48 protein-coding genes, 1 tRNA gene and 8 pseudogenes are annotated in these 57,671 nt (G+C 46.6%); 16 read left to right on the top strand and 41 right to left on the bottom strand.

The genetic code is table 11. The features are described 5' to 3' along the window. Positions 1-30: 30 nt before the first annotated feature. From DXA13_RS14405 to DXA13_RS14360, 10 genes and pseudogenes are all read right to left on the bottom strand, one after another. A complete protein-coding gene (locus DXA13_RS14405; RefSeq protein WP_243009154.1) occupies positions 31-528 on the bottom strand; it encodes an RpiB/LacA/LacB family sugar-phosphate isomerase in 498 nt (165 codons plus the stop codon). Next, a pseudogene (locus DXA13_RS14400) lies at positions 525-1,477 on the bottom strand (transketolase C-terminal domain-containing protein). The gene DXA13_RS14405 and the pseudogene DXA13_RS14400 overlap by 4 nt, the downstream one beginning before the upstream one ends. Before the next feature lies 1 nt (position 1,478). Further along, a pseudogene (locus tag DXA13_RS14395) lies at positions 1,479-2,305 on the bottom strand (transketolase). A 19-nt stretch (positions 2,306-2,324) separates the two neighbouring features. Further along, on the bottom strand, positions 2,325-3,446 hold the full coding sequence (locus DXA13_RS14390; RefSeq protein WP_118245356.1) for an iron-containing alcohol dehydrogenase family protein: 1,122 nt from the start codon (positions 3,444-3,446) through the stop codon (positions 2,325-2,327). A gap of 36 nt (positions 3,447-3,482) precedes the next feature. Then, positions 3,483-4,388, bottom strand: coding sequence for a DMT family transporter (locus tag DXA13_RS14385; protein ID WP_243009153.1), 906 nt, complete (start codon positions 4,386-4,388; stop codon positions 3,483-3,485). Positions 4,389-4,405: 17 nt separating this feature from the next. Next, the gene (locus DXA13_RS14380; RefSeq protein ID WP_118245354.1) at positions 4,406-5,419 is read right to left on the bottom strand and encodes a zinc-binding alcohol dehydrogenase family protein; all 1,014 of its coding nucleotides are present in this window, start codon (positions 5,417-5,419) and stop codon (positions 4,406-4,408) included. 40 nt (positions 5,420-5,459) lie between these two features. Further along, entirely contained in the window at positions 5,460-6,203 is a 744-nt protein-coding gene (locus DXA13_RS14375) for an ABC transporter ATP-binding protein (protein WP_118245352.1), read from the bottom strand. Positions 6,204-6,213: 10 nt separating this feature from the next. After that, positions 6,214-6,969, bottom strand: a complete 756-nt coding sequence (locus DXA13_RS14370; RefSeq protein WP_118245350.1) for an ABC transporter ATP-binding protein — start codon at positions 6,967-6,969, stop codon at positions 6,214-6,216. Next, positions 6,945-7,724: an ABC transporter permease gene (locus tag DXA13_RS14365; protein ID WP_118245348.1), complete on the bottom strand. Its 780-nt coding sequence runs from the start codon at positions 7,722-7,724 to the stop codon at positions 6,945-6,947. Before DXA13_RS14365 ends, DXA13_RS14370 begins: the two co-directional genes overlap by 25 nt. Further along, positions 7,724-8,506, bottom strand: coding sequence for an ABC transporter permease (locus DXA13_RS14360; protein WP_243009152.1), 783 nt, complete (start codon positions 8,504-8,506; stop codon positions 7,724-7,726). The genes DXA13_RS14365 and DXA13_RS14360 overlap by 1 nt, the downstream gene beginning before the upstream one ends. Before the next feature lie 352 nt (positions 8,507-8,858). Between DXA13_RS14360 and DXA13_RS14355 the strand changes: the two genes are divergently transcribed. Beyond that, the gene (locus DXA13_RS14355; RefSeq protein WP_118245346.1) at positions 8,859-10,070 is read left to right on the top strand and encodes an ROK family protein; all 1,212 of its coding nucleotides are present in this window, start codon (positions 8,859-8,861) and stop codon (positions 10,068-10,070) included. Positions 10,071-10,407: 337 nt separating this feature from the next. Here DXA13_RS14355 and DXA13_RS14350 read toward each other — a convergent pair whose 3' ends face one another. Further along, a complete protein-coding gene (locus tag DXA13_RS14350; RefSeq protein WP_118245344.1) occupies positions 10,408-11,520 on the bottom strand; it encodes an NrtA/SsuA/CpmA family ABC transporter substrate-binding protein in 1,113 nt (370 codons plus the stop codon). 339 nt (positions 11,521-11,859) lie between these two features. Here DXA13_RS14350 and DXA13_RS14345 point away from each other — a divergent pair, with 339 nt between their 5' ends. The 5 genes and pseudogenes from DXA13_RS14345 to upp all read left to right on the top strand — a co-directional run bounded on the left by DXA13_RS14345 (position 11,860) and on the right by upp (position 17,599). Further along, complete coding sequence (locus tag DXA13_RS14345; RefSeq protein ID WP_243009151.1) at positions 11,860-12,714, top strand: SDR family oxidoreductase; 855 nt, start codon at positions 11,860-11,862, stop codon at positions 12,712-12,714. Between the two features lie 147 nt (positions 12,715-12,861). Next, entirely contained in the window at positions 12,862-14,061 is a 1,200-nt protein-coding gene (locus DXA13_RS14340; RefSeq protein WP_118245342.1) for an ROK family protein, read from the top strand. A gap of 113 nt (positions 14,062-14,174) precedes the next feature. Then, positions 14,175-15,951 (top strand): annotated as a pseudogene (locus DXA13_RS14335) (ABC-ATPase domain-containing protein). A gap of 169 nt (positions 15,952-16,120) precedes the next feature. Further along, on the top strand, positions 16,121-16,924 hold the full coding sequence (locus DXA13_RS14330; RefSeq protein ID WP_118245340.1) for a hypothetical protein: 804 nt from the start codon (positions 16,121-16,123) through the stop codon (positions 16,922-16,924). A 46-nt stretch (positions 16,925-16,970) separates the two neighbouring features. After that, positions 16,971-17,599 (top strand): annotated as a pseudogene (gene upp, locus DXA13_RS14325) (uracil phosphoribosyltransferase). Between the two features lie 170 nt (positions 17,600-17,769). On the opposite strand, the gene DXA13_RS14320 reads toward upp, so the two are convergent. The 3 genes and pseudogenes from DXA13_RS14320 to DXA13_RS14310 form a co-directional block, all read right to left on the bottom strand. After that, positions 17,770-19,101, bottom strand: a complete 1,332-nt coding sequence (locus DXA13_RS14320) for a sodium-dependent transporter (RefSeq protein ID WP_118245338.1) — start codon at positions 19,099-19,101, stop codon at positions 17,770-17,772. A gap of 45 nt (positions 19,102-19,146) precedes the next feature. Then, complete coding sequence (locus DXA13_RS14315) at positions 19,147-19,821, bottom strand: UDP-N-acetylglucosamine pyrophosphorylase (RefSeq protein ID WP_118245336.1); 675 nt, start codon at positions 19,819-19,821, stop codon at positions 19,147-19,149. A 189-nt stretch (positions 19,822-20,010) separates the two neighbouring features. After that, a pseudogene (locus tag DXA13_RS14310) lies at positions 20,011-22,067 on the bottom strand (DNA topoisomerase). A 280-nt stretch (positions 22,068-22,347) separates the two neighbouring features. Here DXA13_RS14310 and DXA13_RS14305 point away from each other — a divergent pair. Next, complete coding sequence (locus DXA13_RS14305) at positions 22,348-22,716, top strand: YbaK/EbsC family protein (RefSeq protein WP_347559872.1); 369 nt, start codon at positions 22,348-22,350, stop codon at positions 22,714-22,716. A 257-nt stretch (positions 22,717-22,973) separates the two neighbouring features. Here DXA13_RS14305 and DXA13_RS14300 read toward each other — a convergent pair whose 3' ends face one another. From DXA13_RS14300 to DXA13_RS14280, 5 genes are all read right to left on the bottom strand, one after another. Continuing rightward, positions 22,974-24,032 carry an aldose epimerase family protein gene (locus tag DXA13_RS14300; RefSeq protein WP_118245334.1) on the bottom strand — a complete coding sequence of 353 codons (1,059 nt, stop codon included), beginning with the start codon at positions 24,030-24,032 and terminating at the stop codon, positions 22,974-22,976. 250 nt (positions 24,033-24,282) lie between these two features. Further along, positions 24,283-25,368, bottom strand: a complete 1,086-nt coding sequence (gene asd, locus DXA13_RS14295) for an aspartate-semialdehyde dehydrogenase (protein ID WP_118245332.1) — start codon at positions 25,366-25,368, stop codon at positions 24,283-24,285. Positions 25,369-25,621: 253 nt separating this feature from the next. Then, on the bottom strand, positions 25,622-26,344 hold the full coding sequence (gene deoD / locus DXA13_RS14290; protein WP_118245330.1) for a purine-nucleoside phosphorylase: 723 nt from the start codon (positions 26,342-26,344) through the stop codon (positions 25,622-25,624). A 49-nt stretch (positions 26,345-26,393) separates the two neighbouring features. Further along, complete coding sequence (locus tag DXA13_RS14285) at positions 26,394-28,628, bottom strand: DNA topoisomerase (ATP-hydrolyzing) (RefSeq protein ID WP_118245328.1); 2,235 nt, start codon at positions 28,626-28,628, stop codon at positions 26,394-26,396. A 46-nt stretch (positions 28,629-28,674) separates the two neighbouring features. After that, positions 28,675-30,594: a DNA gyrase subunit B gene (locus DXA13_RS14280; RefSeq protein WP_118245326.1), complete on the bottom strand. Its 1,920-nt coding sequence runs from the start codon at positions 30,592-30,594 to the stop codon at positions 28,675-28,677. Positions 30,595-30,787: 193 nt separating this feature from the next. On the opposite strand from DXA13_RS14280, the gene DXA13_RS14275 reads away from it, so the two are divergent. From DXA13_RS14275 to DXA13_RS14260, 5 genes are read left to right on the top strand one after another with little or no spacing between them, the layout of a single operon-like run. Continuing rightward, positions 30,788-31,417, top strand: coding sequence for a TetR/AcrR family transcriptional regulator (locus DXA13_RS14275; protein WP_207662178.1), 630 nt, complete (start codon positions 30,788-30,790; stop codon positions 31,415-31,417). Next, positions 31,404-32,270 carry an aldo/keto reductase gene (locus DXA13_RS14270; RefSeq protein WP_118245322.1) on the top strand — a complete coding sequence of 289 codons (867 nt, stop codon included), beginning with the start codon at positions 31,404-31,406 and terminating at the stop codon, positions 32,268-32,270. The genes DXA13_RS14275 and DXA13_RS14270 overlap by 14 nt, the downstream gene beginning before the upstream one ends. Before the next feature lie 15 nt (positions 32,271-32,285). Then, positions 32,286-32,516, top strand: a complete 231-nt coding sequence (locus DXA13_RS14265) for a tautomerase family protein (protein ID WP_181995688.1) — start codon at positions 32,286-32,288, stop codon at positions 32,514-32,516. Positions 32,517-32,529: 13 nt separating this feature from the next. Then, complete coding sequence (locus DXA13_RS23190) at positions 32,530-32,709, top strand: hypothetical protein (protein ID WP_347559871.1); 180 nt, start codon at positions 32,530-32,532, stop codon at positions 32,707-32,709. Next, on the top strand, positions 32,681-33,250 hold the full coding sequence (locus DXA13_RS14260) for an aldo/keto reductase (protein WP_347559870.1): 570 nt from the start codon (positions 32,681-32,683) through the stop codon (positions 33,248-33,250). The genes DXA13_RS23190 and DXA13_RS14260 overlap by 29 nt, the downstream gene beginning before the upstream one ends. Before the next feature lie 245 nt (positions 33,251-33,495). Here the strand turns inward: DXA13_RS14260 and DXA13_RS14255 are convergent. The 4 genes from DXA13_RS14255 to DXA13_RS14240 form a co-directional block, all read right to left on the bottom strand. Continuing rightward, a tRNA-Gly gene (locus DXA13_RS14255) sits at positions 33,496-33,566 on the bottom strand. Positions 33,567-33,783: 217 nt separating this feature from the next. Beyond that, positions 33,784-34,491 carry a cell wall hydrolase gene (locus tag DXA13_RS14250; RefSeq protein ID WP_118245318.1) on the bottom strand — a complete coding sequence of 236 codons (708 nt, stop codon included), beginning with the start codon at positions 34,489-34,491 and terminating at the stop codon, positions 33,784-33,786. A 319-nt stretch (positions 34,492-34,810) separates the two neighbouring features. Further along, positions 34,811-35,659 carry a hypothetical protein gene (locus tag DXA13_RS14245; protein ID WP_147348038.1) on the bottom strand — a complete coding sequence of 283 codons (849 nt, stop codon included), beginning with the start codon at positions 35,657-35,659 and terminating at the stop codon, positions 34,811-34,813. 164 nt (positions 35,660-35,823) lie between these two features. Further along, on the bottom strand, positions 35,824-36,345 hold the full coding sequence (locus DXA13_RS14240; protein WP_118245314.1) for an RNA polymerase sigma factor: 522 nt from the start codon (positions 36,343-36,345) through the stop codon (positions 35,824-35,826). Between the two features lie 279 nt (positions 36,346-36,624). Here DXA13_RS14240 and DXA13_RS14235 point away from each other — a divergent pair, with 279 nt between their 5' ends. After that, positions 36,625-36,900 carry a helix-turn-helix domain-containing protein gene (locus DXA13_RS14235; protein ID WP_243009150.1) on the top strand — a complete coding sequence of 92 codons (276 nt, stop codon included), beginning with the start codon at positions 36,625-36,627 and terminating at the stop codon, positions 36,898-36,900. A 260-nt stretch (positions 36,901-37,160) separates the two neighbouring features. Here the strand turns inward: DXA13_RS14235 and DXA13_RS14230 are convergent, their stop codons facing one another. Continuing rightward, on the bottom strand, positions 37,161-38,033 hold the full coding sequence (locus DXA13_RS14230) for an AraC family transcriptional regulator (protein WP_118245312.1): 873 nt from the start codon (positions 38,031-38,033) through the stop codon (positions 37,161-37,163). A gap of 139 nt (positions 38,034-38,172) precedes the next feature. On the opposite strand from DXA13_RS14230, the gene DXA13_RS14225 reads away from it, so the two are divergent. Then, on the top strand, positions 38,173-38,673 hold the full coding sequence (locus DXA13_RS14225; protein WP_118245310.1) for a superoxide dismutase family protein: 501 nt from the start codon (positions 38,173-38,175) through the stop codon (positions 38,671-38,673). Positions 38,674-38,838: 165 nt separating this feature from the next. On the opposite strand, the gene DXA13_RS14220 is transcribed toward DXA13_RS14225, so the two are convergent. Further along, positions 38,839-39,045: a hypothetical protein gene (locus tag DXA13_RS14220; protein ID WP_118245308.1), complete on the bottom strand. Its 207-nt coding sequence runs from the start codon at positions 39,043-39,045 to the stop codon at positions 38,839-38,841. Positions 39,046-39,195: 150 nt separating this feature from the next. Between DXA13_RS14220 and DXA13_RS14215 the strand changes: the two genes are divergently transcribed. Next, positions 39,196-39,366, top strand: coding sequence for a DUF1540 domain-containing protein (locus DXA13_RS14215; RefSeq protein WP_118245306.1), 171 nt, complete (start codon positions 39,196-39,198; stop codon positions 39,364-39,366). A gap of 310 nt (positions 39,367-39,676) precedes the next feature. Here DXA13_RS14215 and DXA13_RS14210 read toward each other — a convergent pair whose 3' ends face one another. The 3 genes from DXA13_RS14210 to DXA13_RS14200 all read right to left on the bottom strand — a co-directional run bounded on the left by DXA13_RS14210 (position 39,677) and on the right by DXA13_RS14200 (position 42,802). Beyond that, positions 39,677-40,492 (bottom strand): prepilin-type N-terminal cleavage/methylation domain-containing protein, encoded by an 816-nt coding sequence (locus DXA13_RS14210; protein WP_181995687.1) that lies wholly within the window; start codon positions 40,490-40,492, stop codon positions 39,677-39,679. Positions 40,493-40,631: 139 nt separating this feature from the next. Next, complete coding sequence (locus DXA13_RS14205) at positions 40,632-42,026, bottom strand: L,D-transpeptidase family protein (protein WP_118245393.1); 1,395 nt, start codon at positions 42,024-42,026, stop codon at positions 40,632-40,634. A 35-nt stretch (positions 42,027-42,061) separates the two neighbouring features. Further along, positions 42,062-42,802 (bottom strand): phosphatase, encoded by a 741-nt coding sequence (locus DXA13_RS14200; protein ID WP_118245304.1) that lies wholly within the window; start codon positions 42,800-42,802, stop codon positions 42,062-42,064. A 209-nt stretch (positions 42,803-43,011) separates the two neighbouring features. Here DXA13_RS14200 and DXA13_RS14195 point away from each other — a divergent pair, with 209 nt between their 5' ends. Then, the gene (locus tag DXA13_RS14195; RefSeq protein WP_118245302.1) at positions 43,012-44,400 is read left to right on the top strand and encodes a bifunctional diguanylate cyclase/phosphodiesterase; all 1,389 of its coding nucleotides are present in this window, start codon (positions 43,012-43,014) and stop codon (positions 44,398-44,400) included. Positions 44,401-44,585: 185 nt separating this feature from the next. Here DXA13_RS14195 and DXA13_RS14190 read toward each other — a convergent pair whose 3' ends face one another. The 13 genes and pseudogenes from DXA13_RS14190 to DXA13_RS14130 all read right to left on the bottom strand — a co-directional run bounded on the left by DXA13_RS14190 (position 44,586) and on the right by DXA13_RS14130 (position 57,380). Beyond that, a complete protein-coding gene (locus DXA13_RS14190; RefSeq protein WP_118245300.1) occupies positions 44,586-45,317 on the bottom strand; it encodes an amino acid ABC transporter ATP-binding protein in 732 nt (243 codons plus the stop codon). Then, positions 45,307-45,987 carry an amino acid ABC transporter permease gene (locus tag DXA13_RS14185; protein WP_118245298.1) on the bottom strand — a complete coding sequence of 227 codons (681 nt, stop codon included), beginning with the start codon at positions 45,985-45,987 and terminating at the stop codon, positions 45,307-45,309. Before DXA13_RS14185 ends, DXA13_RS14190 begins: the two co-directional genes overlap by 11 nt. Positions 45,988-46,202: 215 nt before the next feature. Then, on the bottom strand, positions 46,203-47,057 hold the full coding sequence (locus DXA13_RS14180) for a transporter substrate-binding domain-containing protein (protein ID WP_118245296.1): 855 nt from the start codon (positions 47,055-47,057) through the stop codon (positions 46,203-46,205). A gap of 631 nt (positions 47,058-47,688) precedes the next feature. Then, positions 47,689-48,559: pseudogene (locus DXA13_RS14175) on the bottom strand (YitT family protein). A gap of 6 nt (positions 48,560-48,565) precedes the next feature. Beyond that, a complete protein-coding gene (locus tag DXA13_RS14170) occupies positions 48,566-49,177 on the bottom strand; it encodes a copper homeostasis protein CutC (RefSeq protein ID WP_347559874.1) in 612 nt (203 codons plus the stop codon). A gap of 230 nt (positions 49,178-49,407) precedes the next feature. Further along, complete coding sequence (locus DXA13_RS14165; protein WP_118245294.1) at positions 49,408-50,532, bottom strand: Sapep family Mn(2+)-dependent dipeptidase; 1,125 nt, start codon at positions 50,530-50,532, stop codon at positions 49,408-49,410. Between the two features lie 8 nt (positions 50,533-50,540). Further along, positions 50,541-51,469: pseudogene (locus DXA13_RS14160) on the bottom strand (N(4)-(beta-N-acetylglucosaminyl)-L-asparaginase). 39 nt (positions 51,470-51,508) lie between these two features. Further along, entirely contained in the window at positions 51,509-52,033 is a 525-nt protein-coding gene (locus tag DXA13_RS14155; RefSeq protein WP_118245292.1) for a GrdB-related putative oxidoreductase, read from the bottom strand. A gap of 160 nt (positions 52,034-52,193) precedes the next feature. Then, positions 52,194-53,293, bottom strand: a pseudogene (locus DXA13_RS14150) (PTS transporter subunit EIIC). Between the two features lie 176 nt (positions 53,294-53,469). Next, the gene (locus tag DXA13_RS14145) at positions 53,470-53,790 is read right to left on the bottom strand and encodes a PTS sugar transporter subunit IIB (RefSeq protein ID WP_118245290.1); all 321 of its coding nucleotides are present in this window, start codon (positions 53,788-53,790) and stop codon (positions 53,470-53,472) included. A 13-nt stretch (positions 53,791-53,803) separates the two neighbouring features. Next, entirely contained in the window at positions 53,804-54,142 is a 339-nt protein-coding gene (locus tag DXA13_RS14140; RefSeq protein WP_118245288.1) for a PTS lactose/cellobiose transporter subunit IIA, read from the bottom strand. A gap of 136 nt (positions 54,143-54,278) precedes the next feature. Continuing rightward, positions 54,279-56,198: a BglG family transcription antiterminator gene (locus DXA13_RS14135; protein ID WP_118245286.1), complete on the bottom strand. Its 1,920-nt coding sequence runs from the start codon at positions 56,196-56,198 to the stop codon at positions 54,279-54,281. 84 nt (positions 56,199-56,282) lie between these two features. After that, entirely contained in the window at positions 56,283-57,380 is a 1,098-nt protein-coding gene (locus DXA13_RS14130; protein ID WP_118245284.1) for a MupG family TIM beta-alpha barrel fold protein, read from the bottom strand. Positions 57,381-57,671 lie beyond the last annotated feature (291 nt).

Genomic DNA, 57,671 nt, shown 5'->3' with positions numbered 1-57,671 from the left:
TTACCCGCGATACTTTCCAGCCTTTATATCCTATTTTTCCGCCTTGTCGTATATCTCTTTTTCCAGATCATATACCTGTTCTCTTGCGCCCTTCAGAAACTCCTGTCTCCATGGTTCCAGATTCTGGGTAAACCCTGTGTTCAGGAATTGGTCGGCCATATCGCAGCCCAGTTCCGGACCGATCATCCATCCGCCCATCGTGAGCACATTGGCATCATTGATCGCCCTGCACTTGTTTGCAGCATACGTACTCTCACATACTGCGGCGTAAACGCCTTTATATTTGTTGGCTACGACCGCCATTCCCATGCCTGTTCCGCAGATCAGAATTCCCCTCTGGAACTCGCCGCTCTGTATCTTTTCCGCAACGACAGGGGCCACTTTAAAATACGGCTTTGGCTCCTCTTCCTTTAAAGTCCCTGCGTCCTCCACTTCATAGCCGGATTCTATCAGATGAGCCTTCACCGCTTCCTTTAAATGAAATCCTGACTTATCCGAACCGATCACTACACGTTTTTCATCCATCATCTCGTTCCTTTCTTCTTAGCAATCACTTCCTTTGCCGCTTCTGCGATATCCTTTGCCTTCAGACCGTATTTCGTCTTCAGGAATTCCGTAACCCCTACTTCTCCGAATGATCCCTTACTCCGATCCGTTTCATAATAGTTGGAAGGTTTTCTCCCAGAACTTCAGCCACAGCGCCTCCCAGGCCGTTCAGAATCGAGTGGTTTTCCGCCGTCACGACGGCTCCCGTCTTGGCAGCGCTCTTTAATACCAGTTCCGTATCCAGAGGCTTGACCGTATGGATATTCAGTACCTCTGCATAAATTCCTTCCTTTTCCAGTTCATCCGCAGCTTCCAGAGCCTCTGCAGTCATGATTCCGCTGGCAATGATTGTTACGTCGCCGCCCTCTCTCATCACAATACCCTTTCCCAGCTGGAAGTCACAGTTTTCATCGAAAATCTTCACTGCATTTCTGCGCAGCAGCCGGATATAGACCGGCCCGTCATGATACATGATCTGCGGAAATGCTTTTCTCAGCTGTGCGCTGTCCGTAGGTTCCACGATGGTCATCCCCGGAATGTTTCTCATGACGGCCACGTCTTCCATACTCATGTGGGTGCCGCCGTTCAGCTCTGCCGTAACTCCCGGGTCACTCCCCATAATCTTGACGTTAAGCCCTGCATAAGCCACGGAGAGAGTGACCTGGTCGCAGACCCTCCTGGTGGAAAAGGGCGTAAATGTGTGGGTGAAGGGAATCTTTCCCATGGCGGCCAGTCCTGCTGCCGTTCCGATCATATTCGCCTCTGCAATTCCTACGTTTACCGTTTTCTCCGGATATTTTTCTCCAAATCTCGTCGTTCCGGCCGCTTTCATCAGGTCTGCTTCCACAATTACGAGGCGGTCATCCTTTTGTGCATATTCTTCCAGCAGATCCACATACGTTTCTCTCAGCCATCTGTCTTCCAGCATCATCTCAATTTCCTCCCTCATCCAGCAGCGCAACCGCCTTCTTCCACATGTCTTCCGTGATATTCATATTGTGGGAAGCTACAAGGTTTTCGCAGAAATATCCACCCTTTCCCTTTACCGTATTGAGAAGAATCATGGAAGGGCGTCCCGTCACTTTTTTCGCATTATCAATGGCCAAGAGAATTTCTTCTATATTATGGCCGTCCACAGACTGCACGTGCCATCCGAAGGCCTCCCACTTTTTATCCAGCGGATACAGCCCGTTGACGTCCTCAATATAGCCGTCCAGCTGCATCTTATTGTAATCGGTAAAGGCGATCAGATGATCCAGCTTTCTGCTTCCTGCCATCATAGCCGTCTCCCAGATCTGTCCTTCCTGGCTCTCTCCGTCTCCGATAATCGTATAAATGTATAAGTTTCTTTTGTCCATCCGCACCGCTTCCGCCATTCCGGCCGCAGCGGAGAATCCCTGTCCAAGGGAACCCGTCGTCATATCAATTCCCGGCGTCCGTTTCATATCGCAGTGCTGGGCAGGTTCGTATTCGGCCGGTTTAACGTATCCAGTTCTTTGACGTCCATGTAGCCGCTCAGGGCCAGAGCCGCATAAAGTGCAGGTCCGCCGTGGCCTTTTGACAGAACCAGCCTGTCCCGCTCCTCCATCTTCGGATTTTCAGGATCGATGTTCATCACGTCGAAATACAGTGCTGCCAGTATCTCGCAGAGAGACAGGGAACCTCCGATGTGGCCGACTCCCAGCTTTCCGACGGATTCCAGGGTGAGTTTTCGGATTTCTCCGGCCTTTTCATAAAGCATTTCTGTTTTTTTATTCATTTTTTCACCTCGCCGCCTTCTATAATATGGATTTTAACAGCGCACACACCGTTTCCTTGTTCATGGCAGCCGGCGTCAGCTGAATGATGGCTGCTCCCAGGCCTACCTCGGCGATGTGCTCCAGATTTTCTTCTTTCACGCCCAACTGGCTGAGGCGGACGGGCATATTCATGCTCTTCATCAGTTCTTCTACGCCGTCGGCAAAGGCGTCGACCGTGTCAAAACCGGCGTACCGTGCCATACGCAGCATCTTTTCGCCTTCCTGCTCCCGGCTTACGCGGATAAATGCAGGCAGGGTAATTGAACACGCCGTCCCATGGCTGGCTCCGAACTCCGTCGTCAGCGGAAAGCTGATTGCATGAATACCTGTCGTCCTCGTCTGGCTGAAGGAGATTCCTGCAATCAGGCTGGCCGTAATCATGGCTCCCCTGGCTTCCCTGTCATCCGGCTGTTCGTATGCCTTTTTGATATTGTCCAGAATCATCTTTACCGCCCCCAGAGAAAGCATATCGCACACCGGCACGGATTCTTTATTCCAATAGGCTTCGATCGCATGGCAGAATGCATCCATTCCCGTGGAAGCCGTTACTGCAGGCGGAAGCGTCATGGTCAGGTCCGGATCGATCACCGCATAGTCGGCCCAGAATTCATCCGTAACCATAGGCATTTTGATTCCCGCCTTTTTATTTGTAAATACGCCTACATTCGTCACTTCGCTTCCCGTTCCGGCGGTCGTTGGAATACAGATCAGACCTGTTGTTCTCTTTCCCAGCTTCCTGCTGCCTCCAGCATAATAATCATAAATGCTGCCTTCATTTGTAATGAGGCAGGATACGATTTTCGCGACGTCCAGTGAGCTTCCCCCGCCCAGGCCTACTACACAGTCAGCTCCCATGGCTCTGGCCTCATTTGCCGCCTCGTCCACGCTTTCACAGGAAGGATTTGGCTCGATTTTGCTGAAATATGCCACATTTTTTCCTTCCATCGTATCACCGATCGCTTTTGCCGTACCGTTCTGATAAAGAAACGGATCAGAAATTATAAAAACATTTTTACCTTCTATGTATTCGTTCAGTTTTTTCGACAGACCGCTTTCATACCGCACATCTGTCGGCATACAGAATTTATATTTACCTTTCATACTTCCTCCAGTTCCGCAGGAATCATTCCCGCAAAGTTACATCGCATGTTCCAGTTCTCCTGCATCCTTTTTCTTCTGTTCCATCAGGATTCCCAGCGCTCCCATCAGCACGACTGCCATTCCGGCATACTGCTTTCCGCCCATCGTTTCATCGAAGAGAAGAAAGGAAATGGACGTCGCTACCACCGGCATGAGCAGCAGAAATACCTTGACCAGCCATACAGGAAAACGCCTCAGATCATAATAGTAGACAACGTAAATGAGGGTCTGGCCTATTCCTGCGCAGATCAGGGCTTTCAGCAGAAAGCCATCGGAAAACATCAGTTTCAGCTGTCCTGCCGTTCCCATAATCAGGGATGTGACCGTAAACAGGAGCATGGTCACGAAATTGTTGTAAAAGGCCACCACGTCATCCTTTACAGGATTTCTTTTATCCAGCTGTACGCTCTTGATGACAAATGCATTGATGGATACGAACAGGGCGCTCAGAATAAAGAAGATATTGCCTGCATCGTCCAGACGAAACGTTGTCAAATCGATTCCCATGACCATCAGGACTCCAAACAGCATGACGAGGGTGTACAGCCAGTCCCGGCGGCTGAACTTCTGTTTATAGATCATTACGGAAATCAGATTGACAAACAGGATATCGCATTTTAAAAGTGCGGTTCCGCTTCCGGCCGGTGACAGTGTCAATCCTACAAAGGCCGTAAGATCCAGAAGAAATCCGAGAACGCCGATTAGAAGCAGCCTTAAAAGAACGCCGTCCACATGGAGCAGATCTTTCATTTCCCTTCTCTTTGTCATCAGGACGCTCAGAAGAAGGAATGTGATAAAACGGATTACGATTCCTACCGTAAATACGGACATCTTTCCGACGGCCTTCTGGCTGGCCACATAATAACAGCCCCATATGAGAGCCAGAAGAAAAAGCGGAATCACTTTTTTTTCTGCTCATCCTAGAAGACACCTACAATCTTGAGATACTTTTCAGGCGCCGCCATCAGATCCTTAAATCCCTGCATAGTATCTTCTATAGAATTGCGTACATCGATCAGCGGCATAACATCCACTCTCTTGTTATAAATCATGTCGATGCATTCCGGAAACTCATTATAGCTGCAGCGGCTTCCGAAAATATTCAGCTCTTTTCTGAGTACTCTCGGCTGGTTAAAGTCAATCACTCCCTTTGCCCATCCGACAAGGCCGATTCGGCCGGAATTGGATACGACTTCCATGGCATCGTTAATCGCTTTCTGAGAACCGGAGCATTCCAGTACGACAGGGGCCATATCTCCTCCCGTCAGATTACGGATCGCTTCAATCGCATCCTCTTTCGCAGGATTGATGGTATATTCCACGCCCTGTTTCCTGGCAAATGCAAGCCTTTCATCCATTACGTCCATTAGGATCGGTTTTGCGCCGTATGCCTTGCAGCACAAAGCTGCCAGAAGGCCGATCGTACCTGCGCCGAAAATCGCAACAAATTCTCCGCCTCTCACGTTCGTCCTGTGCACTCCGTGAAGGGAAATGCTCAGAGGTTCCACGGCTGCCGCCTCTTCCCATGTCATGTCATCAGGAAGCTTATGTAAATATTTAACAGGATGGGACACCCGCTCCGCCATGGCGCCTTCCATTCTGACGCCCAGCACGTTTAAGTTCTCACAGTTATTGAAAATGCCTTTTCTGCATGCATAGCATTCGCCGCAGTAGAAATACGGTTCCAGAGCAACCTTGTCGCCCGCCTTCAGGCCTTTGGCGTTTTCTCCGATTTCCTTTATCACGCCCGCTGCCTCATGGCCCATAATTCTCGGATAGGTCATCGTCGGGTTGGCCCCCTTTAAAGCCGTCACATCAGATCCGCATATTCCTACAGACTTGATTTCGATCAGTGCCTCTCCCGCTTTTGCCTGCGGCTCCTCGATTTCCTTAATTTCAATTTTTCCCGGCTCTTCAATATAAATCCCTTTCATGAATGTATCCCCTTTCTTCTACCTCTGTTTATTCATTCCTTTACCACCATTTAATCTGTGACGTTACATACTCACGCAGATCCACGAATTCCTTGGATGAAATATCCCGCGGCCTCGGCAGATCAATTTTAAGCTCTTCCTTTATTGTAGTCGGCTTCTGTGACAGGATCAGACATTTGTCAGCCAGATACACCGCCTCTTCTACGTTATGGGTGATGAAAATGACCGTGCTCTCCGTCGCTTTCCAGAGCTTGATTACCTCGTCTTCCAGGTAATATCTCATTTTAATATCCATCTGTCCATAAGGCTCATCCATCAAAAGCAGGTCCGGATGAAGAGCAAAGCTCCTTCCGATTACGATTCTCTGCTCTGTTGACGTACTCAGCTCGTGAGGATACGATTTTCTGAATTTTTCCAGCCCCAGCAGTCCCAGAATTTCGTCTGTTCTCTCTTTGATCAGGGAGGCGCTGCAGCCCTTTGTCTCCAGACCGTATCTGATGTTTTCTTCCACTGTTAGCCAGGGAAATGCGGATGGTTCCTGGAACACGAAAGACAGGTTGTGCTTTTTCGGATCTGCCGGTTCTCCGTCTATCAGGATATCGCCTTTCGTGGGTTCCAGAAGCTTTACGAGAAGGTTCAGAAACGTGGTTTTACCACAGCCGGTTGGCCCTACAATACATACAAAATCACCTTTTTTTATATCAAACGATATATCGTCGAGAACCTTCAGATCGCCGAAGCACTTCGTCAGACCTCTGACTTTTACTTTTACATCTTCACTCATAATCGCCCTCCTATAGTGCCAGGTCCGTATTGGCTACGATTTCGTTTCTCAGCTTGAGGAACGCGTCATCCGTATAATTTCGCGGCCTCGGCAGATCCGGAACGTATTCCTTTTTCACACCGGTCGGATGACCTCCCAGCAGGATGATTCTGTCGCCCAGGTAAATTGCTTCCTCTACATTGTTGGTGACAAATATTACGGTACGCTTGTCCTTTTCCCATATTTTTAATATCTCGTCTTCCATGGAATACCTCGTCTGGGCATCCAAAGCGCCGAACGGCTCGTCCAAAAGCATGATATCCGATTCGCTGGCATACGCTCTTGCGATCCCCACTCTCTGCTTCATGCCGCCGGAAAGCTGTTTTGGTATGGACTTTTCAAATCCCTGAAGTCCTACGAGGTCGATATATTTCTGAGCGTTTTTACGCCTTATTTCCTTGTTCACGCCTTTTAGCTTCTGGTTCATCTCCACATTTCCCATAACGGTTTTCCACGGAAACAGCGCATACCGCTGGAATACGATCCCCAAGTCGCCCATTTTCGGCTTCCCGTCTACGAACTCGATCGCTCCGGACGTCGGTTTTTCCAGGCCGGCCATAATATTCAGAAGCACCGTCTTTCCGCACTGTCCAGGCCCTAAAAGAACAAGGAATTCGTTCTCTTTTACATCGATCGTCACGTCTTTTAAGACCTCAGTCGTCTTATCCTTCTGGTAGAAGGTTTTCGATAAATTCTTGATTTTTATTTTGTCTTTGAGAACTGCCATGGACAAAGCACTCCTTCCAATTTTGTTAGAGTAAATGACAATATGCTGTTTACAACTCCGATCGCCAGCATGCAGACGACGATCAATGCCGTATCTCCTGATTCCTGGCCGCGGACGATGAGGAATCCCACGCCCTGCTTCGCCACGATCATTTCCGCCGCTACAACGCACATCCAGCCGCTGGAAAGGGCTGTCTTGATACCTGCGAGAATTGCAGGCACCGTTGCCGGCAGTGCAATTTCCATCAGGAGCTGGCGCTTGTTGGCTCCCAGCGTCTTTCCCGCATTGATCAGAAGAGGATCGATATCCTTGATTCCGGAGCATGTATTCAGTACGATCGGAATGAAGGAGCCGATAAATACGATGAAGATTTTCGGCATTTCTCCTATGCCAAACCACATAACCACCAGCGGAATCCATGCAATCGGAGGAATCGGACGGAGAATTTCAAAAATCGTTCCAAACACTGCATTGAACTTTGCGCTCCAGCCCAGGCCCACGCCCAGGCCTACGCCTGTAATCACGGCCGCCACGAAAGCGATCATAACTCTCCGCAGGCTGGCCAGTATATGTACAATCAGCGTTGCATTCGATATCGGATGAAAAAGAATATCTACAAATTTTACCGCCGTAGCAACAGGCGTCGGAAGCAGCGATCCTTCCTTTCCCGCCAGGACAATCCAGATGATGAGAAATGCTCCGATGGATACGACCGGCAGGAACATATATAGTTTTTGTCTTTCTGTTTTTGCCATTATTTATACCTCCATGGTGCAACTTTCTTTTCGAAACGTCCCAGAATCCAGGCCATCAGAGCGCCTGTACATCCGATCGTCGCCATACCTACTACGATGATGTCGGGACGGATCAGCGTACGTCCCATCTGAATCATATATCCAAGTCCCTTTGTGGAAGCCAGCATTTCCGCCGCTACCAGGGTGGACCAGGCATTGCCTAGGGAAATTCTGACGCCTGCAAATACCATGGACATGGAAGAAGGAACGCATACCTTCGTAAATATCTGCCACTCGCTGGCCCCAAAGGTCTTTGCCACGTTAATCAATGTCTGGTTCGTCAGCTTGATTCCCAGATAGGAATTGATGACGCAGGGCACGAATGCGGAAATAAAAATGATGAATACTTTTGCCGGAAAGCCGATTCCAAGCGTCAGGATTACGATCGGGATCCATGCAATCGGAGGAATCGGACGGACAATTTCAAATAAAGGTGTCAGAAGGGAATCCATGATCCGGAAGTATCCCATAAACAGCCCTAGCGGAACTCCTATGATAACCGCGGTCAGGAATCCGGCCAGAGAAAGCTTCAGGCTTGTAAGGAAATGGACGATAACAGTCGCTCCATCCGGTTTTGATACGGTCAGCTTTGTTATAAATGTCTTAATCGCCGTAGACGGCGCACACATCACTCGTTCTGAAACGAGCCCGCATTGAATGCACATCTCCCATGTACCGAAGAACAGGACAATTCCCAGCAGGCTGAGCAATACTAATTGTGTTTTTTCATTTTTGCTTTTCAAAATACCACCTCTCCTTAATGTTTATAGGTTAATCATTTTACTGCAAATGGTTTTTTATTTCCTCCCCTCTATATGCGCGAACCATTTCAGCGTTTGTTCTGGATTTCTTTTTTGCGCTTTTTGCTGTCCTCTGTAATAGTTATTTAATTTAATTAATTAATATTATAGTTACGTCTTTCTTTGAAATCAATTGTCATATTTTATAAAATAATCCACAATATTTTGTATAATATCACGTTTTTACTTTCTTTTATTGTTTTTATTGCTCCTTTATATTATAATGACTTTATATATATTCACATGGAAATATTTTATTATTTATTTGAATTAATTATTATTTTCAGGAGGTCTTATGTATCCTAAGGGTCTTAATTTAGAAAATGTAAAAATCACAAATCGTTCCTGTGTTCTGCGCCTGCTCTTTTCGGACACGCCGCTTTCCAGGACGACGATCTCCGACCGCCTGTCTCTGACGCAGGCGACCGTAACCACAATCTGCAATGATTTTTTAAGGCAGGGGCTGATCCTGCAGCAGGAAAGCGTGGCCTCTTCATCCAAAGTCGGCAGGAAGCGCTCTCCTATCGCAATTAATTACGATTACAAGCTGATTCTGGCCATTGACATTCACGGATCCAGCATCACGCTTTCGATTGTCAATCTGCACGGGGATGTAAAAGCAGCTGAATCTTTTCTTCTTCCCCCGCAGGAACCGAAGGACTTTTTCAGGGCGATCGCACAGCGCTGCATTCATCTGCTGTGGATCAACAACATATCGCCCTCAGATATTCTGGGAGCAGGTGTCACCACCCTTGGACCGGTAAATCACGTGGACGGAGTCAGCCTCCATTCATTTACCTTGTTCGATACTCCCGTTCCATTTAAGGAACTGCTGGAAAAAGAGCTGCCCTTTCCTGTTTTTGTGGAAAGTAATGTATGCGCCTATCTGCGCGCGGAACTTCTCTATTGCGACAGTTCCTCCTTCCGGAACGCATTGATACTCAAGTGGGGACCTGGTGTCGGTTCCGCTTCTGTAATTGACGGAGCGCTTTTCAAGGGACACAACTACCGGTCTTCCGAGCTGGGACACAATTACGTGGACTCCCAATACGGAATCCGCTGCAAATGCGGTCATGTAGGCTGTCTGGAAACGAAGATCTCCCTGGAGTGCATCATCAATCTGATTCTGTATCTGACTTCCAAAGGCAACAGCAGCCTGTTAAAGGAAGCAGCCGCAAAATACGGAGCGCCTTCCAAAGACAATATCCTCCACTATCTGAAGGTACAGGATCCGACCCTTCAGTCTTATTTAAGGGAATCCTGCCACGCTCTGGCCGTAGCGACCAACAATGCGATCCAGATTCTGGCTCCCGACCGGATCATTCTGTACGGAGATATCTTCGAAAGCGATGAGATCATTCAGCTTTTCAAAGAGGAAATTCAGGGAATTAATCCTGAAATTGAAAGCGCCCTGTTCGCCAAAAGCCCGCTGAACAGCGAGAGGCTCTATATCGGCGCTGCTGCCGTTGTCATCGAAGAGCTGCTGATTAAAAGCGGTGGAAGCTGAGGTTAAATCAAAAGGCTGCGAACGAGTTGTAACTGAGAAAAATCACACAATGCCCTCGATATCAGAACGGGTTTTAAAGCGGCCGTAAAGTCACTTCATCTGGTATCGGGGGCATTATTATTGCTTGTCGGCCGTATTTAAAAAGGGTGTTGCAAAAAGTCGAATTAGCTGTGCCACTGATACCAGTTTCCGTTCCAGACAGTGGACAAGTCACTTCATCTGGTATCAGTGGCAATACTTTATTCCTTTTCGCAACACCCTATTATGTATCTTACCGCGATGTCTGCTCTAAATAATATCTAAGTAATATCTGCTGCAATCGCTTGCTTCTTATAGCTTACTTATTTTTTCCGTACTTTTCAGCCAGCTTATCGATAAACTGTCCGTCAATAAACGTATTGTCCATCAAAGCCTGTTTGTCAGCCTCTTCGATCTTTCCCTGGGAAACGAAGAAGTCAATAACCTTGCCCATCTGTTTGTCTACTTCTCTCTGGCCGTACTCGCCCTTGAACAGTTCGATTTCTTCATCCAGAGTTGGAAGCGGACGTTTCTCCGCGCTCTTCTTTGCGATTTCCAGATCCAGTTCCAGACCGTTTTCCTTGCCGAAATCGTAGAGCAGCTGAGACTGTTCATCCAGTTTGTCCGTGTACTTTTCACTGGCCTGTAAATAGATATCCAGCCATGCCAGCACTTCTTCCGGTTTTTCTTTGATGGCCTTATCGGAAGCTACCACAACGGTAGGCATCACTTCTCCCGTGGCCTTGCCGGAAGAAATACATACCCAGTCTTCTTCTGCTGCCGAGAATCCCTGCGGATCCCACAGACACGCGATATCAGCCTGCCCCGCCTTGAATGCGGTGAATGCCTGAGGCACGTCCATGTTGATAATTTCCACGTCTTCATCGGTCAGGCCCATTTTTTCCAGCGTTGCAATCAATGTAAAGTGGGCGCTTGTAGACGTAGGACAGAGGATCGTCTTGCCTCTCCAGCTGTCTGCATCACCGTAAATATCAGGATATCCGTCCACTTTTCCGCTGATCTGTGCCACATCGCTGTCCGGACGCGCCCAGATGGTAACAGCCTCTGTATCAGGAGCAGAGAGTGCGATCACATGGAGATTGTGAGCAACGCCTCCCATAATAGATGGCGGGGATCCCATGGCTCCCACATCCCATTCCCCTGCTGCCAGGGCTTCGTTCTGTGCCGGGCCAGATGTAAACATCAGCATCTTCGTCTCCAGTCCGGCAGCCTCGAACATTCCTTCCTTTTCCGCAATATAGCTTGGAAGGCTGTGGCTGTACGGCTGGTGGCTCAGGGTGATCTGCATCTTTCCTTCTTTTCCCTCGCCGGACCCGCCGGAACTGCCTTCTGATTTTCCTCCGCCGCCGCATGCTGCCAGAGCCAATGCTGATGCGAGAACAATCGCTGTCACTAACAGGTTTTTCTTCATTTGTTTTCCTCCTTGTTTTTATTTTTTCATTTCCCTTCGGCTTTGATTTACATTTCTTAATACTTTTTATCAATTTGGAAATAATAAATTAATTAAATTTATTAATATTTAAAGCCGTTGAGCAACTAACTTGATTTTAATTATAATTAGCTGTCCAATTAAAGTCAATACATACTTTTTGCCATAAATTCCCAATACATACTTTTTGCCATAAATTCCCTCATTATTTTGTGTGTTTTGCATAATTATTTCGTTTTTTTATCTTTACTCTTGTAAAATCTTCCTTCTAATCATATAATTAATTTAACTAAATAATTAAATATTAGGAGGATGAAACAAATGCTTATGTCACTTCCGGAACTGCCCTTTTCCGCTGATTTTACAGACAAAGTCATTATCGTTACAGGCGCAGGCGGTGTAATGTGCAGCTATTTTTCGAAAATGCTCGCCAGAACAGGCGCCAAAATTGCTCTTCTCGATATCAATGAGCAGCAGGCTCTTTCCTATGCAGAAGAAATTGTCGAAAACGGCTGTACCGCCAAAGCATATCGGGCGAACGTCCTCGACAAACGTGATCTGGAGCAGGTGCACTGCCGGATACTGGAAGATTTCGGTCCCTGCGATATTCTGATCAACGGCGCCGGAGGGAATCACCCAAAAGGCAATACAGAGGAGGAATACTACTCTGCCGAAGAGGATGTCAAAACCTTTTACGATATCGAACAATCTGGTTTTCAGTTCGTATTGGATCTGAATTTCATCGGAACGCTGCTGCCGACTCAGGTATTTTCCAGGGATATGATCGAAAAAGAAGGCTGCAGCATTATAAATATATCATCCATGAATGCATTTAAGCCGCTGACCAAGCTGCCGGCTTACAGCGCCGCAAAAGCAGCCGTCACCAACTTTACGGAATGGCTGGCCGTTTATTTCTCAAAAGAGGGCATCCGCGTGAATGCTCTTGCCCCCGGATTTTTCATCACCGGACAGAATGAAAAGAATCTTCTGGATGACAGTGGAAATTATACTCCCCGCGCCTATAAAATTCTGTCCAATACTCCATTGGGCCGGTTCGGCCGGATCGAAGAACTGGGCGGTACGCTCCTGTATCTCCTTTCCCCCGGCGTATCCTCCTTTGTAACGGGAGCTGTCATTCCCATAGACGGCGGTTTTAACGCATATTCGGGCGTATAGATCACGGGATTATTTTTCTGAAAAAGATTGATTCCGCCTGTTTTTTCCCGTATAATGAAAGCGGACTGCAAAATTGGTCAAATGCCGCTTTTTGCTGTTCAAATCAGATGAATCGGGGATGATCGCGTGCAACATTTAGGGGTAAACATGGAAAACGTAAAAATAACCAACCGCGCCTGCGTACTGCAGCTGCTTGTAAACCGAGGCGCCATGTCCCGAACTGATATTGCATCTGTTTTAAGCCTGACAACGGCTACCGTTACTACCATCTGCAATGAATTTATCGCCAAGAATCTTCTGATTCCCGGAGAAGAGGTCGACACGGTCTCAAAGGTTGGAAGAAAGCGGAATCCGATCGATCTCAATTATGACCGAATGCATATTTTAACGATTGATATAGACAGTGATGTTACTACTGTTGCCATAACGAACTTAAAGGGCCGTCTGGTTGTATCAGACAGCTTTTCAACCGCCCTTTCCGCAGATCCGGAGGAATTTTTCAGACAGACTGCCGCAACCGCAATTCGCCTGCTTTGGACCCATCATTTCCAGAATGACGATATTCTGGGAGCGGGCGTAACCATAGTCGGTCCTGTAAATCACCTGGACGGCATCAGCCTCGATTCCTGCGGAATATTTTCCGGCGAATGCAGCATTAAAAAACACCTGGAGCAGGAACTTCCTTTTACCGTATGTGTGGAAAACAGCGTAAGCGCCCTTTTAAGCAGCGAGCTGCTGTTCAACAATCCGGACAACCTGCAGAATGTTCTCATGCTCAAATGGGGACCAGGTGTCGGCTCCGCTTCCGTCATCAACGGTACAATGTATAAAGGCAGCAATTTCCGTTCATCAGAGCTTGGCCTTACGATGATCGATCAGAATGAACCCGTCCGTTTTGCCGGCAGAGGAGGTCGACTGGAAACCTTAATTTCCATGAACGCTATTGAAGAGAAGGCAAAAGAACTGTTTGCCTTAACTTCCAGTCCGTACATACTGGATACGGTCCATACATACGGCTTTCCGAATAAAGAAAATTTTTCTGCCTATGTGTCCATGGAAGACCCTGCGTTTCAGGAATATCTCGATAAATCGGCAGAAGCTCTGGCCATCGTGACAAATAACGCGATTCAGCTTATTGTCCCGGATAAAATTATTTTATTCGGTGACGTTTTTGACAATGAGGTCATGTATTCCTCATTTATACGCCATGCGAACAGGATTAATCCCGAACTCACCGACGACCTGTTTATACGCAGTGAGCTGACAAAAAAGAAAGCGTATATCGGCGGTGCTGCTGTCGTTTTAAAACAGCTTCTCATCGATAACGGAGGCACATTGATTCCCTAGAGAGCGTCGCTTCATAATACCTTACGGTTAGGAGCGAGGCTCCTTTTTTCGCTTTTACCGCTCTTTCTATTACAGCACTGTATCAATTGATTCCAAGGAGGATAATGATAATTATGAAACGTTCATCAGAACTGCTAGACCTGCTTCATTCCATTGACAGAAAAAGCTATCCGGCATACAAATCGCTGGCCGGCTCCTATCAGTTTGACAGCTATATTCTTTCCATCGATCATGTTCAGGGAGATCCTTTCGCTTCTCCATCGTCACTCAGCGTGGAAATTCCCCATCGTCTGGCCGGCTTTCCAGAACACCTTTATAAAAGCTCCTGCTGCCGCGTCGCCTTAGAAGACTATCTCACGAGGCTGCTTTACGCCAGATTTCAGGATTTTAATTTCAAGGCAAAGGGTTCCGGAAAAAGCGGCCTTTTATCTGTCAGCCGCTGCGGTCAGGAAATCCTTTCCCGTACGGCCTGCGAAATTACAGAAAAAGGGATTACCGCCCGTTTTCATGTGGGATTTCCTGCATTTGGAAGAACGATTAACGCCGGAGAGCTGGAAAAAATTCTGTTCCAGTTCCTTCCAAAATCTGTTCAGGACTCTTTTCTGTACAGAAGCTGGACGCAAATGAGGGGGAAAAACGGTTTTTCTGGCTGAGGACCAGGATTACATCCGCAGATATCTTTCAGAACACGGCATGGCTGCCTTCATTGCCAACGGCTCTGTTCTTCCTCGAAAGAGCGGCGTGTCCGATCTTCCCATGAAAGGTTCCGTCCCCTTTCAGTCGCCGGCCTCCATGGAGATCAGTCTGCACCTGCCGCACAGAGGAACGATCCGCGGCATGGGGATACAGAAGGGGATCACATTAATTGTCGGCGGCGGTTATCACGGTAAATCAACGCTTTTGGAGGCGCTTCAGACAGGAGTATATAATCACATTGCAGGCGACGGGAGGGAATATGTCATCACAGACCATACTGCTTTAAAGCTGCGGGCCGAGGATGGACGCTGTATCAAGAATGTGGATATTTCCCTCTTTATCAACGACCTTCCAAACAAAAAGGATACAAAAAAATTCTCTACTCCCGATGCCAGCGGAAGCACATCCCAGGCAGCTAATATTTCTGAGGGCATCGAATCCGGAACAAAGCTGCTTCTGATCGATGAAGATACTTCTGCTACCAACTTCATGGTCAGGGACGATTTCATGCAACAGGTCATCAGCAGGGACAAGGAACCGATCATACCGTTTCTGGAGCGGGCCAGAAGCCTGTATGAAGAAGCGGATCTCTCCACCGTGCTTGTTGCCGGAAGCTCAGGCGCTTTCTTCTTTATTGCCGACAAGATCATACAGATGGACTGCTACCGGCCGGTGGATATCACAGATCATGTAAAATCCATGTGCAGAGAGCATCACGCTCCGAGAACGAAGGCCGAAAATTTCTCTATACCGGACTTTAGCCGTATAATCGGCAGTTCCTTTGTCCGAAACAGCAATGAGCCCAACAAACAGGAACACAGCGCGCCGGAACGCGTGAAAGCGGAACGGTACGGCAGGGACTTCAGAGGCCGGAGCCGCGACAGCGGTCGTGAATCCATTAAAATCAAGACTTTCGGAAAAGATTCTTTTTCCATCAATAAAGAAACTGTCGATCTGCGTTATGTAGAACAGCTAATGGATTCGGAACAGACGGCCGCGCTCTCCCACCTGCTCCGATACGCCTTAGAACACGTTCTGGACGGAAGAAGGACGCTCAGAGAGACCGTAGACATACTGGAACAGACTCTGGAGCAAAAAGGCTGGACTCCCTTCTGCCCCTCCTATGTTCCATGCGGTCTGGCAAAGCCTCGCAGGCAAGAAATCTTTGCCTGTCTGAACCGTTTTCGGGGATAGGGCTGCCCTTCTTTTCGTGAGCTGCTACAGAATTCCGTCTTCTTAAGAGATTCGTACGAAAAATTAATCCAATTTTCATGAAATTCTTTCCACATTTTCGTCATTTTATTATATAATAGGGACTGTAATGACAGAATAGTGAATAATACGACAAAAGAAAGGAGTTTATATGAAGAAAACTCTAATCATCTCCATGCTGGTTCTTACAAGCGCCTGTATGATGTGGGGCTGTAAATCAAAGAATAAGGTGGATCTTACAAGCGCCCATACAACCGCTGCAGACGAAACCATGTCCGCCGCAGAAACTTTACCAACCACAGAAGAGGCAGCAGAGGTAACGACTGCTGCAGATGAGACCGCTTCCGCTCAGTCAGGTACGGGGGCCAGTATTTCTACTTATAAAAGCGGCAAGGTTTCCATTGAATACCCTGCTGTATCCGAAAGCACATCTTCCAATGCGGCGGCCGTCAACGAGCTTCTGAAGAAGAATGCGGTATCCGCAGTGAAAGCATACGGTGTAAACGAATCCTCCGACACCATGACCATTAAGTGTAATGTCGTTTCTGTAAACAACAAGAGGCTGACTGCTGTCTATACCGGAGAAGTGACGGCAGCCGGTGCAGCTCATCCTACCGCTGTGTACTTTACAAACACGGTAGATTTAAACAAGGCATCGGATGTAGGGCTTTCCACTTATGCAGATCCTTATACCATGGCGGGCTATGTCATGTCTGATGACTGTAAGTTTTACAACCTCACTGCCGAACAGGAAAAGGCGGTAAAAGAGTATAAAAACAGTCAGAGCATCGATACATATAACAAACTGTTCAAACAGGCAGACTTTCCGTTGAGAGGCGATACGTTCCCGGAATGCTTCAGCTATGAAAAACAGGGAGAAATCCGAATCTCCATACCGGTTCCCCATGCCTTAGGGGACTATGCCATCGTAGTCTTTACACCGGAGACAAAATAAAAACAACCGAGAAAGGAAACTTTTTGTCATGGAAATTGTAGAAAATATGGAAAATGTGACCATCTTTACCCATCCGCTGATTCAGCACAAGATTTCTCTGCTGCGCAATAAAACGACAGGAACTAATGAATTCCGTTCCCTCGTTGAAGAGATTGCCATGCTCATGGGTTATGAAGCCCTGCGGGATCTTCCCCTTCAGGACGTGCAGGTAGAGACGCCTATTGAAACCTGTATGACCCCTATGATAGCCGGAAAGAAGCTTGCGGTTGTCCCGATCCTCCGTGCAGGCCTTGGGATGGTCAACGGCATCCTCGCTCTCGTACCTTCTGCAAAGGTAGGTCATATCGGCCTTTACCGGGACGAAGTTACCCATGAACCGCACGAATATTACTGCAAACTGCCGCACCCCATCGAACAGCGTACAATCGTAGTCACCGATCCGATGCTGGCAACAGGCGGTTCCGCCGTAGAGGCTGTGAACTTCATCAAGGAGCGCGGCGGAAATAAAATTAAATTTATGTCCATTATCGCAGCACCGGAAGGCCTCGAAAGACTTCATAAGGCCCACCCCGATATTCAGATCTATATCGCCACCTGGACCGCTGTCTGAACGCAGACGCTTACATCTGCCCTGGTTTGGGCGACGCAGGCGACCGAATTTTCGGAACGAGATAGGTTCAAAAACAAGACAAAAAGCAACGCAGCCATACACCATATATTGATCTCGATCGATCAGATCAATATATGATGATGGCTGCGTTTTTTAGTTGTACTTATAATTTCCCGCTGAATACAAGCCGATTTGTAAGCAGTCTCCGGAACTGTTTATCCTTTTCTCCTTTCAATCAGCCGATGCCCTTATAAACGACGCTCAGAATACATACCAGTACGGTCAATACAACATATACGTATTTTGCCGTAAAGTTGTATGCCTTTCCAATCGGTTTTTCCCTTCCGCTGTTTAATTCTTCGCCGATTTTCTCCGTACCGAGCACCCAGTAAATCATGATTGCACAGAGCACCGCGCCGAATGGTACTACATAGATCGTAATGATGTCCATCCATGTTCCCATATAAGGCTCATATTCAATGAACAGGCCAACCAGGAATACAACGGCACCAACTGCCAGAACTGCTGCTCTCCGGTTCAATTTCAAATGGGTCTGGGCAGCTTCCGCACAGACTTCGAACATATTGACGAGAGACGTCACCCCTGCAAACAGAACGGAAAGGAAAAATACGGCTGCAACCAGCCTGCCTCCAGGAATCTGCCCAAATACCTTAGGAAGCGTAATGAACATCAGAGGCGGGCCGGACGCAGGATCCATCTGAAACGCAAACACTGCCGGTATAATTGCAAGACCGGCCAGCATGGCAGCTACCGTATCCAGCAAAGCCGTCATCAGCGCCGCTTTCTGTACATCCTCTTTCTTGTCCAGATAGCTTCCATAAATAATCATTCCGGAGCCCGTAATCGACAGGGAAAAGAATGCCTGTCCCATGGCCATGATCCACGTTTTCGGTTCCATCAAAAGTTCCCATCTCGGTATAAAAAGATATTTATACCCTTCCATAGATCCTGGCAGAAAAAAGACTCTTCCCGCAATCAGAACAAATAGAATGAAGAATACCGGCATGATGATCCGATTAATCTTCTCAATTCCCTTTGTAACGCCGCCTGACAAGATCAATACCGTAAGAAGTACGACGAGAAAATGCCACGGCACACTCCCAAAATGACCTGTGGACTGGCTGAAGTATTCAGAAGCTTCTGTTTTCAGCATAACTCCGCTGAGAGAGCCGAACAGATAACGCAGCACCCATCCTACGATGATGGCATAGCCAATGGCAATTCCCAGGGAACCAACAAGAGGTATGGCTCCCAGATACGCGCCGCCCTTTTTTCCTCTTGTCTTCATAGCATAATCATAAGAACCGATCGGCCCAGTCCTGGTCAGGCGGCCGAAGGCAAACTCACCAGAGAGCCCTACCATTCCGAACAGTGCTATAAATCCAAAATAAATCAACAAAAATGCAGCTCCTCCGTACTGGCCGACACGGTATGGAAACATCCAGATATTGCCCATACCGACGGCCGACCCTACGGAGGCCAGGATAAATCCCAGCCTGGATGCGAACTGCCCATTTTTTCCAACCGTATTTTTATGTTCCGTCATTCCCAATCTCCTGTACTCTCCGCGTATTTTTCCAGCGCGTCACTATTATAAGCGTTTTTCTACGATTTCGCCCTGTTTCTTATAAATAGAGTTCCCATTTACACAGCCTCTGACACTGGAAAGAGGATAAATATTTGAATTTTTTCCAACTACCGTACCAGGATTCAGGACTGAGCCGCAGCCGACCTCCACGCAGTCGCCCAGCATAGCGCCGAATTTTTTCAGTCCTGTCTCGATATCGCCGTCTTCTCCATGTACCCTGACAAGCTGCTTATCGGATTTTACATTGGAAGTAATGGAGCCGGCGCCCATGTGAGATTTATATCCCAAAATAGAATCGCCCACATAATTATAATGCGGTACCTGCACACGATCGAACAGAATGACATTTTTAAGCTCCGTAGAATTTCCAACCGTTGCGCCCTCGCCCACCAGAACATTTCCTCTGATAAATGCACACTGACGGATTTCTGCATCCTTACATATAATTAAAGGGCCCTTTACACATGCCGTAGGAGGCATCTCCACGGATTTGTGAATCCAGACGTTCGTTCCGTATTGATTATACTCATCTGAAGAAAGATTTTTCCCCAGTTCCTCTATCATTTCTCCAATATGAGGCAGAATCTCCCATGGAAACTCATACTGCTTCATAAAACCGCCTGCCATCGTATGGGTCAAATCATATAAATTCTCAATCTTCATATCTTCTTTATTCATGATTATATGTCTCCTTTTTTAAATCTGGTGCCTTGACCTCACGGTCAAGCCGTAGCAAATAGTTCCGCGCTTTTCCGGCGCGTAACTATTTTTATTTCGCTCGCTCCCTCGCTCCATAAAACGTACGGGAAACGCCTTGACCTCACGGTCAAGCCGTAGCAAATAGTTCCGCGCTTTTCCGGCGCGTAACTATTTTTTGTAATTGGCTGCTGCCGCGTCGAAGTGGTCTCTCATATTGTACTGGTTGTTCAGCTTCATGACGTTCGCTGTCCTGATGGATACAAAATGTTCCAGTTTCTGCATGTATTCATCTGGCGTTATGCTTCCCTCTGCCACATACGCAAGCCCTTTTTCCCAGCTGGCCGTCAGCTCCGGGTTCAGCAACTGGCGGATTGAAGCATTCACTACGTCAAAAACCATTTCGCCCAGAAGGGTGGTCATTATGACCTGCGTCTTTCCATTCAGAGCCAGATATTTGATGTTAACCAGTTTCTTCAGAATTTCGGCTCTCGTCGCACTGGTACCGATTCCGCTGCCCTTGATCTGGGCTCTCAGGTCTTCGTCCTCAATCAGCTGGCCGGCATTTTCCATTGCCAGAATCATGGAACCTGACGTATATCGTTTCGGCGGGGATGTCTCCCCTTCCTTAATGGAAAGTTCCTTCACTGGAAGAATCATCCCCTTTTTCAAGGTTCCCAGCATGGCAATAAAGGCAGGATTATCCAGATTGCTCTGGACGCTCTCCTGGTCACCGCCTTCTTTGCTTTCCTCTTTCGCCGTTTTATCGCTGTTTTCTTCTTCTACTGTCCGCTTTCCTCCAGGAGAAGCCACCTTCAGGTAACCCTGGTCCGTCAGAACTTTAAAATTGGCATAAAAACGTTCTGAATGGCCTTGTGTATCTTCCATTGTCATTTCCAGGCTATATTTCTGATAGACCGCTGCCGGATAGAAGATACTTAAAAATCTTCTGGCAATGACATCATAAACTCCGGCAGCCAGACGGTTTAGCCCCTTCAATGCGGAGAGGCCCTGTCCCGTGGGCACAATTGCATAGTGATCCGTAATCTGTTTATCATTGACGTATTTTGTTTTCGACAGACCCTGATACGCTTTTTTCTCCAGAATTTCTTCCGCAAACGCCGCCAGTGGTTCATAATATTTTAAACCGCTGATATTCTTCTGTATCACTTTTGTTACTGCCGTAGACAATACTCTGGCATCCGTTCTGGGGTAAGTGACGAGTTTCTTTTCATAAAGCTCCTGAACGATTTTCAGCGTCTCGTCCGGGCTGATCTTAAAACGCTTGGAACAGTCATTCTGAAGTTCCGCCAGATTGTAGAGAAGAGGCGGACTTTTCGTCTCCTTTTTCTTGCCTGCTGAAGAAAGAAGAGCTTCTGCAGGGCTTTTTGCAAAAGGCTGCCGACCAGCTCTTCTGCATGCTTTCGTTCTTTAAAACCGTTTTCTTTATAAAGATACGGCGATCCGAAGTACTTAGAACCTTCCATGCTCTTCCATTCCCCAGAAATCTCCATTCCCTGCGAATCGAAGGTGCCCAATACACGGTAAAAAGGTGTCTTTACAAAATTTCTGATCTCCCGCTCCCGGCGCACCACCATACCCAGAACACATGTCATCACGCGGCCGACGGATAAAACGGTAAACTTCGTATTCATATATCTGGAGATTGCCGGACCGTACTTCAGGGTCAGGAGCCTGGAAAAATTAATTCCCATCAGATAATCTTCCTTGGCTCTGAGATAGGCCGAAGCAGAGATGTTGTCGTATTCCGACCAGTCCTTTGCTTCACGGATTCCTCTCAGGATTTCTTCCTCTGTCTGCGAGTCGATCCAGACTCTTTTTCTCATTTTTCCGTGAACTCCCGCCATCTGATCTACAAGGCGGTAGATGTATTCTCCTTCACGCCCGGAGTCGGTGCATATGTAGATCGTATCTACATCGGGCCTGTTCAAAAGGCCGCTTACAATCTTAAACTGCCTGGCAACTCCTTCTATTACCTGATACTTGAATTCCTTAGGCAGAAACGGCAGAGTAGCCAGGCTCCACTTTTTCAATGCAGGGTCATAGGCTTCCGGATAGCTCATCGTAACGAGGTGGCCCACACACCATGTGACAACCGCCTCCTCCGATTCCAGGTAACCTTCTCCCCTTCTTCCTTTTATCTTAAGAGCGTTGGCAAATTCCTGTGCCACGCTTGGTTTTTCTGCTATGTAAAGAGATTTTGGCATAAATTCCCCTTTTATATGATTCTGATTTTTACACTTTACAGTCCAAATAGGTTACTGTAAAAAAGCACAAACTTATTTAAGTATACCATTGAAAATAAAGAAACGCAATGATACAATTATACGAAAAAGAATCATGAGTAAAAAAGACAAGTAGAAAAGAGGATACGATTATGGCAATCGATAAAGTCAAGGAATACTAAAACCCTTCGGCAAAGATAAAGACGTTCTGGAGTTCGATGAATCCAGCGCAACCGTAGAACTGGCGGCACAGGCAGTCGGGGTGGAACCGGCGCGAATCGCCAAGACCATGTCCTTCTGTACGAAAGAAGAAGGCGGCTGCATTCTGGTAGTCACCGCCGGAGATATGAAAATCGACAACAGTAAATTTAAAGGAACGTTTGGATTCAAGGCAAAAATGCCCAAGGGGGAAGAGGTTGAGGCGCTCACCGGCCATGCCATCGGCGGCGTATGTCCATTTGCCAATCCGGAACACGTGACAGTCTATCTCGACGAATCCCTGAAACGGTTCACGACGGTATTTCCGGCTGCCGGCAGCGGAAGCTCCGCAATCGAACTGACATGTGGCGAACTGGAGGCTCTATCCCATGCCGCCTCCTGGGTGGATGTATGTAAAAATGTATGCAGTTAGGAAATAGGTCGCGGCAGGAACTGCCATTCACCAGCAGCCATGGATATCAGTTATAAAAAGATAACGGCGGATATCCCAATATCATTATCAGACAGGCAAACAGGGTGCTGCAAAAGTCGAATCAGCTGTTACTACCAATACAAGGTCCCATTCCAGGCGGTAGCCAAGTCACTACATCTTGTATCGGCGGCAACGCTATATTCATTTTTGCAACACCCTGTAAATCTTCCCTTTTTCGGAACTGTTTCAATTTCCTATCATTCCATAACAAAACGGTAAATGGTAGTCGTTTTATACTCTTCTCCTGCTTTCAGCTCAGTGGATATGAAATTCTTCTCATTGATGGCATTTGGGAAATACTGCGTTTCAAAACAGTATCCCTGTCTTCTCACATAACGGCAGCCTTCTTTTCCAACCACGCCCTGTCCAATATAATTTCCCGTATAAAACTGAATACCCGGAAGGTCCGTATATGCCTCCAGAACCCGGCCGCTCTCCCTGTCTCTGGCTTTTGCAGCAAGACGCACTTCTCCGTTGTAATCATTCAGAACCCAGTTGTGATCGTAGCCGCCTGCCTGTTCCAGCTGGTCATACCCGCAGTCAATTTCTTCTCCGATTGCCTTAAATTTTCTAAAATCCATAGGCGTTCCCATTACCGGCCTGATCTCTCCCGTAGGAATCGAGAAAGCGTCAGAAGGCGTAAAACGATCCGCATTCAGATAAACCTCCTGCCGTAAGGCAGACCCGCTTCCCTGTCCTGCCAGATTAAAATAGCAGTGGTTCGTAAAGTTGGCAACTGTGTCTTTATCACAGACCATGTGATACCTGATTTTCACGGCGTTGTCTCTTGTCAGAACATACCGTACTTCTATCAGCGCTTCTCCCGGATATCCCTGATCCCCGTCAGGACTTTTGAGCGAAAAGAGAAGCTCCGTACCGTCCTCTGTCTCTTCCGGTTTCACATCCCAGAGACGGTTTCTATAGAAATCAGGACCGCTGTGGAGGTTATTGCTGTGATCGTTCGCCGCCAGTTCATACCGTGTTCCGGCGATCTGAAAAGCGGCTCCGCCGATTCTGTTGGCATTTCGGCCTACAATGGCTCCGAAAAATGCCCCGTCTTCCAGATATGGTTCCGGCGTATCGAATCCAAGAATTACATCCTTTACAGTTCCATTCCTGTCTGGAACCTTCATCTCATTCCATACAGCTCCCAGATTGAGAAACGATGCCTCAAGCCCGTTTTCATTCATCAGGGTATACTTGTCGACCTGCCTTCCATCCGGCAGCTTCCCAAATACCGTCTTTTTGTAAGACATACTCCATCCTCCTTATATCTGTAAATATCCATTTTTTTCCTGTAAAATTCTTCGCTCTCTAGTATAATATAACAAGAGGGTGTTGCAAAAGCCGAATCCGCATTACCGCCGATACCAGATTTCGTTCCAGGCAGTGGCCAAGTTACTACATCTGGTACCGGAGGCAATGCTCTATTCCTTTTTGCAACATCCTCGTTAAATTTAAATATTAAATTAATATGTTCTTTTGCAGCGGTTAGGTTTCTGCTTTTTACTTGCTTTTGATGTAGCCCTGCGCTGTAAGGAGCTCTGCACAGAGAACGGCTCCGCCTGCAGCGCCGCGGACTGTATTATGAGAAAGTCCAACAAACTTCCAGTCATAAACCGTATCTTCTCTCAGACGTCCAACGGAAATTCCCATTCCCTTTTCAAAATCAACATCCAGAGATACCTGAGGGCGGTTATCTTCTTCCATATACTGGATAAACTGCTTCGGCGCACTCGGAAGATCAAGCTCCTGAGGAAGGCCTTTGAAGTTCACCATCCGGTCGATCAGTTCTTCTTTGGTCGGGTTCTTTCTGAACTTTACAAACACGGCTGCCGTATGGCCGTTCAGCACCGGAACGCGGATACACTGACAGGTAATCACGGGTTCAGCCGCCTTCACGATCTCGCCGTCCACAACCTGACCCCACAGCCTTAATGGCTCCTGCTCGCTCTTTTCTTCTTCTCCGCCGATATAAGGAATGATGTTGCCTTCCATCTCCGGCCAGTCCTTAAACGTCTTTCCTGCTCCGGAAATCGCCTGGTATGTGGTTGCCACGACCTCATATGGTTCGAACTCTTTCCACGCTGTCAGGACAGGTGCGTAGCTCTGGATTGAGCAGTTCGGCTTAACTGCAATAAAGCCTCTTTCTGTGCCGAGACGCTTTTTCTGGGATTCGATTACCTCAAAATGCTCCGGATTGATCTCCGGTACAACCATAGGTACATCAGGTGTCCATCTATGGGCGCTGTTGTTTGAAACAACAGGTGTCTCTGTCTTCGCATAAGCTTCTTCAATCGCCTTGATCTCATCTTTTGTCATATCTACTGCACTGAATACAAAATCAACTTCTGCCGCGACCTTTTCCACTTCATTTACATTCATGACAACCAGCTTCTTAACGGCCTCGGGCATCGGTGTCGTCATTTTCCATCGTCCTCCGACTGCCTCTTCATATGTTCTTCCTGCAGAGCGCGGACTTGCTGCCACTGCCACAACTTCATACCAGGGATGGTTCTCCAGAAGGGAGATAAACCTCTGACCTACCATACCTGTTGCGCCTAATACGCCGACTCTTAATTTTTTTTCCATGATCGTTTCTCCTCTATACATTTTGCACGATATCCATGCGCCTTATTAAATGCAATGGTATCATCTGCACCAGGCCCGGCGAGGCCTCGCTAAGTGCTCATCGTATACTCCGTGCTTAGTATTTCACTATCCTATACCAAACCTTTTAAAATTGCAATAGATATTCGCGAGAAAAATACATTTGTCCGCATGGCGAATACATTTCTGAGCTATCAAAATAAAATGCACGCGGCACACGAACTTTTCGGCCGGATCAGGCCAAAGAAAGTGCAACTTCCATCATATCTGTAAATGTTTTTTGCCGTTCTTCAGCGGTCGCCCTCTCTCCTGTGATGGAGGAATCGGAAATCGTGACGATGCAGAGGGCGTTGACTCCTGCTGCAGCGGCGTTACTGTACAGGGCTGCGGCTTCCATCTCAACGGCCAGAACCCCCATATCCGTCCAGCTCATGCCTGTATTTATACATTGTTCCGGATTGTAGAACATATCTGAACTGAGCACGTTGCCTACATGGTACGTAATTCCCTTTTCCTCCGCTGCCTTCACTGCCTTTGAAAGCAGTTCAAAGCTGCAGATACAGGAATAATCACCTGGGAGGCCGAACAGCTTCACATAGTTGGAAGTCGTACATGCGCCCATTCCAAATACCATTTCGCGTATGTTCACGCTGCCCTGAAGAGAACCTGCCGTGCCTACGCGGATCAGGTTTTTACAGCCGTATGCGTGAATCAGTTCATATGAATAGATTCCGATGGATGGACAGCCCATTCCCGTTCCCATGACGGAAACAGGTTTTCCGCGATAGGTGCCCGTGTACCCCAGCATATTTCTTGTGGCGTTAAACTGCTTTACATCTTTCAGGAAATTTTCTGCAATAAACTGTGCTCTGAGCGGGTCCCCCGGAAGCAGGATCGTCTCAGCAATCTCTCCTCTCTTCGCCTCGATATGAGGTGTAGGAATTTTAATTTCTGCCATTTAAGCTCCTCCTTTCGCCTTCCAAACATTATTTCCATTACTTTCCGGCCTAAAGCCTGGGCTTCGTGCCCTTTCCGTCCCTCTTTCCTGCCTTCAGTTTTGAAAGAGGCACCTCTTTGTCTTTATACTCAATCACCGTATTTTCATCCAACAAGTATATTTTCTCCAGCGTCTCATCTTTTCCCAGTTTGATTCCCCTTACTCCACGGGCATTCTTCTTCATGACAGGAATTTCATCCAGTGGAAATCTCAGGAAGACGCCTCCTGTCGTCTGGAGCACGATTTCCCTCTCCTCGCCAATCTCCATGACAGCCAAAATCTCATCGTTCTCCTGAAGCTTTGTAGACACAACCGTTCTGTTGTTCGTCTCAAATTCATCGCCCATTACAAGCTTTACCGTCGCCATTCGAGTGGCGAAAATCAAACGCTTCTCTCTTAAATTCTCCGCATTCGTCACAAAAATACACCGTTCCTTCGTTCCGTCATATTTACTCAGATTATCTGCAGGAATCCCCTTATCCCTGAGCTTTCCGGACGGAATATCCATCACTTTGATCTGGTGCAGGCTTCCCTTGTCCGTAAACAGACAGATTTTATCCGTGTTCATACACGGTACGATATAGACATGCTCTGCGTCTACCGATTCCTTATTTCGGTCATACGTATTTTTATCGATCGTTTTGCAGTAACCGAAGCGGTCCATAACGAAGACTACCTGCTGGATCTCCACGGCGGTTTCATCGTATACGGCTTCCTTGCCGTCCTCGATCTTCGTATGCCTTAAAACGGCGAATTCCTCTTTAATGGACAGGAGGTCTTCTCTGATTACTTCATCCATCTTGCTGCGGTTCTTTAATATCTTTGAATAGAGGGCAATCTTTTTTAAAGTCTCTTTATGCTCCTTTTCCAGAGCGAGAATTTCCAGGCCGATCAGCTTGTACATCCTCATTTCCAGGATGGCAGTTGCCTGACGTTCTGTAAAATGAAGCTTTTTGGCGTCCTCTTCAAAACCGGGCGTCCTGAAATTAATTTTGGATATATCGCCGGATGTAAGGCAGCTTTTCGCGTCCTTTAAGTTCCTCGACCCGCGGAGAACTGCAATGATCAGATCAATGACGTCACACGCCTCGATCAGTCCTTCCTGAATCTCCTTTTTCTCCTCTTCCTTCTGAAGCAGTACTTTGTATTTCCTCGTTGCATTCCTGTACTGAAAATCGAGGTAATTTTTCAGTATTCCCTTCAGGCTCAGCGTCTCAGGCCTTCCGTCGGCAATGGCCAGCATGTTTACACCGAACGTGTCTTCCAGCTTCGTTTTTTTATATAAAATGTTGATAATCTTTTCAACATCGGCATCCTTCTTCAGCTCCAGTACGATGCGGATTCCATCTTTGTTGGACTGATTGGAAATGTCGACAACGTCCGTCATCTTTTTGCTCTCTACCAGGTCGGCCACATCCATTAGGAATTTGTTGATTCCGGCTCCTATCATCGTGTATGGAATTTCCGTTATGACCAGCTTGTCCCTGTCGGCCCGTCTCTTTCCCAGCTCAATCTCGATTTTTCCGCGAAGCTTGATTTTTCCCATCCCTGTCTCATAAATGTTTGGGAGGTCTTTTTTATTCGCAATGATTCCCCCTGTCGGGAAATCCGGCCCCGGCATGTATTCCATCAACTCTCTCGTTGATATCTCCGGATTTTCAACATAGGCCAGTACCGCGTCGATTACCTCGCCCAGATTATGAGGCGGTATGCTGGTGCTCATACCTACGGCAATACCTTCTGCGCCGTTTACTAAAAGGTTGGGAACGCGGACGGGAAGAACTTCCGGCTCCTTTTCTGTTTCATCATAGTTCGGAACAAAGTCCACCGTCTTGTCCAGGTCTTTTAAATAAACTTCCTCTGCGAACTTTTCCAGGCGCGCCTCCGTGTAACGCATGGCCGCCGCGCCGTCCCCTTCAATAGAGCCAAAGTTGCCGTGGCCGTTTACAAGGGGCATTCCCTTTTTAAAAACCTGAGACATGACCACAAGCGTCTCATAAATGGAACTGTCCCCGTGAGGATGGTATTTACCCATGGTATCCCCCACAATACGCGCTGATTTTCTGTGAGGCTTATCGTGGTTCAGTCTCAGCTCCCCCATATCATACAATACGCGGCGCTGTACCGGTTTCAGTCCATCCCTCGCATCCGGGATGGCCCTGGCCGTAATTACGCTCATGGAATAATTTACGTAGCTTCTCTGCATTTCTTCCGAATATTCGGTTTTTAATATTTTTTCAGCCATATCCGTACCTGCTGCTCCTTCTTGTTCTGTTTATGCACGTGCTCTCTTATGCGTCAATTTCTGCCTCGTCTGCATGCTCATAGATGAATCTCCTTCTCGGAGGAACGTCGCTTCCCATAAGCAGTTCCGTGATTTCGGAAGCCAGTCTGGCGTCCTCAATTTCCACCTGCTTCAGCACTCTCCGCTCCGGGTCCAGCGTGGTCTCCCAAAGCTGTTCGGCGTCCATTTCACCAAGGCCCTTATATCTCTGCAGGGTGAAATCTCCCGTGTGTGTCTTTCTGTACTTTTCCAGTTCTTTTTCATCATAGAGATACTGCTCTTCTCCCTTTTTGGGGATTACCTTGAACAACGGAGGCATCGCAATATACACATGGCCGTTGTAAATCAGTTCCGGCATAAAGCGGTATAAAAATGTAAGAAGCAGCGTGTCGATATGGCTGCCGTCCACATCGGCATCTGTCATAAGTATAATCTTGTCATAGCGCAATTTCGTAATATCGAAGTCGTTTCCATAGCCTTCTGAAAATCCGCAGCCGAACGTATTTATCATGGTTTTTATTTCCGCATTGGCCAGCACTTTGTCCATAGAAGCCTTTTCTACATTCAGGATCTTTCCCCTGATCGGAAGAATCGCCTGATACTGGCGGTTCCTGGCCGTCTTGGCAGAACCGCCTGCGGAGTCTCCCTCTACGATGAAGATTTCGCATTTCGACGCATCCCGGCTCTCACAGTTTGCCAGTTTACCATTGCTGTCAAAAGAAAACTTTGACTTGGACAGCATATTTGTCTTTGCCTTTTCTTCCGCCTTCCTGATCTTGGCAGACTTTTCAGCGCAGCCGATAATTCCTTTCAACACCTCTAAATTTCTGTCAAAATACAGGGAAAGCTCATCGCCGGTTACCGTAAAGACAGCCTTCGTCGCGTCTGCGCTGGCCAGCTTAGTCTTTGTCTGCCCCTCGAAGATCGGATCAGGATGTTTGACAGCCACGACGGCCGTCATGCCGTTGCGTGTATCCGCTCCTGTAAAATTCGTATCTTTATCTTTGAGGATGCCAAGTTCTCTCGCATAGCTGTTTATCATCTGCGTAAAGCGGGTTTTAAAGCCGGCCAGATGAGTGCCGCCTTCCTGGGTAAAGATGTTGTTGCAGAAACCAAGGATATTCTCCTCAAAGGTATCCACAAACTGAACTGCAGCTTCCACTTCAATTCCATCCACGCTTCCTTTATAATAAATCGGATCGTGAACCGCATCCTTGCCGGTATTCAGCTCTTTCACGTATGCAATCAGGCCTTCCGGCTCTGCGTAATCGATTTTTTCCGCTTCTCCCGGGCGTTTGTTCTGGTAGTGGATCGTCAGTTTCGGATTCAAATATGCCGTTTCATGAAGGCGGCTTTTCAACCAGTCCGCTTTGAACCGGATCCGCTCAAAGATTTCTTCATCCGGAAGAAAGTTAATTTCCGTTCCCGTCTGCCTTGTCTTACCGATTACAGGAAGAAGGCCGTTTTCCAGTTCAATCACCGGAACGCCCTTTTCATACACATCGTGGTGAATAAAACCGCCTTTATATACTTTTACGTCCATATGGGCGGACAGAGCGTTGACAACAGACGAGCCGACTCCATGAAGGCCTCCGCTCGTCTTATAAGCTGTATTATCAAATTTTCCTCCAGCATGGAGAGTGGCCAGTACAACACGCTCTGCCGATACCCCCTTCTTATGCATCTCTACCGGGATGCCGCGTCCGCTGTCCTTTACGGTACAGGAGCCGTCTGATTCCAGAGTTACCCATATCTCATCGCAGAAGCCTGCCAGATGCTCGTCCACTGCGTTATCAACAATCTCATAGATCAGGTGGTTCAGACCTTTACTCCCTACTCCTCCTATGTACATGCCAGGACGTTTTCTGACAGCCTCCAGCCCTTCCAGAACTGTAATACTGTCCGCATTATACTGTGTCTTTGCCATGTTACTCCTCCATATCTAGTGTAGTCTTAGAACATTATTGCATAAACATATATTTTTGGCAAGTCATTTATTTCCGTAATAATGCCTGAAAACTCGCTCTGTTACTTAATATTTGTAAAGTGATTTTATTTCATTGACTTTAGTTCAATGAATGTGATATGATGAAATTACAAATCAGAACGGAGGTGATATCATGACGAACAGGCAGCTTGCCGCACTTGAAACAAAAAAGAAATTGTTAGATGCCGCAAAGAAGATTATATGTGAGAAAGGACTGGTCAATACATCGATCGGAGAAATCACACAAGCCTGCGGAGTTTCAAACGGTACATTTTATACCTATTTTAAGCAAAAAGAGGATGTGCTGTTCGCTTTAAGCAGGGAAATGTTTAAGGAACTTTTTGAAAAGGCACGGGATTATAACGGAACGTTCATGGAACGACTTGTATTTTTTATGATAAGTTTTTCCGGATATATAGAAAAGGGCAGTTTGAAGCTATGTCAGGAATGGGTGAGAAATACCGTAAACCCTGATCTCGTAGAAAATCCCGATGACAAAAACAAATTGAATATGGACATTGATTCAATAAAGGGGCTTATCGAAAGCGGTATCAAAAAAGGTGAATTGCAGGCCGACACACCTGTTGACGTGCTTGCCCATACATTAACAGATGTGCTATATGGGGAAATGCTTTGTTGGAATATGTCCGGCGGCGCATACAGTTTTGAATCTCGTACAAGAGAATTCTGCGACACGTTTTTAAGCGCAATCATAGTTCCATATTTAATCAGAAAGGAAGATAATGATTATGGCAAAAATTGAAACTGTAAAATTAAATGATGGTGTGAAAATTCCTGTTTATGGATTTGGTACATTTCAGATTCCCGCTGACGGCAGCACTTATCGGGCCGTCAGGGAGGCGCTTGCCCTCGGCATCCGCCATATTGATACAGCTGCGGCATACTTCAACGAACAGGAAGCAGGACAGGCAATTCGTGAAAGCGGAATTCCAAGGGAAGACATTTTCCTGACAAGCAAGCTCTGGCTTCAGGATTATGGCTATGAAGCAGCGCGAAAAGGTATTGAATCCTCCCTTAGTAAACTAGGACTCGACTACATGGACTTATACCTTATCCATCAGCCCTATGGCGATGTTCCGGGCGCGTGGAAAGCAATGGAAGAAGCTAAAAATGCCGGAAAGATTCGTTCCATAGGAGTAAGTAATATGACTCCAAAAATCTGGAACAGCTTTGTGCCGAAGTTTGACACGCTGCCGTCTGTCAATCAGGTAGAGTTTAACCCTTATTATCAGCAGAAACCAATCAGAAAGATTATGGAGGATGCCGGCGTCCAGCTTGAAGGATGGGGGCCTCTCGGCCAGGGAAACAAAAAGCTGCTTACAGATCCTGTAATTGCGGAAATTGCAGAGAAATATGCCAAAGATATCGGGCAGATTATTTTAAGATTTGAGATTCAGGAGGGTGCAGTCATCTTCCCCAAGTCTGTAAATCCCAAAAGAATCAAGAGTAATATGGAGATATTTGATTTTGCTCTGACAGATGAAGAGATGGATAAAATGCGGGCTCTTGATACCGGAAAAGGCGGACATAATCCTGATGCCCCTGGTGTTGCTCAGTTCCTGATGGACGCATTTGATATCCATGCAAACGATTAAAGGAGGATGAAAGCTATGCCATATATTGTAGTCAAAGCCTATCCAAAGGACGAAGAAACCAAGAAAAAAGTAGTTGATAAAATCAATCAGGTATTTGTTGAAGAATGGGGCTGCTCGCCGCAGGCACTCACTATTTTGCTGGAGGAAATCGCTCCTGACGATTGGGTTGAAAAAGTAGTGAAGGCAGAAATCGAGCCAAAGAAAGATAAGATGATGATACTTTCGGGTAAAAAACTTTATAAATAGAGAGGTACAGCTTATGGAATACAGAGAATTTTATAATGGCATAAAGATTCCAATACTCGGCTATGGTGTTTATCAGATTCCTGAATTTGAGACCGCTAAAAGCGCTGTTCTTGCGGCGCTAAAAGCAGGCTATAGGCTGATCGACACCGCACAGGGCTATATGAATGAAAAGGCTGGGAGTGGAATACATTGACCTGATGCTGCTTCACCAGCCAATGGGTGACTATATCAATGCGTGGAAAGGTCTCGAAACGCTCTATAGGGAGGGCAGGCTAAAAGCAATCGGTATGGCGAACTGCTATCCCCATGTGCTTGTCGACCTCTGCGAGACTTTCGAAATTAGGCCGATGATCAATCAGGTAGAGATGCATCCGTTCTTTCAGCAGCAGCTTAATGTCGATGTGATGAACGAATACGGTGTGGTACCAGAGGCATGGGCTCCATTCAATGAAGGATTACATAACTTCTTTACAACCCCAGTTCTGGTGGAGATTGGGAATAAATACGGCAAATCAGCAGCTCAGACAGCACTCCGCTGGAACATTCAGCGAGGAGTTATAGTTATTCCAAAGTCCGTCCATGAAGAAAGAATAAAGCATAATTTTGATGTGTTTGACTTTTCTCTCTCTCAAGAGGATATGGAAAGAATCGAAACATTGGATATCGGCCACAGCGAAATCGTAAATCATTTCGATCCGAAGTGGATTAAGTTACTGCATACACTGAGTTTCTAACGTAAGTTTTATCTGAAATAAAAAGCCGGAAGCCCTAGGTATTGATATGCTCCCTTGGGGCTGATGAAACGGGAGATATATTATACAGAAAAATATGAAGCGAAGGAAGAATACCAAAAAATGATGATAACAGCATAAAAATGCCGCCCCTTTATGGGCGGCAAAAATCAAAAACCTTTCGATATTAAAATGTCTACTTGACGGGTACCACACCATATACATGGCTTCCGGCAGTCTTTTGCGAGAGCAGATAACGGGAATCGAACCCGCCTCCCCAGCTTGGGAAGCTGGTGTTCTACCGATGAACTATATCTGCATATATCGTTTTGCTGAAATTTATTATACCTCTATATGGCAGAAATGTAAAGATGAAAATCTCAAAATCAGGAAGGAGACGGCCATTATCATAAAGTATGCGGGAAGGAATATTTTTCTATAATAAAGACGCCGCAGACAAGAAGTTTCCTCTCTGCATAAAAACTGCGGCGTCTCCTCTGTTTATATTCTTTCTATGAAACGCTGTTTTGTAATCGCTACCTGTTGCAGAATACATGTCTGCCTATAACAGCCTGTATCCTGCTGGTCTGCGCCTTTCTTGAAAAGTAGATCGTATTAAAGGGCAGTATATTTGATTTTCCATCCAGGACATAGTCTACATTGCGTTTCACCTGCTCTGTGGGGGTGGCTCTTGGGCTGTTGCGGTATTTCCATGTCGAATACTGATTTTTTTTACTTAAAACGCCGTATATGGTATGATCACCCAGGCTGCTGTCCAATGTCATATTCATAATTACTTCGGTCACAGCCTGCTGTCCCAAATCCGGCTCCGCCCCGGATTCCAGCATGACGATTCGGTAAATCAGATTTCGTTCCTCCTGAGTCGGATTATAATTCCATCGATTGACGACAGGGGCATCCCTCAGGCAGTCTGCCGCAATATAGGCGTACCCGTCTTCACTTCTCACCATCGCCCAGCCGTCAAGTTCCAAGACTGTTTCAACCGGAGTGTTCATAGGAATCGTCTGTAAAACTTCCGATTCAAGACCAGGTTCTTTCCTCACGTTAATATCGGCTGCCGCATATTTCGTTTTTGTCTCGGCAATACTTTCCAATTGTTTCTCAAACTGTGCCGCTAAAGATATGTCAGCGGTTTCATCATGATTCACCTCTCCCTGTGTCGCCACAGGCGTTGTAAATGAAATTGACGCTGCTGTCAGTCCAGCAATTAATACTTTAAACATACATCCTCCTTTTTTGGGAGTATACCGGCATCCTCATTTTATAATTAACTCTGTTTGCAACCAGAGTAAATCACGTCTTGTCCTGTAAAAGCCTTTTTCAGCTCTGCCTGTACATAAAATCCATTACCAATTTTATAAATATATGCCCCTTCCTGCCCAAATAGAAGTAAACCTTACATAATTTAATCAGACGGTTTCCGGAATCCTTTCATAAAATAAGAACAATGTCTTTCCTGGAAAGTTAAAAATACCGGACAGAAGTCACGCAAATTACGTGAATTCTGTCCGGTACTCTATTACTGATATATAAAAAGATATTCTATTCGTTTGAACTGTCGATATATAATCCCTCTGCTATTCTGGCAAATTCAGTCTCCTCCATAACACCGCTTACAGAATAAGTGATATCGGCGTCATTCGGTGTGACATCCGTACTGTATCTCTTTTCACTGTTGTCCAGCTCTTCCTGATAAATATCCAGTTCTCTGCCAAGCCATGGATTATAAATCTGCGATATTTTCGTTTTGCTTTTGCCTTCACCCATGATGCCATGTCCTGCATCGCCATCGGACTGCGCAACAAAAAGATCCCCGCCACGGTATTCAAACTGCAGAACTCCTGTTTTTCCATTTAAAACCAGCTTTTCAAAATTCATTTCCGACGGAACATATCCCAGCTTCATAACCGGCATTTCAAGTTCGCTCTTTACTCTGGCATACGCTTCCTTTTCCCCGTTGATTCCATCAATTCCCTTTACATTGCTCCATGCTATATTATTTCCCTTGCTGCCGTCTTCGACAACCATGTATTTCGTCGCGCCTTTGCCCACTGCATTCAGGCTGAAGCCAACTCCGGCCGCGCTGAGAATTGCTGCAATAAGCAAGGTCTTCTTGATTCTGTGTGATCTGGAGCTCTTCCTCTCCTCATCGGAACCAGCATGCGCTCTCTTTCCTTCCCCGAGAGGAACCGGCTGAATTCCACGCTCCTGTATTTTCTGCATTATTTTCTGAAATTCGTCATCTGGCACCTGCAATTCCGGAGAATTATCCGGGTGGGCCACCGCTTCATCCAGTTCCTCCTGAATCTGATCTTCAGAAAAACCGAATGCCGCCCTGATTGTTTCATCTATTAAATTATCCTGTATCTGGTTTTCGTCCTTCTGTTTCACAAACATCTCTCCATTTTCTTTAAATTTGACCGCCGAGTCTTCGCTCTTTGAAGTCAATTTTACCGCTGTTTCTGCCGTAAAACAATATCGAGTTCCTATTCCTGTATGCTTATTGCTTCCAAGCATTGACCATTATAAATACTGCTTCCATCTCTTCAAACTCTTTAAAAATAATTTTTCATCTTTTTCCTCAGATGTTCTCTCGCTCTTAACAAACGGGAACGGCATGCGATAGAAGAAATACCCAGAATATCACCCGTTTCTTCGCTTGTATACTGGAGAATACAACAATAAAGAATTACTTCCTGCCATTCACTGCGCATCTCTGAAATGCACGTTCGGACTTTTTCATACAGTTCCAACTCTGCCACTTTATCAGCTGTATCCCTTCCAAAACCGGAAGTTATTTCATCGATGGCAAAACGCCCTGCATCCGAATCGGCACTGACCGTCTCATAATGTATCTTTCTGCGATAGTCGATACATCTGTTTCTGAGAATCGTTACAAGAATACAGCCGCTCTTTTCATTATCTACAGAATAATTCTCGTAATATGAAGTGAACGTCTCCTGAATCTCATCGTCAATTTCATCATATGGTATTCCGTAATGTCTGGCAATCGTACGGAGCTGTATTTTATAATCCTCATACATGGATCGGAATATCTCATTTGCTTTTTGTTCCATTCTATCTCCTTATATGTATGATTACAGCACTCTCATGATTGGATCATTATCACGCTGCTTTTTTCTTAAACTCAGAGACATTCTACCATAATTACATGTTTTTGTTAAGTATCATTCAAGAAAAACCTTAAATGATTTCTGATTTTCTTTTGCAGCAGCTACGGATTACGCCTTTTTGCAGCAGGATTTGTACCTTTGCTGATTTAAGCAACATTTTATCACAATCTTCACATAATATAAAGTAAATATTTGCTTAATTCAGCAAAAAGAGGTTATGTTATGGATGAGACCCGTATAAAAAATGATACAAAAATCAAAATCGGTACAAATATAAAAAGAATACGCAGACAGCGCAAGCTGAAGACATCCGATCTTGTCATTAAAGTTCAGCTGGCCGGCGTCGACATCAATATCTTTGTTCTGGACAAAATTGAAGCTAATACACAGCACATCAAGGCCAGCCAGTTCCGTGCAATTGCCGAGGCTCTCGAAGTGGACTGCATGGAACTGCTCAAAGATGCGCCCAGTTCGGAAAATCCGTCTGTAAATGCGTGATTGAATCTTATTATTTCTTTAAATCGTCATTATAAATAGCACTCTTAATGATGTAGTGATTTGGCCACCGCCCAATGTCATTAAGTCAAAAAAATAGAGTATGATAAGCATTTATTGATTATCATACTCTATTTTTTCATTTCAGATATTTATCTTTTTTATAAATTGCTTGACCTTTTCCCTAATGTTTGCGGCGATGCCACTTGAATTCTAAATTTATTTCAGGGAGGTGCAAAGCACCATAATGTATATACGATTGTTTATTTTACCGGCAGGAGTTCGATGTAGCCTCTCGTTCCTATTGGTTCTAATTGTATGCGCGGATTGCTGTCATCCCACTGATAACCGGCCGGCGCCGGATCATAACCTGCGATTGCATTTTGAACTGCTTCGATTGCCTCACAGTAATTTTCTTCATCAAACGGCTCCCCTTGAAACATCAGATATTTTGCTTCGGAAAGATCGATGACGTCGAATCCTTCAGGAATCACTCCATCGTAATCTGTGCTTACTTCCACTCCCTGAACATATTTGGAAGTTCCCGGTTTCTGATATGCCTTTGGAAGCCACATGCAGACCGGTTCTCCACAAAGGGATTTCATACTGGTTAGCAGACCCCATACCTCACATCCAACCTCCTCGCAGTAAGGAAAATAATCCTCTGCCTTCTTTCCCCTTTTAATAATTGCTCTTCTTGCAGGCTTTTCAATCACCTGGACAAACACTGTTTTTGCACGTTCCATTTTTCTTGACCCCTTTCTAATCTCTCTGTATTTGACGCCGTAAGGAGTGAACAGATAGAGCGGAACGGGATTTGAGGCATATTCACGCGGATTACATCCAAATTCATGAAAAAAGGCCCTCTGAAATCCGTCTACACTGCCAAATCCAAGTTCGAAAGCTACATCCGCTATACGGCAACTTTCATCCCGTAGCTTAAGCGCCGATGCCGAAAGCCGAAAACGCCGTATATAATCTGCCGGAGTCATATTCGTCCATTGGCGGAACAGCCGGTAAGAATGCCATGGAGAAAATAACGATACGCCTGCTAAATCTGCGAGAGTGATCTGTTCACATAAATGTTCTTCGATATAATCCTGCATCCTTTGAACCGCTTCAGCCTGTTCTTTCATATCTGCTCACCTCCTGACATGTATGATCTTACCTTTTTTTTCGTAAATATTCTCGATGATTTTTGCCTCTTTTCTTCTTTTTAACGTTCTTTTCCGACGGCCGTGCATATAATAATCATACAGTAAAGGAGGTATCTCTATGGCGAATCAGCAACTTACCCCTGCAAATACATTTCAATATCTTCTCATGAACCATACGCCGGCTGCTATGGCCTGGGTACGCGGCGGCGAAGCGTTTCCTCAGATCAGCGGACTCGTTAAATTCTATACCACCCCTTACCAGGGTGTCTTAATATCAGCAGAAATATTTAATCTTCCAAATATGTCTGTTCAGTTTTCCTCCGATTTCTATGGAATGCACATTCACGAATTCGGAGACTGCACCAATCTGTTCCAGAACACCGGAGATCATTATAATCCGGCCGATATGCCGCATCCGGATCATGCAGGCGATCTTCTTCCACTGTTGGGAAACCAGGGATATGCCTGGATGGCGTTCTACGATAAACGTTTTACGATCGATGAAATTATCGGAAGATCTGTAGTCATTCACCAGCACGCCGATAATTTTACATCTCAGCCTTCCGGCGATTCCGGAAATAAAATTGCATGCGGCGTCATAAGAAGATCAGATAATTAATACAATACATCCGTCCATCATATCAGGAACCTGCTTTATAAGCACTTTAACGGCTCTATAACAAAGGGCAGAAATCTCATATCTGCACCGTATTTACAAAGTTACAGTAAAAATATGATATTTCTGCCTTTTTTCATGACATGTTCCAACTTTTTTCCGCTTTTCCTATCTGTTCAGGGAGCGTTCTGCTTCTTCTCTGGTATAAAATACGGACCTACCGATCTGAGCGGATGATATCCGGTAATGGCCTTCACACGCTCCATAGCTGTCTATGCTGAAAAGAAATGTATTTCCTCTGTCTTTCACATCGATGATCTTTCCTGAATATACATTCCCGTCTTCTGTATAAAAAACTTCTTTTCCTTCTTCCATATGGACTGCCTCCGTCTTTTCACTTATTTCACTTATTTTTATTTATTCCATATCCTGCCGCTCTATCCTGAACTATTTTTTTAAATTATCATATTTTATTTATTACTCTCTCATAATAATACCGATAAAACATTTAGGAGGTATGATATTATGATGACAAGTGGAAAAAATCCATGTATTGAATGCACCATTCACAACTGCGCTTATCACGCTGAAACTGAGAACTACTGCACACTTGATAAAATTAAGGTTGGCACACATGAAGCAAACCCTACAATGAAAGAATGTACAGACTGTGAATCCTTCGTAAACAAGGCATAAGCTGAATCATCTGGTTATAACGTTCTTTTCAGAGACTGCTGCAAAACAGTAAAGTCATATGGCGATATTGATTTTACTGTTGCAGCGCTCTCTACATAAATAAATTTTAATTAGATTTATATTTTCTTTATTTTTCTTCCACATTTTGGTCACAAATGTACGATATGATATTGAACATAAACAAGGCACAAGCCTTTTCACATAAATCTTATTTTTTCCCTCATTCAGTCCGGTAACCATTCCGGGCTTTTCTTAATTCTATTATAAAAGGCAGACTGCAAAGAATAACGGCCTGCCTTTGTTCTTACTGTTATTTTGCTTTTTCAAATCCTAATCCCGACAAATTATCCTTCAGGGAATCCGCATCCGTATAAGTATAGAAACTGGATACACTGTTCGTCGCCGGCTTTCCATTTGCGCCTACCTTTGTACTCTCGTAAATTTCTCCGTTTACATAGACGAGATAAGCACCCCAACCTGCATGGGACGCAGTATTTCCGCTGGCTGCATACATGACAATCGTGCCATCCTTTAAATAATATGGCCTCCAGTAGAGATTATTCATTCCTTCCGCAATCGTACCATTTTTAAATCCGGAAGATACCTCCAGCAGAGAACCTCTCTGATTATAGATTTCCTCAATCAGTTTTTTCCGGTCCGTACTCTTCTTTATATAATCTCCCTTTTCCGTGATATCCCCGGCCATCGCCAGATAGCCCTTTTCCGCGGAATTACACCCGCATAGAAACTCGACGCTTTTCACACCCTTTATAACTGCATAATCCAGTTCATACTTCGTGTGGAAAACAGGGCATACCGCTTCCTTCTCATCACAGTAACCGTTCTCTATGAGATAGTCCACCGGATCTTTTCCTCCAAGATCATTCTTCAGCTCTGTGATATCCTTGCAATCTTCCCAGTCGTGGTCGACCGAAGCCAGATTGAAAATGAGCACCAGATTATCCCTTTGATGCACACACTTTGCCCGCCGTGCTTCCTGTATTTTACCCAGCAGGCTTGGAACCAGCATTCCCGTTAGCACTACCAGAATTGCAACTGCTATAATCAGCTCAATTAATGAAAACCCCCTGTTATCCTTTTCCATCCCATCTTCACCTTTTATCATTTTCTGTACCCTTACAGACAGTATATCGTATTTTTCGTCCTCTGTCCACGTACATCTTTCTCTATTCCAGCCGTTTCAAGCCGATCTGTCAACTGCCGGATTCTGATTTGGGGAAGCGTCCGGTTTCATCGGTTCATCATCAGTTATAGCAGATAACCGGCATGTTTTTGTACACATGCTCATAAAGCTGCGCAGCCTTCTGAGGCGGCAGATTAATACAGCCATGGGAACCGGATGTCTTGTAAATACCGCCTCCGAACTGACCCCGCCAGTTGGCATCGTGAAGGCCTATGCCTCCGTTGAACGGCATCCAGTAGCTTACAGGCGTTGCATAATCTTCTCCCTTTAATACCCTGTCTCTCTGTTTGTAATAGAGGCCGAAGATGCCGGGAGGTGTTGTCCACCCCTTGGAAACATTGCCTGTTACGCACGGGGCGTCCAGGATGCACGCCCCATCCTTATACAGATAGACATGCTGATTACCCAGATCGATTTCCACATATGTGCTGCCGTACTCATTCGTTCCCCATCCTGCGGCAGACTGAGAATAAATCGGTTCCCTGTCTATGCTCTGACCTGCCTTGATTACGTTCAGAAGCGCTTCCGTCTCCGCCGCCGTATCCATCCTCCAGCCGTAAGGTCCTGTTACCTTCACTTCATTTCCCGCTGTTGTCTTAAACGTGCGTTCTTTTCCCGCCGTATTGTACTTCTCAGCCAGAGCGTTTACATAGGCCGCCGCCTTTTCCCTGTCAATCATGATATCGGTTCCACTGCTTCCCTGTATCCAGGAAGCGATGACAGCGCCATCCAGTTTCTCAGACTCCTCTCCGAATACGTAATTTACGGTCATGGTCCTGTACTGGTTCATCGTATCACACAGTTTTTTCAGTTCTTCATTATCCGAATAAACATTTACCTTATCATAGCATCCTGCATCATAGAGGCTCAACCACCTCTGCCCGGAGCCGATCGCTGTTTTTACAGCCGTGTTGAGTCTCTCCCAGTTGACGCTGTTTCCCTTTACTTCCGGGACGATGGTGAATTCCTTTCCCTCTTCGTACGCCGAAATATGGGCATCCTTTGTCTCAATCACTCCGCTCGTCATGCATTTTAAGGATTTCAGCCGTTCTGTCAATGCGTTCTCATCGTATGTAATCTCCAGGTCAATGGAATAGCTGTTGTCCGCAGACGGGCCCGACTGTCTTCCCCCTTCATTTTCCTTTGCCAGGACCTCAGCCAGACCGCCCTTTACAACGGCGCTCAATCCGATATCCTGATGGCTGATAATCGTTTCCCTTCCGCTGCTGTCCACAACTGTAAGTTCATAACTCTCTTTGAGGAACTGCTCCACACGGGCTTTTGCCTCTTCCGGAGTCAGGCCGGATACATTCACACCGTTTATGGTTGTTCCGCTCACATAGACAGCCGGATTGGCGTCCACCTCGCTGTCCGCAAATGCAGTCATACTGCCGAACATGCAGAGACCTGCCGTTAACAGAATATATGCCGCTCTTTTCAGGCGCGTTTTCATCATATCAATTCCCTTCTCTTTCTTCCATAAATAATCACTCAACATGCTTCCATCCCTTCCCGCATCCTGTTTTCTCTGAGAAAATCCAGGAACCGTTCCGGGAAATAGTTCATAATCAGTTCACGGGGAAATCCCATTTCATCTATCAGCCTTGATACCTGGTCGATATTGGCAATATCGTCCATATAATGGGCATCGCTGTTGACCACTACCGGCTGTCCGCATTCCATGCACAGCTTCAGTATGGTACGCATATTCTCTTCCGCATTTTTTCTAATCGGCAGTCTCAACGAATTGTTGTTTATTTCCAGAAGCGTATGATATGTTACCGAAGCTTCCACAAGCTTCTCATAGTCCAGAGGCCCTCTTCCGTCGTCCGGATGACTGATTATATCAATTTTCGGATTCTTCATCGCTGAAACGACTGCTCTCGTATTTTCCTCCATACTTCCAAATTCACAGCAGATCTTATGATGGCCTGCGATCCTGATATCGAGATATTTGATATAGCTGTCCGGGAGGCTCAGTCTCCCGTCATAATCCATAATATTAATCTCTGATCCCAGCAGAAGCTTCACTCCGAACAATTCTCTCGGTACGACCTTCATGTTAGAAAAATAAAGCTTATCACATGTTCCAGGTATCCCGGGCGCATGTTCCGTAATTCCCAGCACCTTTACCTTTTTATCTGCCGCCGCTTTTGCCATCTCCGTTATCGTGCCATAGGCATGGCCGCTGGCAATGGTATGGGTATGCAGATCCATAAGCAATGGTTCCATTTTTATTCATCCTCTTTTCTTTTATAAAACTGGTTCTGACACAGCGATCCAGCCTTATAAAAGTATACAGGCAAGTCCTGATATTTACAAGGCTTTTTTCCCTTTTCCTCCCTGATTTTCCAGCCCAAAAAGGAAATTGCATTGCTTTTTTCTCCCTTTCATACTAAAATAAAAGAGCAGCAGAACAAACGAAATTGGAGGATTTTACCATGGCATGGTTTCAAAAGACAAAAAAAGATTCAGCTCCGGATCCATCCACTACCATTCATTCATATACAGAGCCTCAGCCACGTACGGCTCTATCTTTTGGCCGCGACGGCTGCTACAGCCATCTGCAGCACCTGCTTGACGTTCAAAGCGCCCAGTCGAAAGGCGTTGTACTTAAATTATACATAGAAAACTTCAAACAGCTGAACGGCATTTTCGGATACGATTACTGTGAAACTCTGTTGGAACAGATCATTAATTATCTGAGAGACGTCTCAAAAAGCACCGTATACCGTTATATTGGAGTAGAATTTTTGATTTTCCTGGAAAATGCCACTTCCGGAAAGGCCGTCAGCCTCGCTGCCAAAATTCTGGACCAGTTTGATCACGTGTGGAAGGTAAACGGAACGGACTGTCTCTGTTCCGTACAGATTGGCATGTGCTCCTACCCCGGATATACGTTCTCGGCAGACGAGATGATGAAATTTCTGGACATGGCCCTTTCCAAGGCTGCTGAACTCGGCCCCAACCAGTATGCGGTCTATGACAGCAACATGCAGGCCAGCTTTTTAAGGAGACAGACAATTGCCCATTACCTGCAGACGGCCATTGCCAATCATGAAATCGATGTCCGTTACCGGCCCACTTACAATATTGAACAGCAGAAATTTACACGAGCGGAATATTATATGCGAATATTTGTCAAAGGAATCGGCATGGTCGGCGCTGCTGAATTCCTTCCTATTGCTGAGGATTCCGGTCAGATCCGTGCCGTAGAGTATTACGCTCTGGAACGGGTCGGCGCGTGCATTAAACGTCTTATGGACGAGGAAAAAGAATTCGACTCAATCGCCCTTCCCGTATCCTCCGTCTTGTTTCTTCAAGAGGATTTTCTGGACAAAATTCATGAAATCATGGATACATACGAGATTCCCAGGGGGAAGCTGGCAATCGAACTGCAGGAGGATGCGTTCACTACCGCATATCTGAATATCAATGTCCTTCTGCAGGAACTTTCCGATATGGGAATCGAACTGATCCTCAATAATTTCGGTTCCGGTATGTCCAGCGTGGCCGGCATTCTGGAACTTCCCATCAACAGCCTGAAACTGGAGCGGATGTTCATCTGGCAGCTGGAAACGAATCCCAAAGCCTCATTCGTCATCCACGGGCTGATCGAGATTGCCAGAGAACTGGAACTCAATATTATCGCTGAAGGCGTGGAAACGGAAAAACAGATCGAAACACTTACCTCATCCGGCTGTCTCTATCAGCAGGGATTCTATTACTCACCGACGCTGGATGAAGACATTCTGATCCGCATAATCGGAGCCGATCGGAAAGAAGCGTTCCAGATCGCTGCCGAAGAGAAGGAAAAGGCCCAGCGCTGAGGCATGCAAATCAGCTCTTAAAAAGAGGATGTTGCAAAAAGGAATAGAGCATTGCCGCCGATACCAGCTGGAGTGGCTTGGCCACTGCCTGGAACGAAATCTGGTATCGGAGGTAATGCGGATTCAACTTTTGCAACACCCTCTTTTGGCTTCCTTTTCAAAAAAACATAACACAGGGGAAACGATTACAGAACCTTATTCAGGAAGCTGATGGTCCTCTCTTCCTTAGGATGGCTGAACACTTCTTCCGGCGTCCCCTCTTCCACGATATATCCTCCATCCATGAAGATCACGCGGTCCGCCACCTCTCTTGCAAATCCCATCTCATGAGTAACCACCATCATGGTCATGCCGTCTGCAGCCAGCTGTTTCATAACCTCCAGAACCTCGCCGACCATCTCAGGGTCCAGCGCGCTCGTAGGCTCATCGAAAAGCATGATGTCAGGATTCATCGCAAGGGATCTTGCAATCGCCACACGCTGCTTCTGCCCGCCGGAAAGCTGCCCCGGATAGGCATCCGCCTTGTCGTCCAGTCCAACACGCTTTAAAAGCTGAATTCCCTTTGCTCTTGCCTCGTCTTTTTTCATCTTTTTCAGCTCTACAGGAGCCAGCATAATGTTGTCTAAAACCGTCAGATGAGGAAACAGGTTAAAGTGCTGAAATACCATTCCGATATTTTCTCTCACCTTATTAATATTGATCTTTTTATCGGACATCAGATTTCCGTCTACGGTCACCACGCCGCTTGTAATCGACTCCAGACGGTTTAAGCAGCGGAGAAATGTACTCTTTCCAGAACCGGATGGGCCGATCAGACAGACCACTTCCCCCTCTTCCACATCAATGTTGATGTCTTTCAGCACTTCCAGATTTCCAAAATTCTTTTTCAGATTCTTTACGATAATTTTACTTGCCATAGGACACTCTCCTCTCCACAACTTTCGCCACCTTCGACAAGGTTGTACAGACGACCAAATAGAACAGAGCGACGCAAAGCCAGATCGCCATTACTCTGGAAGCCGAATTAGCCGCTATGATATTGCCGCGCTTTGTCAGCTCATTTAATCCGATAATGGAAATCAGGGAAGTATCCTTGAGGGAAATAATGAACTGGTTGATAATCGACGGCATCATGGTGCGGAACGCCTGGGGGAGTATTACCTTTCTCATGGACTTTCCGTAAGGCAGTCCAAGGCTTCTGGCCGCCTCCATCTGCCCTTTGTCAACAGCCTCTATTCCTCCTCGGATAATTTCCGCCATATACGCCCCTGCATTCAGACTCAATGTCACAACGCCCGCCGTAAACGTGCCGCCGATATTCTTCCAGGCAAATCCGTAAGGCCGAAGAAGCTGTGCCAGTCCGTAATAAACAATCATGGTCTGCACCATTAAAGGCGTTCCCCTGATGATATCAATATAGATATCGGCAATCACTTTGAGCGGAGTCTTTCCGGATACCTTGAACAATCCGAATATGACGCCCAGTACCGTCGCACAGAGCAGGGATACGATCGTCAGCTTCATCGTCATGCCCAGGGCCTGTAAAAACAGAGGAAAATATTGTACTAATACGTTGATTACTTCCATTCTTCTCATCCTATCTTTTGAAATTTTAGTGTGGCTGCAGGTAAAAAGAAAAGGGGCGCATACAAATCTCTTGACTCTCCAAGAAGAGCGGCGCTTTTCTTTCCATCTGCATCCAATCGGTCCTGAAGCTGCCGTGAGGCGGGAATGTCCGAATACCGGTATTCCTCGCCGCAGAGCAGCTTCACGGCCTGTCCCGTAACCGGGATTAAGGATTATTATTTTGTAATGTAAGTATTGACGATTTCGTCGTACTTACCGCTGTCCTGAAGGTTTTTCAGTCCTGCATTGAACATTTCAACGAGCTCGCCGTTCTCACCCTTCATAACGCCGAGGCCGTAGGAATTCTTGGATTCCAGCTTGTCCAGAAGCTTTAATTCAACTCCTCTTGTGATTTCATAGCCCATAACAGGGTAGTCTTCGAAGCATGCTGCAGATGTTCCAGTCAGAACGTCCTGATACATATTAGAGGAAGAATCAAACTCTGCTACTGTAAAGCCATACTGGTCAGCGATGGATTTCGCGAATTTACATCCTTCTGTACCCGTCTTTGCAGCAACCTGCTGGCCCTTTAAGTCATCATAATCATCGATATCAGAATCTGCCAGAACTGCACAACCTACGCCTGATTCAAAATATGGTTCGGAGAAATCGTATTTTTCCTGTCTCTGCGGCGTAATGGACATACCTGCGATTACGGCGTCAGATTCTCCTGCTTCCAGAGAAGTTACTGCCGCGTTGAATCCGACAACCTGAAGCTCATATTCAAATCCCTGGTCTTCTGCAATTGCTTTTAATAAATCCAGGTCAATGCCGACCATCTCTCCCTTTTCATTCTCGAACTCAAACGGAGCAAATGTCGTATCAGTTGCAATCTGATAGACCTTCTTTTCGCCGTCTGCCTCTGCCTCTTCTGCGTCGGCTTTCGCTTCCGTCTCCGCTGCATCCTTGGATTCTGCCGCGGACTCTGTCTTTGTCTCTGCCGGCGTCGTCTCTTCCGTTTTACTGGAACCGCATCCTGCTACGGATACAGCCATCAATGCCGCCATTGTCAGTGCTGCTAATTTTTTCATGTTATTTCCTCCTCTTATATATATTGCAAAAAAGGACAGCACTGCCTTGTGATGTCCTCTTTGACTGCTGTGGCGCAAACCACCCGTTCAGTATACCATATTCACCCATTAAAGTCAACTTACTGTGATAACCACAGTCAAAAAGCTGTAGCTATATCGCTACTGTTCACCGGTAATATCCCGCGAAGTGTTTTTTGTGAGTGGAGCGTAGCGGAAGTCACAGAAAACCCGAGGACTGCGGCGCGAAACGACGTTTTTTGCCGTTTCTGTGCATCGCATAGCGCGTTACTGGGAACGGAGTGAACAGTAACGCTATGTCATCTATTGTCAAAATTCATAAAGTCTGTGCTGATATTTTTTAATTTTTGTGCACACTTATTTTCGTATCTATGATACTATAATTAACGTAAACCCCCCCAATACATTATATAGTTTTTGCTACACCCCATAAAAAACGAAATACCTTCTCCTTGAAATGGCCGGTTCCCCTAACCGGCCATTTTACTTTTTATTATACAGAAAAATTCGTCCTGTAAAATAAAAAGGCTCCGCAGGGACCGCACTGCGGCGGTAAGGATGATGCCGCTGAAGCGACCCGCCGCATGGGAGAATCCCGCGAACAGGATTCTTTTTATTCCATAGGTTCTCTATAAAATCCCCCGTAAAAGTTTTCCGTCTTAATCATATTTACAATCACATGGCGGTCCACCTCTCTCATCAGGCGGACAATATCTCCGACCTCATAAGAAGACACGACTGTGTGAAGAAGGAACATCTCTTTGTGGCTGTAGCCGCCCACTGCATTTACACAGGAAATCCCATGACGGTAACGGCTGACGTATTCCCGAATAATCGGCTCTGCCCTGGACGTGGTAATCTGCAGCGTCACCCGTTCATAGCGGTGATGAAAGGCTGAAATCGCCTTGGTAGAAACGAACTGGAACAGAATGGAATATCCGGCGTAAAGCCATCCGAACATCGCTCCGAATATGCATAGAATCACCACGTTGCCGGCAAATACATATTCCCATATGGATTTTCCCGTTTTATTCGACACATAGAGGGCGATGAAATCCGTACCTCCTGTGGAGGCGTTTCCCCGCAGCGCGATAGCAATGGAAAGCCCGTACAGAAAGCCTCCGAACACGACATCCAGCAACACGTCGTTGAACAGCGGCTGAAAATGAAATACTTTCAGAAAAAAGCTGGCCAGAAATACCTGCAGCATAGAATAAAAGGTAAACCATTTTCCAATGCTCCTGCTGCACAGAAGGGCAACCGGAATATTTAATGCCAGCATTCCAAGGGACGTAGAGAAATTCCCTCCGTACAGGGAAGCGATCTTGTCAATGAGAATCGCCACACCCGTAAAGCCGCTGGACAAAAGATTGGCCGGCTTATAAACGCCTGATGACATATGTCTGCAGAAGTGCCGACGCAGTCACAGCCAGAACCGTGACCATTCTGCGGAACACCGCATAATTTTTATACTTTGCAATCATAATCCGTCATTCTCCTATGGAAGCCAGAAGCTTTCTCACCAGTTCAGCTGATACGGCATCGTAACACAGCTCATTGGGAGAAGATGCGTAGCTGTAATTTACGTCGCCGGCCGCTGTCGTCAGATCCATTTTCCATTCCTTGCAGGAACTGTGTACCTGAGAAATTCCTGTTTCTTCCATAATCTTCCTGGCATTTGAAGCATTCACGCCGCTTCCGGCCAGAATCTCGATTTCATTTCCATACCGCCTCTGGAGCTCTTTAATCATGACGAGCCCTTCCATCGCCGTGGGCTTTAATCCACTGGTTAAAACGCGGTCTACTCCCATATGAATCAGCTTTTCTATCGTTTCAAACGGGCTGTCCGTACAGTCGAACGCCCGGTGAAATACGGCTTCTTTTCCGTGCTCATGAATAATGGAAATCAGCCTTCTGTTCTGCTCTTCGTCTACAGACGCACTGGAGTTCAGGCAGCCGAAAGCGATTCCGTCGGCGCCATGTTCCACTAGCAGCCTGCAGTCTCTTTCTATTACCAGAAAATCTTCCGGGCCGTAGCAGAATCCGGCTCCCCGCGGGCGGACCATTGCAATTACCCTGATCCCGCATGATTCCTTTACCAGCTCCAGACTCGCCAGCGACGGCGTCAGGCCTCCCAGGAAAAGCCGCTGTTCAGCTCAATCCGTTTCGCGCCGCCTCCGGCGGCCTGCAGTGCATCATAATAACTTCCGCAGCATACCTCTAACATGATTTCCATTCCTCTTTTCTTAATCGATTATTTCGCGGCGGCCGTAATTCTTAAACCTTGGCGGCTTTCAGCCCCGATATCGCGTCAGACGCTGAAAATATCCCTTTAAAGCTGCGCCAGTTTATATAACGCAAGCGCATATATCTTTCCATTCGTCTCCAGATCGTCCCCACTCATCCACTCGTTTGGATTGTGTCCGATTCCCTTCTGTCCCGGAAAACTCGGTCCGAAGGGTACGATATTCGGCATGGCCTTGGCATACGTTCCGCCCGTCGTGGTGACAGGCGTACCGTCCATTGAGACAACGGCCTCGAAGCTGTCCTGAAGTGCTCTTACCATGGGGCTGTCCTTCTCAAACACAACAGGATCGTAATTGAGAACCAGCTCCGTTTTCAGCCCATGCTTCTCAGCCGGCACACTTATTTTCTTCAAAATTTCCTTTGCCGTGATACCAGCCGGATAGCTGAATACCACTTCAAACACCACGCGGCCTTCTTCCTCAGCCAGCTTATATCCTCTCATCTCCATGGTGCCGTATTCCGGATGGAAGTAATCGATTCCCAGCCTGTCCCCGTTATTCTTCGCACCGATAAAATACATATTGACAAACTCGAAAAACGGTGCCAGGCGTTCTTTCTCTCCCACCACATGAATGACGGCTCTGCCACGTTCACTGTATACGACCGGATATTTACAGTCCGGCGTAAAACCGTATACAGGCGGCTTTTCCTTCTTAAGATAGTAGGTCAAATCCTGAAAGCCCGATTCTTCATCACATCCGAAGATAATTCTCACCGGCCTGTTCAGCTGAATTCCAAGCTCCTTCAGCGCCGCCAGTCCATAAAGGCAGGCCATAACCGGCCCCTTATTGTCCAGGACTCCGCGGCCGTACAGGACGCCGTCTTCTTCATATCCGTCAAAGGGCGGCTGCTTCCATCCCTGCCCTGCCGGCACCACGTCTACATGGCCGATAGCGCAGATGTAATCATCGCCTTCGCCATACTGTGCATAGCCGATGTAATTATCCAGATTGACTGTGGTAAATCCCAGCTCTTCACTGATAGAAAGCGCCTTTAACAGCGCTTTCTTCACTCCCTGTCCGAATGGTGCATCCGGTTCTTTCTCTGTTTTTGTGCTGTCAATCTGCACAAGCGCTTTGATGCTTTCAATCATGGGACGTTTCAATTCTCCGGCCTTTTTTAAAATTATATCCTCTAAATTTTCCGGCATACCGTACCTCATTCTTCGATCGGAGCCATACGCGTCTTCATGTAATTCTCCATCCACTCCTGGGATGCTTCTTCAAAGATGCAGTGCCCGTCTTCGCCTCTTGTTACGAGATAGACGGTCGGTTTCCTGTCTTCTGTGACGACGGCGAAGGAAAAACCTTCTATATTCGTAGCCACTCCCCACTCGCCCTTTTTGTTCATGGCGATCAGCGACAGGTCGCCTGCAGTGCCTCTTCTCTCCTTCAATTCCGCATCCAGGCGGTTAACTGCCGTCTCACACGCTTCCTGAGGATGCATGCCTTCGCCCATCAGACGGACGATTTCATATGAAATACAGCCCTTCATCAGGTCTTCACCCAGGCCTGTGGCGCTGGCTGCTCCCTTTTTACTGTCCGCATAAAAGCCGGAACCTGAGATCGGAGAATCGCCGACGCGCCCTTTTTTCTTCATAAACAACCCGCTTGTAGACGTGGCTGCCGTCATTTTTCCGCTCTGATCCAGGCATACCATACCTACTGTATCATGACCAGAATAAGGTTTCAACTCCTGTTCCTTAATTTCTTTTACACGTTTCCGGTAATGAGCCTTCGCGCGGTCGGTCAGCATATTTTTCCGTTCAAAGCCCTCTTTGTGGGCGAATTTTTCTGCCCCTTCCGCCACCAGCAGATTATTTACCTTTTCACGGCTCAGCTTCTTGCGATGGAAACAGGGTTTGCAAAATCTTTTAATGCCGCCACGGCCCCGATGTCCAGGGTATCCCCGTCCATATAAGCTGCATCCAGCTCTACTTCCATCTCTTCATTTGGCAGCCCGCCGTAACCGACTGATTTGTAATAAGGAAAATCCTCAACTTCCCGGATCGCCGTCTCAACAGCATCGCCGGCATTTCCCCCATGTTCCAGAAGCTCCGCTCCTTTTGTAATTCCTTCCACAGCCATTCGCCATGTTGCAATCATGCCCCACATCGGCAATTCCTCCTATCGAAAGCAGACTTTCTGCTCCAGTTCTTCCGTGCTGCTGCCGTCGGCGAGTGCTTTTGCCAGGCTGCACATGTTTTTAAGCGCATCATTGAGTCCGAGTCCGCCTTTTTTCGGCGTCTTCACGATTGCGACCTTGTCTTTATATTCCCTGATCGTATCCGCATTTTCCTCTGACATGGCGGCAAATGCCTTCACATCCGTCGTGCTGTTAATATCTGCCGCAACACGTGCGCACATGGCGGCATAATCCGCATAATTGAAAGCAGGCCCGCAGATGACCACATCAGGATTCAGCTTCTTTACCATGGCACAGAATTTTCTGCTTACCTCATCGGGATCGGCAAGATAGGTGCCGTTGCCGCAGCACAGGCTGGCGATGACATGACCGCCCACTTCCTTTAAAAACGGTTCCATCATGACCGCCGGACCAATAGGATCTTTTTTCCCTGTCAGCGGAACCATGGTGTCATCCTTTGTGCCAAGACCAGACTGGATCTGGTCAAATATCATTATGATCTTCATCACTTCTACCTCCGTGCAGACGCCTTTTACAGGTCGTCAAATGATAAGTCGTCAAGGGAAATATCGTCGTCATCTTCTTTTGCAATTGCTTTTGCTTCATCTGTCAGATACTGCCGATCCATCATTTTGATGAAAGGCATATATATGAAAACGCCGAGGATCAGCAGCAGAAGCTGAAGTACGGCGCCCTGCCAGCCCGTTGCCAGGAATCCGGACAGTACGACCGGCATGGTCCATGGATCGCTACGCCGCTGCACAGCGGAACGAGACCGATACTCATACAGATGTAAGAAATTACGATATTGATTGTAGGAACCAGCATGAACGGGATCAGGATCATCGGATTCAGCACAATTGGAAGGCCGAATACGATCGGTTCATTGATACCGAATATGCCTGGAATAAATGCCAGCTTGCCAAGCTCTTTGATTCGTTTGGAACGGCAGAACAGAAGCATGGCGATCAGCAGGGACAAGGTGGAGCCGCAGCCTCCGAATGTGGCGAACAGATCCTGGAACTGCTGGGAAATAATGTTCGGAAGCGGAGCGCCTGCCTGAAAAGCCTGAAGATTCTCAGCCGACAGCGTCTGAAGGATCGGGTTGAACACGGCTGCTACAACGGAACCGCCGTTCACGCCAAAGAACCAGAACAGGTGCAGGAAGATATAAGCAACAACCATGGCCGGCAGCGTGTTGCCCAGCTTTAAAAGCGGTGTCTGCAGGATGGTAAAGATAAAATTGAATGCGTTTTCGTAAGGCGTCATGGCAAAAATAATGTTGATAACAAAGAAGATCAGAACTGCCACACCTGCCGGAATCAGGGCTGCGAAGGATTTTTCTACGGTTGGAGGAACTCCTTCCGGCATTTTGATTACCCATCCCTTTTTGTCCACCCATGCGTAGATATGTACGCACAGGAAGGCGCAGATGATCCTACGAAGATACCTTTTGATCCTACCCATCCAAGGGGAATTCCTGTTACTTTTGCGTTGTTTTCAATGATCTCATAAGGCATGATCAGGAACCAGCAGACAAGTGAAATCGCCGCGCCGAATATCTTATCGACGTTCATCTGCTCTGAAAAATAATAGCCGATTCCGATCACCGCCAGAATTGCCATGATGGTGAAGGTAGCGTCCGTCGGTTTTGAGAAATAAGCGGCCCAGTTCTCGCCGAAAATGCGGCTCCAGAACTCTGTCCATCCCGGTATTGGAAAGTTTGCTATCAGCAGGAAAAAGGAACCTACGATCAGCAGCGGCATGGATAACATGAAGCCGTCTCTGATCGCTATCAGATATTTATTTTTACCGATCTTTTCCGCAAGCGGCATTAATACGGATTCTAATTTACTTAACATTTTACTTTCCCCCATAATTTTTATTTGCCCGTTGGCCGTTCCTCGCTCCATAAAACAGGCGGGAAACGCGTCACTATTCTTTATTTCGCTGCTTTCATGAGTTTAATGGCTGTTTTTAAGACTTTTTCGCCGTTCATCATGCCGTAGTCGCCCTGATCGATCACCTGAATCGGGATTCCTGTGTCTGCGTACTTCTCTGCGATTTCATTGAAGCGGAATTTGACCTGCGGCCCGAGAAGGATGACGTCCGGATGACGCTCATCGATGATCTGGCCGATCTTTCCGTCCGGAAATGCCTCTACTTCGATCGGAAGGCCGTGCTCATTGGCTGCCTTCTGCATTTTGCTGGCCAGCATACTTGTGGACATCCCTGCGCTGCAAAATAAATATACTCTTTTCATAATCTTTCTCCCCCTAATTTCTTTCCAATTTTTTTTCGAGTTCTGCGATTCTTTTATAATTCTCAATCATTTCCTGAGCGATAATTTTAAAGCTTTCAGCGCTCATCAGCTGGTCCTCTGCATGGATCAGGAGCAGATATCCGCCGACTGCCTCTCCCTCCGACTCTTTCTGAATCAACCCGAAATGAGCTTCATGGCCTGTGAGAAATTCTTTCTGGCCTGCCTCTATACAAGCTTTTGCACCTTCGAAATCCCCTTCTTTCGCTTTGTGGATGGCTTCGATATAACTGGACCGTGCAGTTCCTACGCTGGAAATAATCTGAAAGCAGGCCATCTCTAATTCTTCTGACATTTTGCTACCTCCTTGAATTTTTGAAAGAGAAAATGCAACAAGCCGGCCGGCTGCTGCATTTCTTATTAAGTTGCCTTTATTATAAGGCGGTTATTCAGTTTTTTTCCGTAATGGGATTTCCTAACTGCTAGGAAATTCACCCCATGATCCTGTCAATAAACGCATCATAGCTACAGGGTGTGCTGAGTTCTGCCAGCTCATTCGGGCGCGCAATAATATTCGATACCCAGTCAAAGAAAATCTTAATCATCCTCTGATCCCCTTCGTTGATCGCAAAGAGCATGACGAGACGGACGTCAAATCCTCCCCATTTGATCGGGTTCTTCAGCTGGGCTACGGCAATCGTGGAATTCCTGGCAAAAGCGCCGAATGCGTGGGGGATTGCAAACGCGTTCATAAATGATGTGGGGGACATCTCTTCCCGCTTGAGCACTACCTGCTGAAACTCCGGTTCCACAATCCCACCACGTTCCAGGTCCGAACAGAGCCGGTGGATCACCTCCTGTGGCGAAGCGCAGTCCAGCTCTTCATAATAGTATTCCTTCCTGATCAGATTGCCGATATGGGAAGCAAATTCCAGCTGAAAACTCTTCTTGTCCAGCCGGTTGATCGCCTGCAGGATATTGGATTCCGTCTCCGAATCCACGAACAGCTTGATATCCACGGTCGGCATATCCAGATGGTGTTCAATCGGAAAGGAACAGAGGATGAGATCAGGATCCAGGTCCATGACAGCCTCTTCTTCAAAATAGCTGAACGTACCCACAATTTCCATCCGCTCTCTGAACATATCCGATATCTTTTTTTCACACATGCCTGAAAACGACTGGTTATGAGGCAGAATCATAACAGCGCGGTACTTTCGCACCGCGTTCATCCGCTCACTGGCCGCTCCCAGGTGCAGGGCGATAAAACCGCTTTCCACTTCAGAAATTCTGACGGAAAGCTGTTTTTCCAGAAATTCCACAACGTAAATCCCCATTTCAAATACGAGGGGATATTTCCGCTTAATCTCTTCCTGAAAGATATCTTCCAGGCTCACGCCGTTCTTTACGCGGTCAATCAGGCCGTGAATATGCATCTTGAGCCCTGCGATCAGGTCTCCGTCCTGTCTGAAATCCAGGCCGAACAACCCATATACCTGTTCCAGCGCTTCCATAACCAGCTTCTTCGTATTCAGCCATTTCCCATTGAAATTCACGAAATCGCTGGTGTAGTTGGAAGCTCTCCGTCCCATGATGACGAGGGCGAACATGCCCACTTCTCCTTCCCGGACCTGGATGTGAAGCCGTTTCGATATGCGGTCGAAAAACGTCTGGGAAATCTGGTATTCTATGGTCTCTTCCAGCCCCTGTTTTTTGTCGTCCATGTTGATATAATTGGCACAGTTCATCCTCTCGATACTGGTTCCCGCATGTAGGATCAGCATGGGAAAGAGGGACTCATGGATGGAATAGTCATACTCCTCCAGAACGTCCACAAAAATGTCCTTCACTTCGATCAGGTCAAAACTGCTGTATAAATGGGCCAGTATGTTCAGATTCAGGAAATTTTCCTGCACCTCCGCTACCAGCAGATCACGGTAAAACCTCCGTTTGCTGGCCTCATCGCCCTTTAAGGAAATGCATTCCTTATTTCTGACAAGCTTTAAATTGGAATATGGCTCCAGCATCTTCCGGATTCTCTTCAAATCGTTGTCAATGGAATAACCACTGACGTAAATCTGGCTCTGGAGCATGGTCAGGTTCAGTTCCTTCACCTCAAACAGAAGCTTTTGTATCATATAAATACATCTGCCTCCCGGCGTCTGTGGAATATCGTCCTCTCCCCCAGCCTCCTTTTCCTCCGGCTGTATCCTGGCCTCCGGATTTATCCTGTATCCCTGTCGCACATTCGATTCTATAGGCGGAGGCGTCATTTTTTTATTAATAGCGTCCACATCCGACCGGATAGTGCGGTCGGACACCTGCAGGAGCCCTGCCAGCTGACGGCTGGTCATAAAATCCTGTCTCGCCGCCAATATGGCGAGTAATTGTTCCTGTCTTTTGTTCTGCAAAGCCATTCTCCTTACTTCATTTATTGAATAAGCTGTTCACGGCGGCCGAAATACGGGATGCCATGCACAGTTACGTCCCCGGATTTATCTGATCCTGGTAAAGGCAAAAACTTTCCAAGGTTCGATGTAATTGAGCAGTACCTTCTCATAATCAGGGATATGGCCGATTACATTCTTCCTTCCGTCATTCGGCATTTCCTTCAGAACGATGTGAAGTTCGCCCTTATATTTGGAATAACCGTCGTTCAGAATTACCACATCTCCCCGCTTCAGATCCCTCGTATTGGCAGCCGGTACGGACTCCGCCGCAAAGGTCACTCTCGGCCATGTTGAGCGGACCATATACTCGCTCATATCTCCTCTGACCACATGCTTCGGCTCATAATCCAGTATTGCAGCCTCTGTTGGCGTCAATTCCTTTTCCAGCTCAATCCCGAATGTCAGAATAGACGGATTGACAGCGGCACATGCTGCCAGTTCCTCATCAAACGCATATGCATTTGCGATAATCACGTCGTCTGTAGTGCCCGTGGCAAAGAGGTGGCGGGCCTGGAAATCGACGGGAAGGCCGCGATGCATCTCCAGCGTGCACAATCCTTCATTTACCGGCCATGGGCCGTATGCAGACGGATTGCCGCTGGATATGAATGCCGCAACAGGGAGCCCGAGAGACTTCATTTTATCATTACATTTGTTAAAATGAGCGAGGCTGATTCCGCTGTATTTCTGCGGATAGAAGTTGTGGCATGTAATCAGCCTGCTCCTGTCGGGATGATGATCCATGACATTTTCTACATAAACCAGCTGTGTGCTGGCATTCAGCTCCACCTTCAGCCCCTGAGGGTTATACGTCATCAGGCTCTCTTTCATACCGTCAAATCCTTCGTCCAGGCGGATTCCGTCCAGGTGCATCTCATGGAAAACAGACAGGTCTTCATAAGAAATACCCATTTTTTCAAAAACGGCCGGGCTTACGTCCGCTATGATCTCCATTCCCGATTCATGAGCCGCATCCGAACGCAGCCGGAATTCTTCCGTTACTTCTTCCCTCGCTTTTCCCTCTGCGCTCAAAAGGCAGGTAAAGATTCTCTTGAATCCATAACTGCCCGCCTTTTTGATATAAACGATGTCCTCTTCCAGTTTTGACTGCTCCGGATAAATTGAAATGCCAAGTCTTGCCATAATAAATTCCCCTCCTGAATTATATTTCTTTACGTTTACAGTTTCTTACTGTCTACTATAACCGTTTATGGTACAAATGGAGGGCAACTTTTTTCCTAACAGCTAGGAAAAGAAAACTGCTTTCTACATCCGATGCGTATAGCGGCATTGTACCACATTTCCCTTTTCTTTACAATCCGCCCGCTGAATTGAAAAAGTAAATTCCAGTGCGGGACTAAATTCCACTGGTCTTTAAAATTTAGCCTGAATTATCAGGTTTTTAACGTAAAGATTCTAGATATCTACTATAAT

It is taken from the genome of Clostridium sp. AM58-1XD (assembly GCF_003464085.1).
Lineage (GTDB): Bacteria > Bacillota > Clostridia > Lachnospirales > Lachnospiraceae > Lachnoclostridium_A.
The sequence above is the reverse complement of the archived record's forward strand: the minus strand, read 5'-3'. Positions and strand labels throughout refer to the sequence as shown.

What these genes read in the sequence shown, in the direction of transcription:
- DXA13_RS14405 (WP_243009154.1), bottom strand. Translation starts at nt 528, where the DNA reads ATGATGGATGAAAAACGTGTAGTGATCGGTTCGGATAAGTCAGGATTT.
- DXA13_RS14390 (WP_118245356.1), bottom strand. Translation starts at nt 3,446, where the DNA reads ATGAAAGGTAAATATAAATTCTGTATGCCGACAGATGTGCGGTATGAA.
- DXA13_RS14380 (WP_118245354.1), bottom strand. Translation starts at nt 5,419, where the DNA reads ATGAAAGGGATTTATATTGAAGAGCCGGGAAAAATTGAAATTAAGGAA.
- DXA13_RS14375 (WP_118245352.1), bottom strand. Translation starts at nt 6,203, where the DNA reads ATGAGTGAAGATGTAAAAGTAAAAGTCAGAGGTCTGACGAAGTGCTTC.
- DXA13_RS14370 (WP_118245350.1), bottom strand. Translation starts at nt 6,969, where the DNA reads ATGGCAGTTCTCAAAGACAAAATAAAAATCAAGAATTTATCGAAAACC.
- DXA13_RS14365 (WP_118245348.1), bottom strand. Translation starts at nt 7,724, where the DNA reads ATGGCAAAAACAGAAAGACAAAAACTATATATGTTCCTGCCGGTCGTA.
- DXA13_RS14355 (WP_118245346.1), top strand. Translation starts at nt 8,859, where the DNA reads ATGTATCCTAAGGGTCTTAATTTAGAAAATGTAAAAATCACAAATCGT.
- DXA13_RS14350 (WP_118245344.1), bottom strand. Translation starts at nt 11,520, where the DNA reads ATGAAGAAAAACCTGTTAGTGACAGCGATTGTTCTCGCATCAGCATTG.
- DXA13_RS14345 (WP_243009151.1), top strand. Translation starts at nt 11,860, where the DNA reads ATGCTTATGTCACTTCCGGAACTGCCCTTTTCCGCTGATTTTACAGAC.
- DXA13_RS14340 (WP_118245342.1), top strand. Translation starts at nt 12,862, where the DNA reads ATGGAAAACGTAAAAATAACCAACCGCGCCTGCGTACTGCAGCTGCTT.
- DXA13_RS14330 (WP_118245340.1), top strand. Translation starts at nt 16,121, where the DNA reads ATGAAGAAAACTCTAATCATCTCCATGCTGGTTCTTACAAGCGCCTGT.
- DXA13_RS14320 (WP_118245338.1), bottom strand. Translation starts at nt 19,101, where the DNA reads ATGACGGAACATAAAAATACGGTTGGAAAAAATGGGCAGTTCGCATCC.
- DXA13_RS14315 (WP_118245336.1), bottom strand. Translation starts at nt 19,821, where the DNA reads ATGAATAAAGAAGATATGAAGATTGAGAATTTATATGATTTGACCCAT.
- DXA13_RS14300 (WP_118245334.1), bottom strand. Translation starts at nt 24,032, where the DNA reads ATGTCTTACAAAAAGACGGTATTTGGGAAGCTGCCGGATGGAAGGCAG.
- asd (WP_118245332.1), bottom strand. Translation starts at nt 25,368, where the DNA reads ATGGAAAAAAAATTAAGAGTCGGCGTATTAGGCGCAACAGGTATGGTA.
- deoD (WP_118245330.1), bottom strand. Translation starts at nt 26,344, where the DNA reads ATGGCAGAAATTAAAATTCCTACACCTCATATCGAGGCGAAGAGAGGA.
- DXA13_RS14285 (WP_118245328.1), bottom strand. Translation starts at nt 28,628, where the DNA reads ATGGCTGAAAAAATATTAAAAACCGAATATTCGGAAGAAATGCAGAGA.
- DXA13_RS14280 (WP_118245326.1), bottom strand. Translation starts at nt 30,594, where the DNA reads ATGGCAAAGACACAGTATAATGCGGACAGTATTACAGTTCTGGAAGGG.
- DXA13_RS14275 (WP_207662178.1), top strand. Translation starts at nt 30,788, where the DNA reads ATGACGAACAGGCAGCTTGCCGCACTTGAAACAAAAAAGAAATTGTTA.
- DXA13_RS14270 (WP_118245322.1), top strand. Translation starts at nt 31,404, where the DNA reads ATGGCAAAAATTGAAACTGTAAAATTAAATGATGGTGTGAAAATTCCT.
- DXA13_RS14265 (WP_181995688.1), top strand. Translation starts at nt 32,286, where the DNA reads ATGCCATATATTGTAGTCAAAGCCTATCCAAAGGACGAAGAAACCAAG.
- DXA13_RS23190 (WP_347559871.1), top strand. Translation starts at nt 32,530, where the DNA reads ATGGAATACAGAGAATTTTATAATGGCATAAAGATTCCAATACTCGGC.
- DXA13_RS14260 (WP_347559870.1), top strand. Translation starts at nt 32,681, where the DNA reads ATGAAAAGGCTGGGAGTGGAATACATTGACCTGATGCTGCTTCACCAG.
- DXA13_RS14250 (WP_118245318.1), bottom strand. Translation starts at nt 34,491, where the DNA reads ATGTTTAAAGTATTAATTGCTGGACTGACAGCAGCGTCAATTTCATTT.
- DXA13_RS14240 (WP_118245314.1), bottom strand. Translation starts at nt 36,345, where the DNA reads ATGGAACAAAAAGCAAATGAGATATTCCGATCCATGTATGAGGATTAT.
- DXA13_RS14235 (WP_243009150.1), top strand. Translation starts at nt 36,625, where the DNA reads ATGGATGAGACCCGTATAAAAAATGATACAAAAATCAAAATCGGTACA.
- DXA13_RS14230 (WP_118245312.1), bottom strand. Translation starts at nt 38,033, where the DNA reads ATGAAAGAACAGGCTGAAGCGGTTCAAAGGATGCAGGATTATATCGAA.
- DXA13_RS14225 (WP_118245310.1), top strand. Translation starts at nt 38,173, where the DNA reads ATGGCGAATCAGCAACTTACCCCTGCAAATACATTTCAATATCTTCTC.
- DXA13_RS14220 (WP_118245308.1), bottom strand. Translation starts at nt 39,045, where the DNA reads ATGGAAGAAGGAAAAGAAGTTTTTTATACAGAAGACGGGAATGTATAT.
- DXA13_RS14215 (WP_118245306.1), top strand. Translation starts at nt 39,196, where the DNA reads ATGATGACAAGTGGAAAAAATCCATGTATTGAATGCACCATTCACAAC.
- DXA13_RS14210 (WP_181995687.1), bottom strand. Translation starts at nt 40,492, where the DNA reads ATGATAAAAGGTGAAGATGGGATGGAAAAGGATAACAGGGGGTTTTCA.
- DXA13_RS14205 (WP_118245393.1), bottom strand. Translation starts at nt 42,026, where the DNA reads ATGATGAAAACGCGCCTGAAAAGAGCGGCATATATTCTGTTAACGGCA.
- DXA13_RS14200 (WP_118245304.1), bottom strand. Translation starts at nt 42,802, where the DNA reads ATGGAACCATTGCTTATGGATCTGCATACCCATACCATTGCCAGCGGC.
- DXA13_RS14195 (WP_118245302.1), top strand. Translation starts at nt 43,012, where the DNA reads ATGGCATGGTTTCAAAAGACAAAAAAAGATTCAGCTCCGGATCCATCC.
- DXA13_RS14190 (WP_118245300.1), bottom strand. Translation starts at nt 45,317, where the DNA reads ATGGCAAGTAAAATTATCGTAAAGAATCTGAAAAAGAATTTTGGAAAT.
- DXA13_RS14185 (WP_118245298.1), bottom strand. Translation starts at nt 45,987, where the DNA reads ATGGAAGTAATCAACGTATTAGTACAATATTTTCCTCTGTTTTTACAG.
- DXA13_RS14180 (WP_118245296.1), bottom strand. Translation starts at nt 47,057, where the DNA reads ATGAAAAAATTAGCAGCACTGACAATGGCGGCATTGATGGCTGTATCC.
- DXA13_RS14165 (WP_118245294.1), bottom strand. Translation starts at nt 50,532, where the DNA reads ATGCCGGAAAATTTAGAGGATATAATTTTAAAAAAGGCCGGAGAATTG.
- DXA13_RS14155 (WP_118245292.1), bottom strand. Translation starts at nt 52,033, where the DNA reads ATGAAGATCATAATGATATTTGACCAGATCCAGTCTGGTCTTGGCACA.
- DXA13_RS14145 (WP_118245290.1), bottom strand. Translation starts at nt 53,790, where the DNA reads ATGAAAAGAGTATATTTATTTTGCAGCGCAGGGATGTCCACAAGTATG.
- DXA13_RS14140 (WP_118245288.1), bottom strand. Translation starts at nt 54,142, where the DNA reads ATGTCAGAAGAATTAGAGATGGCCTGCTTTCAGATTATTTCCAGCGTA.
- DXA13_RS14130 (WP_118245284.1), bottom strand. Translation starts at nt 57,380, where the DNA reads ATGGCAAGACTTGGCATTTCAATTTATCCGGAGCAGTCAAAACTGGAA.